This is a genomic window from Pantoea sp. RSPAM1 (assembly GCF_038816185.1).
In the GTDB taxonomy this organism is placed as follows: Bacteria; Pseudomonadota; Gammaproteobacteria; order Enterobacterales; family Enterobacteriaceae; genus Pantoea; species Pantoea ananatis.
The window spans coordinates 4,369,183-4,426,853 of the sequence record NZ_CP046137.1 but is presented as its reverse complement, the minus strand read 5'-3'; the positions used below and the strand labels follow the sequence as shown (position 1 = coordinate 4,426,853).

The 57,671-nt window shown below is 54.0% G+C and carries 52 protein-coding genes and 1 riboswitch; of the genes, 35 read left to right on the top strand and 17 right to left on the bottom strand.

Features of this window, described 5'->3' with window-relative positions; translation table 11 throughout:
• Window positions 1-64 precede the first annotated feature (64 nt).
• Window positions 65-257: riboswitch (Lysine riboswitch) on the top strand.
• 110 nt (window positions 258-367) lie between these two features.
• Window positions 368-1,720 (top strand): lysine-sensitive aspartokinase 3, encoded by a 1,353-nt coding sequence (gene lysC / locus GKC68_RS21225; RefSeq protein ID WP_014595054.1) that lies wholly within the window; start codon window positions 368-370, stop codon window positions 1,718-1,720.
• 117 nt (window positions 1,721-1,837) lie between these two features.
• Window positions 1,838-2,758, top strand: a complete 921-nt coding sequence (gene panS, locus GKC68_RS21220) for a ketopantoate/pantoate/pantothenate transporter PanS (RefSeq protein WP_342656480.1) — start codon at window positions 1,838-1,840, stop codon at window positions 2,756-2,758.
• 48 nt (window positions 2,759-2,806) lie between these two features.
• On the opposite strand, the gene GKC68_RS21215 is transcribed toward panS, so the two are convergent.
• Window positions 2,807-4,432, bottom strand: a complete 1,626-nt coding sequence (locus tag GKC68_RS21215) for a Na/Pi cotransporter family protein (protein ID WP_028722833.1) — start codon at window positions 4,430-4,432, stop codon at window positions 2,807-2,809.
• 404 nt (window positions 4,433-4,836) lie between these two features.
• A complete protein-coding gene (locus tag GKC68_RS21210) occupies window positions 4,837-5,649 on the bottom strand; it encodes an alkaline phosphatase family protein (RefSeq protein ID WP_047714342.1) in 813 nt (270 codons plus the stop codon).
• Window positions 5,650-6,273: 624 nt separating this feature from the next.
• On the opposite strand from GKC68_RS21210, the gene psiE reads away from it, so the two are divergent.
• The 3 genes from psiE to ubiA all read left to right on the top strand — a co-directional run bounded on the left by psiE (window position 6,274) and on the right by ubiA (window position 8,177).
• Entirely contained in the window at window positions 6,274-6,684 is a 411-nt protein-coding gene (psiE, locus tag GKC68_RS21205; RefSeq protein WP_028722835.1) for a phosphate-starvation-inducible protein PsiE, read from the top strand.
• An 84-nt stretch (window positions 6,685-6,768) separates the two neighbouring features.
• A complete protein-coding gene (ubiC, locus tag GKC68_RS21200) occupies window positions 6,769-7,281 on the top strand; it encodes a chorismate lyase (RefSeq protein ID WP_028722836.1) in 513 nt (170 codons plus the stop codon).
• Window positions 7,282-7,292: 11 nt separating this feature from the next.
• Window positions 7,293-8,177, top strand: a complete 885-nt coding sequence (ubiA, locus tag GKC68_RS21195; RefSeq protein WP_342656479.1) for a 4-hydroxybenzoate octaprenyltransferase — start codon at window positions 7,293-7,295, stop codon at window positions 8,175-8,177.
• A gap of 129 nt (window positions 8,178-8,306) precedes the next feature.
• On the opposite strand, the gene plsB is transcribed toward ubiA, so the two are convergent.
• A complete protein-coding gene (plsB, locus tag GKC68_RS21190; protein ID WP_047714340.1) occupies window positions 8,307-10,733 on the bottom strand; it encodes a glycerol-3-phosphate 1-O-acyltransferase PlsB in 2,427 nt (808 codons plus the stop codon).
• A gap of 128 nt (window positions 10,734-10,861) precedes the next feature.
• Here plsB and GKC68_RS21185 point away from each other — a divergent pair, with 128 nt between their 5' ends.
• From GKC68_RS21185 to GKC68_RS21170, 4 genes are all read left to right on the top strand, one after another.
• Complete coding sequence (locus GKC68_RS21185; RefSeq protein WP_013024155.1) at window positions 10,862-11,230, top strand: diacylglycerol kinase; 369 nt, start codon at window positions 10,862-10,864, stop codon at window positions 11,228-11,230.
• A 106-nt stretch (window positions 11,231-11,336) separates the two neighbouring features.
• Complete coding sequence (gene lexA, locus GKC68_RS21180; RefSeq protein WP_014606946.1) at window positions 11,337-11,951, top strand: transcriptional repressor LexA; 615 nt, start codon at window positions 11,337-11,339, stop codon at window positions 11,949-11,951.
• A 110-nt stretch (window positions 11,952-12,061) separates the two neighbouring features.
• Window positions 12,062-13,384, top strand: coding sequence for an MATE family efflux transporter DinF (dinF, locus tag GKC68_RS21175; RefSeq protein ID WP_047714339.1), 1,323 nt, complete (start codon window positions 12,062-12,064; stop codon window positions 13,382-13,384).
• Window positions 13,385-13,555: 171 nt separating this feature from the next.
• Complete coding sequence (locus tag GKC68_RS21170) at window positions 13,556-13,768, top strand: CsbD family protein (RefSeq protein ID WP_014606944.1); 213 nt, start codon at window positions 13,556-13,558, stop codon at window positions 13,766-13,768.
• A 70-nt stretch (window positions 13,769-13,838) separates the two neighbouring features.
• On the opposite strand, the gene zur is transcribed toward GKC68_RS21170, so the two are convergent.
• Complete coding sequence (zur, locus tag GKC68_RS21165) at window positions 13,839-14,360, bottom strand: zinc uptake transcriptional repressor Zur (protein ID WP_047714338.1); 522 nt, start codon at window positions 14,358-14,360, stop codon at window positions 13,839-13,841.
• Window positions 14,361-14,787: 427 nt separating this feature from the next.
• Between zur and GKC68_RS21160 the strand changes: the two genes are divergently transcribed.
• From GKC68_RS21160 to pspG, 3 genes are all read left to right on the top strand, one after another.
• Window positions 14,788-16,059, top strand: a complete 1,272-nt coding sequence (locus GKC68_RS21160) for a conjugal transfer protein TraF (protein WP_058706496.1) — start codon at window positions 14,788-14,790, stop codon at window positions 16,057-16,059.
• 98 nt (window positions 16,060-16,157) lie between these two features.
• A complete protein-coding gene (gene dusA, locus GKC68_RS21155) occupies window positions 16,158-17,153 on the top strand; it encodes a tRNA dihydrouridine(20/20a) synthase DusA (protein ID WP_047714336.1) in 996 nt (331 codons plus the stop codon).
• Window positions 17,154-17,315: 162 nt separating this feature from the next.
• On the top strand, window positions 17,316-17,582 hold the full coding sequence (pspG, locus tag GKC68_RS21150) for an envelope stress response protein PspG (protein WP_047714335.1): 267 nt from the start codon (window positions 17,316-17,318) through the stop codon (window positions 17,580-17,582).
• 189 nt (window positions 17,583-17,771) lie between these two features.
• Here pspG and GKC68_RS21145 read toward each other — a convergent pair whose 3' ends face one another.
• A complete protein-coding gene (locus GKC68_RS21145) occupies window positions 17,772-18,755 on the bottom strand; it encodes a quinone oxidoreductase (RefSeq protein WP_342656478.1) in 984 nt (327 codons plus the stop codon).
• A 96-nt stretch (window positions 18,756-18,851) separates the two neighbouring features.
• Here GKC68_RS21145 and dnaB point away from each other — a divergent pair, with 96 nt between their 5' ends.
• From dnaB to GKC68_RS21115, 6 genes are all read left to right on the top strand, one after another.
• A complete protein-coding gene (gene dnaB / locus GKC68_RS21140) occupies window positions 18,852-20,258 on the top strand; it encodes a replicative DNA helicase (protein WP_013024164.1) in 1,407 nt (468 codons plus the stop codon).
• Window positions 20,259-20,383: 125 nt separating this feature from the next.
• The gene (locus GKC68_RS21135) at window positions 20,384-20,875 is read left to right on the top strand and encodes an Lrp/AsnC family transcriptional regulator (protein ID WP_028723003.1); all 492 of its coding nucleotides are present in this window, start codon (window positions 20,384-20,386) and stop codon (window positions 20,873-20,875) included.
• A gap of 195 nt (window positions 20,876-21,070) precedes the next feature.
• Window positions 21,071-21,685: a YitT family protein gene (locus tag GKC68_RS21130; RefSeq protein ID WP_047714334.1), complete on the top strand. Its 615-nt coding sequence runs from the start codon at window positions 21,071-21,073 to the stop codon at window positions 21,683-21,685.
• A 41-nt stretch (window positions 21,686-21,726) separates the two neighbouring features.
• Window positions 21,727-22,920, top strand: a complete 1,194-nt coding sequence (locus GKC68_RS21125; RefSeq protein ID WP_028723001.1) for an amino acid aminotransferase — start codon at window positions 21,727-21,729, stop codon at window positions 22,918-22,920.
• A 125-nt stretch (window positions 22,921-23,045) separates the two neighbouring features.
• Window positions 23,046-23,462, top strand: a complete 417-nt coding sequence (locus GKC68_RS21120; protein ID WP_047714332.1) for a secondary thiamine-phosphate synthase enzyme YjbQ — start codon at window positions 23,046-23,048, stop codon at window positions 23,460-23,462.
• Between the two features lie 2 nt (window positions 23,463-23,464).
• Window positions 23,465-23,788, top strand: coding sequence for an MmcQ/YjbR family DNA-binding protein (locus GKC68_RS21115; RefSeq protein WP_014606938.1), 324 nt, complete (start codon window positions 23,465-23,467; stop codon window positions 23,786-23,788).
• A 38-nt stretch (window positions 23,789-23,826) separates the two neighbouring features.
• Here GKC68_RS21115 and GKC68_RS21110 read toward each other — a convergent pair whose 3' ends face one another.
• Together GKC68_RS21110 and uvrA are read right to left on the bottom strand one after the other, a co-directional pair.
• Window positions 23,827-24,891 (bottom strand): NAD(P)-dependent alcohol dehydrogenase, encoded by a 1,065-nt coding sequence (locus GKC68_RS21110; RefSeq protein WP_028722999.1) that lies wholly within the window; start codon window positions 24,889-24,891, stop codon window positions 23,827-23,829.
• A gap of 512 nt (window positions 24,892-25,403) precedes the next feature.
• Complete coding sequence (gene uvrA / locus GKC68_RS21105; protein WP_110983577.1) at window positions 25,404-28,232, bottom strand: excinuclease ABC subunit UvrA; 2,829 nt, start codon at window positions 28,230-28,232, stop codon at window positions 25,404-25,406.
• 221 nt (window positions 28,233-28,453) lie between these two features.
• On the opposite strand from uvrA, the gene ssb1 reads away from it, so the two are divergent.
• On the top strand, window positions 28,454-28,999 hold the full coding sequence (gene ssb1, locus GKC68_RS21100) for a single-stranded DNA-binding protein SSB1 (RefSeq protein ID WP_342656477.1): 546 nt from the start codon (window positions 28,454-28,456) through the stop codon (window positions 28,997-28,999).
• 94 nt (window positions 29,000-29,093) lie between these two features.
• On the opposite strand, the gene GKC68_RS21095 is transcribed toward ssb1, so the two are convergent.
• Together GKC68_RS21095 and GKC68_RS21090 are read right to left on the bottom strand one after the other, a co-directional pair.
• The gene (locus GKC68_RS21095; RefSeq protein WP_342656476.1) at window positions 29,094-29,666 is read right to left on the bottom strand and encodes a DUF1349 domain-containing protein; all 573 of its coding nucleotides are present in this window, start codon (window positions 29,664-29,666) and stop codon (window positions 29,094-29,096) included.
• Window positions 29,667-29,762: 96 nt separating this feature from the next.
• Window positions 29,763-30,281, bottom strand: a complete 519-nt coding sequence (locus tag GKC68_RS21090; RefSeq protein WP_014606935.1) for an isochorismatase family protein — start codon at window positions 30,279-30,281, stop codon at window positions 29,763-29,765.
• Between the two features lie 99 nt (window positions 30,282-30,380).
• Between GKC68_RS21090 and GKC68_RS21085 the strand changes: the two genes are divergently transcribed.
• The gene (locus GKC68_RS21085; RefSeq protein ID WP_342656910.1) at window positions 30,381-31,238 is read left to right on the top strand and encodes an AraC family transcriptional regulator; all 858 of its coding nucleotides are present in this window, start codon (window positions 30,381-30,383) and stop codon (window positions 31,236-31,238) included.
• A gap of 1,221 nt (window positions 31,239-32,459) precedes the next feature.
• Here the strand turns inward: GKC68_RS21085 and GKC68_RS21080 are convergent.
• Window positions 32,460-32,855 carry a transposase gene (locus tag GKC68_RS21080; RefSeq protein WP_014606933.1) on the bottom strand — a complete coding sequence of 132 codons (396 nt, stop codon included), beginning with the start codon at window positions 32,853-32,855 and terminating at the stop codon, window positions 32,460-32,462.
• A 522-nt stretch (window positions 32,856-33,377) separates the two neighbouring features.
• Between GKC68_RS21080 and GKC68_RS21075 the strand changes: the two genes are divergently transcribed.
• Complete coding sequence (locus GKC68_RS21075; protein WP_028722995.1) at window positions 33,378-34,634, top strand: polysaccharide biosynthesis C-terminal domain-containing protein; 1,257 nt, start codon at window positions 33,378-33,380, stop codon at window positions 34,632-34,634.
• A gap of 8 nt (window positions 34,635-34,642) precedes the next feature.
• The gene (locus tag GKC68_RS21070) at window positions 34,643-35,593 is read left to right on the top strand and encodes an ATP-grasp fold amidoligase family protein (RefSeq protein WP_028722994.1); all 951 of its coding nucleotides are present in this window, start codon (window positions 34,643-34,645) and stop codon (window positions 35,591-35,593) included.
• Between the two features lie 52 nt (window positions 35,594-35,645).
• Here GKC68_RS21070 and GKC68_RS21065 read toward each other — a convergent pair whose 3' ends face one another.
• Together GKC68_RS21065 and soxS are read right to left on the bottom strand one after the other, a co-directional pair.
• A complete protein-coding gene (locus GKC68_RS21065; RefSeq protein WP_028722993.1) occupies window positions 35,646-35,927 on the bottom strand; it encodes a YjcB family protein in 282 nt (93 codons plus the stop codon).
• A 245-nt stretch (window positions 35,928-36,172) separates the two neighbouring features.
• Window positions 36,173-36,598 (bottom strand): superoxide response transcriptional regulator SoxS, encoded by a 426-nt coding sequence (gene soxS / locus GKC68_RS21060; RefSeq protein WP_028722992.1) that lies wholly within the window; start codon window positions 36,596-36,598, stop codon window positions 36,173-36,175.
• Window positions 36,599-36,762: 164 nt separating this feature from the next.
• On the opposite strand from soxS, the gene soxR reads away from it, so the two are divergent.
• The 4 genes from soxR (at window position 36,763) to GKC68_RS21040 (ending at window position 41,436) form a co-directional block, all read left to right on the top strand.
• Window positions 36,763-37,248: a redox-sensitive transcriptional activator SoxR gene (gene soxR / locus GKC68_RS21055; protein ID WP_013024182.1), complete on the top strand. Its 486-nt coding sequence runs from the start codon at window positions 36,763-36,765 to the stop codon at window positions 37,246-37,248.
• Window positions 37,249-37,287: 39 nt separating this feature from the next.
• Entirely contained in the window at window positions 37,288-37,953 is a 666-nt protein-coding gene (locus GKC68_RS21050) for a glutathione S-transferase (RefSeq protein WP_028722991.1), read from the top strand.
• Between the two features lie 336 nt (window positions 37,954-38,289).
• The gene (locus tag GKC68_RS21045) at window positions 38,290-39,639 is read left to right on the top strand and encodes an NCS2 family permease (RefSeq protein ID WP_019105653.1); all 1,350 of its coding nucleotides are present in this window, start codon (window positions 38,290-38,292) and stop codon (window positions 39,637-39,639) included.
• Window positions 39,640-39,783: 144 nt separating this feature from the next.
• Entirely contained in the window at window positions 39,784-41,436 is a 1,653-nt protein-coding gene (locus GKC68_RS21040) for a Na+/H+ antiporter (protein ID WP_013024185.1), read from the top strand.
• 64 nt (window positions 41,437-41,500) lie between these two features.
• Here the strand turns inward: GKC68_RS21040 and GKC68_RS21035 are convergent, their stop codons facing one another.
• Window positions 41,501-42,403: a LysR family transcriptional regulator gene (locus GKC68_RS21035; protein WP_028722990.1), complete on the bottom strand. Its 903-nt coding sequence runs from the start codon at window positions 42,401-42,403 to the stop codon at window positions 41,501-41,503.
• A 97-nt stretch (window positions 42,404-42,500) separates the two neighbouring features.
• Between GKC68_RS21035 and GKC68_RS21030 the strand changes: the two genes are divergently transcribed.
• The 3 genes from GKC68_RS21030 to GKC68_RS21020 all read left to right on the top strand — a co-directional run bounded on the left by GKC68_RS21030 (window position 42,501) and on the right by GKC68_RS21020 (window position 44,349).
• Complete coding sequence (locus tag GKC68_RS21030; protein WP_028722989.1) at window positions 42,501-42,932, top strand: CidA/LrgA family protein; 432 nt, start codon at window positions 42,501-42,503, stop codon at window positions 42,930-42,932.
• Window positions 42,925-43,620 carry an LrgB family protein gene (locus GKC68_RS21025; RefSeq protein ID WP_028722988.1) on the top strand — a complete coding sequence of 232 codons (696 nt, stop codon included), beginning with the start codon at window positions 42,925-42,927 and terminating at the stop codon, window positions 43,618-43,620. Before GKC68_RS21030 ends, GKC68_RS21025 begins: the two co-directional genes overlap by 8 nt.
• 183 nt (window positions 43,621-43,803) lie before the next feature.
• Entirely contained in the window at window positions 43,804-44,349 is a 546-nt protein-coding gene (locus GKC68_RS21020) for a YfaZ family outer membrane protein (protein ID WP_014606929.1), read from the top strand.
• A gap of 65 nt (window positions 44,350-44,414) precedes the next feature.
• Here the strand turns inward: GKC68_RS21020 and actP are convergent, their stop codons facing one another.
• From actP to acs, 3 genes are all read right to left on the bottom strand, one after another.
• Window positions 44,415-46,070 carry a cation/acetate symporter ActP gene (gene actP / locus GKC68_RS21015; RefSeq protein WP_013024190.1) on the bottom strand — a complete coding sequence of 552 codons (1,656 nt, stop codon included), beginning with the start codon at window positions 46,068-46,070 and terminating at the stop codon, window positions 44,415-44,417.
• A complete protein-coding gene (locus GKC68_RS21010) occupies window positions 46,067-46,396 on the bottom strand; it encodes a DUF485 domain-containing protein (RefSeq protein ID WP_028722986.1) in 330 nt (109 codons plus the stop codon). Before GKC68_RS21010 ends, actP begins: the two co-directional genes overlap by 4 nt.
• Window positions 46,397-46,525: 129 nt before the next feature.
• Window positions 46,526-48,481: an acetate--CoA ligase gene (acs, locus tag GKC68_RS21005; protein ID WP_342656475.1), complete on the bottom strand. Its 1,956-nt coding sequence runs from the start codon at window positions 48,479-48,481 to the stop codon at window positions 46,526-46,528.
• 584 nt (window positions 48,482-49,065) lie between these two features.
• Here acs and gltP point away from each other — a divergent pair.
• The 4 genes from gltP (at window position 49,066) to GKC68_RS20985 (ending at window position 54,729) form a co-directional block, all read left to right on the top strand.
• Window positions 49,066-50,367: a glutamate/aspartate:proton symporter GltP gene (gene gltP, locus GKC68_RS21000; protein WP_028722984.1), complete on the top strand. Its 1,302-nt coding sequence runs from the start codon at window positions 49,066-49,068 to the stop codon at window positions 50,365-50,367.
• A 150-nt stretch (window positions 50,368-50,517) separates the two neighbouring features.
• Window positions 50,518-51,429, top strand: coding sequence for an N-acetylmuramic acid 6-phosphate etherase (murQ, locus tag GKC68_RS20995; protein WP_047715279.1), 912 nt, complete (start codon window positions 50,518-50,520; stop codon window positions 51,427-51,429).
• Entirely contained in the window at window positions 51,429-52,862 is a 1,434-nt protein-coding gene (murP, locus tag GKC68_RS20990) for a PTS N-acetylmuramic acid transporter subunit IIBC (RefSeq protein ID WP_028722982.1), read from the top strand. Before murQ ends, murP begins: the two co-directional genes overlap by 1 nt.
• A gap of 322 nt (window positions 52,863-53,184) precedes the next feature.
• Window positions 53,185-54,729 (top strand): PAS domain-containing methyl-accepting chemotaxis protein, encoded by a 1,545-nt coding sequence (locus GKC68_RS20985; protein ID WP_089528303.1) that lies wholly within the window; start codon window positions 53,185-53,187, stop codon window positions 54,727-54,729.
• Here GKC68_RS20985 and GKC68_RS20980 read toward each other — a convergent pair.
• The gene (locus GKC68_RS20980) at window positions 54,726-55,691 is read right to left on the bottom strand and encodes an AraC family transcriptional regulator (RefSeq protein ID WP_028722980.1); all 966 of its coding nucleotides are present in this window, start codon (window positions 55,689-55,691) and stop codon (window positions 54,726-54,728) included. The two genes, GKC68_RS20985 and GKC68_RS20980, sit on opposite strands and share 4 nt — an antisense overlap.
• 103 nt (window positions 55,692-55,794) lie before the next feature.
• On the opposite strand from GKC68_RS20980, the gene GKC68_RS20975 reads away from it, so the two are divergent.
• Both GKC68_RS20975 and GKC68_RS20970 read left to right on the top strand, forming a co-directional pair.
• Complete coding sequence (locus GKC68_RS20975; protein ID WP_110957728.1) at window positions 55,795-56,982, top strand: MFS transporter; 1,188 nt, start codon at window positions 55,795-55,797, stop codon at window positions 56,980-56,982.
• A 214-nt stretch (window positions 56,983-57,196) separates the two neighbouring features.
• Complete coding sequence (locus tag GKC68_RS20970; RefSeq protein WP_028722978.1) at window positions 57,197-57,406, top strand: DUF1471 domain-containing protein; 210 nt, start codon at window positions 57,197-57,199, stop codon at window positions 57,404-57,406.
• Window positions 57,407-57,671: the final 265 nt, after the last annotated feature.

Here is a 57,671-nt window from a genome sequence, read left to right as displayed (position 1 = left end):
AGCGGTCATTGACAGCAGGGCCAGAAATCGATAAATCTATGCGCGCTACTTGCGCACCCGTGCGCAAGCCAGAAGAGGCGCGTCGCCCAGGCAGTGTGTTGGAGGAACCGTATCCGGCGATAACACATCAGGGGGAGCGACGCCGAGGTGGTAAACACACGGTGTGTTGACTGTCGGCTACAGGGGCTGAATCCTCTGGGTTGTCACCAGAAACGTCCACAGTCGGACGTTTTGCAAGGTGGAGCGCTTCTGGGTGACTCGTCTATTCGATCTTACCCGTTTCTGCTCTTTCCTTGTGCTTAGGCTGAATTACTGTTTCTCACCCGTTAACGGATGAGGGCAACGTACCCTGACACGAGGTCATACAATGTCTCTGAATCTGAATGTAGCGAAATTTGGCGGTACCAGCGTTGCCGATTTCGATGCCATGAACCGTAGCGCCGATGTGGTATTGCAGGACAGCAATACCCGGCTGGTGGTGCTCTCTGCCTCTGCAGGCATCACAAACCTGCTGGTCTCTCTTGCCGAAGGCCAGGAGACATCGCAGCGTGCAGCGCAACTCGATGACATTCGCCGCATTCAATACGCTATCATCGATCGTCTGCAAAATCCGGACGTCATTCGCGACGAAATCGACCGCATCATTGATAACATCGGCATGCTGTCCGATGCGGCCGCGCTGGCCACGTCTAACGCCTTAACCGACGAACTGGTCAGCCACGGTGAACTGATGTCGACCTTGCTGTTCGTTGAGATCCTGCGTGAACGCAAGGTTAATGCAGAATGGTTCGATGTACGCAAAGTCATGCGTACCAATGACCGTTTTGGCCGTGCTGAGCCCGATGTGGCCGTACTGGCTGAACAGGTTAGCGCGCAGCTGCAACCGCGTATTGCGGCGTCACTGGTGGTAACCCAGGGCTTTATCGGCAGCGAAGAAAAAGGGCGCACGACCACGTTAGGTCGCGGCGGCAGTGACTACACGGCGGCCTTGCTGGGTGAAGCGTTAAAAGCCTCGCGCGTGGATATCTGGACGGATGTGCCAGGGATCTACACCACCGATCCGCGCGTAGTGCCTGCGGCAAAGCGTATTGATGAGATCACCTTTGAAGAAGCGGCTGAAATGGCCACCTTTGGGGCCAAAGTGCTGCACCCTGCGACGCTGCTGCCTGCAGTGCGTAGCGACATTCCGGTGTTTGTTGGTTCCAGTAAAGATCCTGCCGCGGGCGGTACGCGCGTCTGCAATGAGACGGCGAATCCACCGCTGTTCCGTGCGCTGGCGCTGCGCCGCAAGCAAACCCTGGTCACGCTGCACAGCCTGAATATGCTACACACGCCGGGCTTCCTGTCTGAAGTCTTCAATATTCTGGTGCGTCACAACGTGTCAGTGGATCTGATCACCACGTCGGAAGTAAGCGTGGCGTTAACGCTGGATACCACGGGATCAACCTCAACGGGCGACAATCTGCTGAGCCAGGCGCTGCTGACGGAGCTGTCGTCACTCTGTCGGGTGGAAGTGGAAGAAAACCTGGCGCTGGTGGCCATTATCGGCAACGAATTGTCGAAAGCCTGCGGCGTAGGAAAAGAGGTCTTCGGCGTGCTCGAACCTTTTAACCTGCGGATGATCTGCTACGGTGCCAGCAGCTACAATCTCTGTTTCCTGGTGCCGGGTAATGATGCTGAAAGCGTAGTGCGTACACTGCATCACAATCTGTTTGAATAAGCGCTCAGCCGCCAGTGGGTTAAAGCCGGTCTTTGTCCGGCTTTTTCACGACAGGCCGCCAGGCGGCACAGCGTGCTTTCACAGTCGTCCCTCACTCGCTTATTAGGATATCTGTTTATGCTTGCCACCTTAACTCGCCTGTTTCCTTTGTGGGCAATCTTGTTGTCTGTCGCTGCCTACTATTCACCCACGACCTTTCTTGGCGTCGGTCCATGGGTCGCTTATCTGCTGATGCTGATTATGTTTGGCATGGGCGTAACGCTGAACATTGATGATTTTAAACGCGTACTGACGCGCCCGGCACCGGTTATTGCCGGCACCTTCTTACACTATCTGGTCATGCCGCTGGCTGCCTGGGCGCTGGCTAAGCTGTTTCATATGCCGCCGGATCTCGCTGCGGGGATGATTCTGGTGGGCAGCGTTGCCAGTGGAACCGCTTCTAACGTTATGATCTATCTGGCGAAAGGCGATGTGGCCCTGTCGGTGACGATCTCGTCGGTGTCAGCATTGGTGGGCGTGTTTGCCACGCCGCTGTTGACGCGCTTTTACGTGGATACGCACATTCAGGTTGATGTCGCTGGGATGCTACTGAGCATCGTGAAGATCGTCGTGATCCCTATCGGGTTAGGCCTGATCATCCATCACACTATGAACAGCGTGGTGCGCCGGATCGAGCCCTATCTGCCAGCCTTTTCCATGCTCTGTATTCTGCTGATCATCAGCGCCGTCGTGGCAGGTAGCCAGGGCTTTATTGCCTCAGTCGGTGTCATGGTGATTGCGGCGGTCATCCTGCACAATGCCATTGGTCTGCTGGGAGGCTACTGGGGCGGTAAACTGTTTGGCTTTGATGAGTCCACCTGCCGCACGCTGGCGCTTGAGGTCGGTATGCAAAACTCAGGACTGGCCGCAACGCTGGGCAAACTTTACTTTTCTCCTCTGGCCGCGCTGCCGGGTGCCCTGTTCTCTGTCTGGCACAACCTGTCCGGTTCACTGCTGGCGGGTTACTGGTCGGGTAAACCTGTTGAGAAAAAGAAGTAGTTTTCTGCCTGCACAACCGACATCACGGGGCCGGATGGCCCCTGTAAATTAATCCCCGTCCCGTTCGTCATCCGGCTGTTCCAGCACCGTGTAGGCCACTGCGCAGAACAGGGAGTTCAGCCGCTTCATATCACCCAGCAGGCCCAGATGGAGAGAGCTGGTTTCAATGCTCTGCACATTCTGCTGGTGCAGGCGATTGACGTGTGAATGGGAATAACGGCGTATTTTCAGGCGGAAACGGTGTTTGGCTCGGCGCAACCGCTTCGCGCTGGTGACGTCGTGCGAGAGGAAAACCGACAGGCTCAGCCGCAGGTTTTCAACCAGCTGTTCGTAGAGGGACTCAAGCTCTTTCATGCCTTCAGGCGAAAAGGTTCGGCGCACGGCAAGAGACTTATCGGCTACATCGCCGCTCATGCGTTCAATGATATCGCCTGCCATTTCCAGATTTAGCGACGTTTCAATCACTTCTCCCCACCGGCGAGAATCCTGCTCTGATAAGTCCTCTTTGGGCATGCGCGCCAGATAGAGTTTGATGGCGGTGTAGAGCACATCGACGTCATCATCCAGCCGCCGCACGCGACGTTCCGCGCGTGCTTCTCCACGAACCACTTGCAGAAACGTGTCCAGCATCTGCTCCAGCACGTCGCCCATGCGCAACGCTTCGCGCGCCGCGTTAACTAACGCCAGTGCCGGTGTATCCAGGGCGCTGCTGTCAAGGTGCCTGGGTTTCAGCGTGGTATCGCTTTCGGCATCGTCAGCGATCAGTCGGCAACACAGACGCGCCATGGCATCGGCGAACGGCACCATCACCACGCAGCGAATCAGGTTGTAGAAAACGTGAAAGAAGATCACCAGCTCTTCGTCGTTCACCGGCAGCTTGTCCAGCCATACCGCAACCGGATCGACAAAGGGCAGAATCAATACGCAGCCAATCAGCTTAAACAGCAGGCTGCCCATCGCCACGCGTTTACCCGCCGCGTTGGAGCCACTGCCGTTGATGACGGCCAGTAAACCACTGCCGAGGTTAGCGCCAATCACCAGGCACAGCGCCACCTTAAAGGCGATCACGCCCGTTGCCGTCAGGGTGGCTGTAATCAGCACCGCTGCCAGACTAGAGTAGCTGATAATCGCAAAGACCGCGCCGATCAAGGCATCCAGCATCACATCGCCCGTTAAGCTGGAAAACAGCACCTGCACGCCCGAGGCCTGGGTAATTGGCCTGGCGGCTTCGACAATCAGCTGCAGCGCCAGCAGGATAAGCCCCAGACCAATGCTGGTCCGTCCAAGCTGTCCTGCGCGGGTTTGTTTGCGGCTGATGAAAAACACTACGCCAAAAAAGATAAACAGTGGTGAAAGCCAGGAGAGATCAAACGTCAGGACGCGCGCCATAATGGCTGTTCCGACGTCAGCACCCAATATCACCACCAATGCCGGTGTCAGGCTCACCAGGTTTTGGGCCACAAATGAGGTCACCAGCAGCGTGGTGGCATTGCTGCTTTGTACCAGCATGGTCACGCCAATGCCGGCCAGGAACGCCATGGGTTTCTTTTCGACACTGCGGCTGAGCACCCGGCGCAAATCGGCACCGTATACGCGCATAATTCCGGAGCGGGTAATGTGCGTGCCCCATACCAGAAGCGCAACGGCAGAGAGTAAGTTAAGCAGGGTTAACACGTATAGTGGCTCCTTAACCATCAGGCTTCAGGCGGTTCAGATTGCCAGCCTGATGGAGAACGCAATCTGATCACGTGATTGCCGGACGCTGTACAATTTTTTTCAGTGTTTTAAACAACCTGCGCAACGTCGACATCTCTAAATGTAGACTACTCTGGCGATCTACATGGACAAATCCGGCCTGCGCGCACCGCTTCGTTTACCGGGCGAGTCTTTTCAGGCCGATTGGACGGTCAGCGCTGGCGCATCGCACAGGCAAAGACAGAGACGTTCAGTGGGCGCGGGGCTGACCGGAGAGGGCCGCGGGTGATACACGGTTGCTGACCCCGGCAGGTCAGCACAGGAGCGGGTTTAAGGCGGTCATGCTCTTAACCCTTACCGCCGCACGGGAAAGGGCGCCAGCTTCAGTATGCTGAGCCCGCCAGCAGGGCATGATGGACTGGCTTATCATGGGGCACATCAAGCAGTGAACACAGGGTGCCACAAAGCTCGGTTTGTTGAGGCGCCAGCCCGGGCCTTAGCGAGAATCCCTCGCCAAACACAAACAGGGGAACGGTCGTTTCTTCTGGCAGCATGCCACCGTGCGACCGGTCGTCGTTCATCCCGTGGTCGGCCGTGACGACGATCTGATAGCCTTCTGCCAGCCAACCGGGCATCCACTGCGACAGATAGCCATCCGCCATGCGCGCGCGGTTACGGTACTGCGCAGAAGACAGGCCATGCTGATGCCCGGCATGATCGATATTCATCGGATGAATCAGCAGAAAATCCGGGTTGTAACGTAACCGAAGACTCTCGGCATCTTCAAACAGGTGCGAGTCTGGATAGCCGTCATCGACGTAAAAATGACCAAACTGAACAGGCAGGGTCGGGGCCTCAGTGTGACGATCGCGTGCCGGGACGAAAGGCGTGCGGTTATACAGTTCGCTTATCCAGTGGTAAGCGGCGGCGGCGGTGGTAAGTCCGGCATCGCGCGCATAGTGAAACACACTGCGTTCGCGGCTCAGGCGGTTTACGTCGTTATGAATGATGCCACTGCGCACCGGCGCAACGCCGGTCAGAATACATTCATACAGCGGACGTGACAGCGAGGGTAGTTCGCAGGTCAGGCTGTAATAATGCCCTCTGTCCTGGGCGCATTCCGCATGCAGGTAACCCATAGCATGTTGAGCAACGTAGTGACTCAGGCCGTCCAAAATCACCAGAATCGTTTTCATGTTTTCTCCTTACTGCGCTGCTGAATTTGCGCGTCTGAGTCCTCAGGGAGGACGGTGAGGTTATCTGACGCGGTGACAGGCTTAGATTTCACGTCTTATTACTGCCTGCGCAGGAGTTATTTTTGATAGTGTGCGCACACTAACCTGTTGCGGGCCGTCTGCTTTCTGATGACGTCTTGCTTACTGCATCGCGTTTTTTTGCGGCCACCTGACTTCACTGTCAGAGGACAGAAGCCACGCGCCAGCTCAGGGCAGTAAACCCCTTCATTCAGAGACGTCGGTGAAAGCATTATCTGACGCCGTCGTTCGCAAAAGCCGAGCCAATGTAGTCTGCGGATATGAAAAATGGATGACAGGCTTAACAACCCGCGGCACGGCGAAAATCAGCCGCCGTAGCGGGCCGATGTGAGCCGCAGTAACACCGCAATAAAAAACCGGCCTGTACAGCTGTGTTATTCCGCCTTAGGGAGACGGAATTCACCCTGCCTGACAGGGAACACGACACGTCTCAACGTTGTGTCGGAGAGGGCATCGTATGCGGTAAGCCTGACGGCTATATTGTGATTTGGGTCACACTAAAGCATGATAACGCTAACCTAACTTCATTCGATTTTGAGGCGTGACATGAGTGATAAAAACCCTGTAGCACAGAAGATTGCGCGCCTGATGCAGTGGGTACTGAACGCGGGGCTGTTAATCCTGGCCTTCATTCTGATGGTATTTTTGGGCAAGGAGACAGTACATCTGGCCAATGTGCTGTTTAGCACCGGTGAGCAGGCGTCTTCCTACCTGCTGATTGAGGGCATTGTGATTTATTTTCTCTACTTTGAGTTCATTGCACTCATCGTGAAGTACTTTCAGTCGGGCTACCATTTTCCCTTGCGCTATTTTGTTTATATCGGGATTACGGCCATCATCAGGCTGATCATCGTCGACCATAAAAATCCCTTTGATACGCTGTGCTACTCTGCGGCCATCCTGCTGCTGGTGATCACGCTGTGGCTGGCAAACAGTAACCGGCTTAAACGCGAGTAATCACGTTCTCAGCATTCAGGACGGGTGTTCCTTGTATCGCTCTGCGCTAAACTACCTCTCTGAAAATTTTTAGGGGAAAGTGCCATGACGCAAGACCCGCTCCGTTCGTTACGTTCACTCAACTGGCTGGCGCTGGACGATGCCGCATTGACGCAACCGCTTCGTGACTGGTTAATGGAAGAGGATTCCATGACGCGACGCTTTGAACAGCATTGCCAGAAGGTCAGGGTGGAACCTGTACAGGAGGGCTTTATCTCCGCCGATGAACTCGGCGATGAAGGGGCATTACTCCCTGCCGATCAGCGTTTCTGGCTGCGAGAAGTCATTCTCTACGGGGATGAGGAACCCTGGCTGGCAGGGCGCACGCTGGTGCCAGAAAGTACCCTTAACGGCCCGGAAGCGATGTTACAGCAACTCGGTACGCGCCCGCTGGGGCGTTACCTGTTCTCTTCTTCAACGCTGACCCGCGATTTCATTGAACCTGGCCGCGTTGATGCGCTCTGGGGACGCCGCTCGCGCCTGCGACTGTCAGGGAAACCGCTGCTGTTAACGGAACTGTTTTTACCGGCTTCGCCGCTCTATCGTGATCAAGGTTAAGGGTTTGACCTGTGCAGAACACACAAAACATGACGAAATGGCAGGTTTACAGCCGCCTGATGCGAATTGATAAACCGATTGGCGCTCTGCTGCTGCTGTGGCCAACATTGTGGGCGCTGTGGTTGGCGAAGATGGCTGTTCCGCCCCTGCACATACTGGCGGTGTTTGTCGCCGGGGTATTTGTTATGCGCGCCGCAGGCTGTGTCATCAATGATTATGCCGATCGCAAGGTCGATGGTCATGTTGAGCGCACGAAGCAGCGGCCGCTGGCAAGCGGTGCCGTCACCGCGAAAGAGGCCAAATACTTATTTGCGGTGTTAGGGCTGATTGCCTTTGCCCTGGTGCTGAGCATGAACCTGATGACCATCATGCTCTCGGTCGTGGGCCTGGCACTGGCCTGGGTTTATCCGTTTATGAAGCGCTATACGCATTTGCCGCAGGTGGTGCTGGGCGCGGCATTTGGCTGGGCGATTCCCATGGCATGGTCAGCAGTTAGTGAGTCCTTACCTCTTGTTTGCTGGCTGGTATTTCTGGCTAACATTTGCTGGACGGTGGCCTATGATACGCAATATGCCATGGTCGATCGCGATGATGACCTGAAGATTGGCGTTAAATCAACGGCGATATTGTTTGGCCGCTACGACAAATTTATCATTGGTTTGCTGCAGTTGGCGACGCTGGTAATCATGGCGTCGGTAGGGATGATTCTGGATCTGAACGGGGCCTTTTACTGGACACTATTGCTGGCTGCGGGGCTGTTTGCTTATCAGCAAAAGCTGATCGCAGAGCGCGATCGCCAGGCCTGTTTCCGCGCTTTTCTGAATAACAACTACGTAGGGCTGGTTCTGTTTCTGGGCGTGCTGATGAATACGCTGCCGTTTTCACAGCTTTTTTAACAGCCATTGAAAGAACATCGCAGCCAGCTTGTGGATTGGAAAGTGGGTTAAAGCAGGTCGTTGCGCCATGCCAGCATGCGAATAAAAAAGGCGACCTTAATGGTCGCCTTTTTCGTTGTCGCTGACCCGTTAATCGTGCGCGACAGCGCTTTCAATGGTCATACGGACATCGTTGGTAACCAGCTCAGCCAGGATATGCCAGGTCGCCAGCGTCTGCGCCACGTCTGCATCGCCACTGTCGCTGATATAGCCCTCATCACGCAGTGTGAGCACCAGTGAGGAGAACACCGCTTTATCAAAGAACTCTGGCGCGTTGATGCCGTGCAACACGCTCAGACGCTGCGCCAGGGTGCGGCTCTCTTTTTCCAGCGTGCCACGGTTGATGGTGGGCTTGGCACTCAGGATGGAGAACGTAATGGCGTAGCGCTGCAGCGTCTCACGCACACCTGCGGCCAGTAGCTGAAGCGTACGGTAACGTGCGGTATTGAACGACAGCAGGCCCGCTTCAATGGTGATCAGTCCCTGACGCGCCAGTTCCTGGCACAAATCAGTGAGCAACTGCGGCAGTTGGTCATTACTCCAGCGCAGGAACAGTTCGCTCTTCAGCATCGGGTAAATCAGACTGACCTGACGCAGCAGTTCGGCTTCGCTCAGATTACGGTGCTGCTGCACAATCGCCGCAATCAGCGCTGGCATCACCAGCATATGATGAATGTTATTACGGTAGTAGGTCATCAGTACGGCCTGCTCGCGCGGCAGAATAATGATGTCACCAATACTGTCTTTCTCACTCTCGAACTTGTTCATGCTAAGGGCATGGTCCAGCAAGGCTTCGGCGGACATGTCTGGCAATGTTGCATCCGGTGAGTAGGGCACATTGCGCAGCAACTGGGTGTAGCACTCCAGTTGTTCAATCAGCTGCTCGCGAGTTAGTGAGCGCTGACGTGAAGCAAGCAGGGCGGTCACGCACAGGTTCATGGCATTCGCCGCGCCGGCTTCATTGATACGCACCATAATAGTGGCCGCGATATCATTCGCCGTCGGGGTTAACCAGCCCGGGCGCTGGGCTTCAATGGGATCGATAGAATCCCGCCATTCAGGAACGCGCTTGTTCAGATAATTTATCAGCGGCAGCGGCTCACCAAAATTCACGTATCCCTGGCCGAGGTTACGCAGCTTGCGCAAGCCGCGCACCATCTGCATAAAGCCTTCTTTCTCTTTAACGGCGCCGCGCAGTTCTTTCGCGTAGGTTCCCACTTCCATGACGTGTTCATAACCGATGTAAATAGGCACTAACGTGATAGGGCGCGTACCACCGCGCAGCATGGCCTGCAGCGTCATGGATAACGTCCCGGTTTTAGGATCCAGCAGTCGGCCAGTACGTGAACGGCCGCCTTCAACGAAATACTCAACGGAATAGCCGCGGGTAAAAAGCTCGCCCAGATATTCGCGGAAAACGGTGGAGTAGAGCTTGTTGCCCTTAAAGGTACGGCGAATAAAGAAGGCACCCAGACGGCGGAAAATCGGCCCGGCAGGCCAGAAATTCAGGTTAATACCGGCGGCGATGTGCGGCGGTACCAGCCCCTGGTGGTACAGCACGTAAGACAGCAGCAGGTAATCCATGTGGCTGCGGTGGCAGGGCACATAAACGATCTCGTGGCCGTCCTGCGCCAGCTGACGCACGCGCTCACCGCCGTTCACGTTGATCCCCTGATAGAGGCGGCTCCAGAGCCAGCCCATTACCCGGTCCGTCACGCGAATGGCTTCATAGGAGAAGTTGGCGGCAATCTCTTCCATCATCTCGATGGCGTTCTGCTGCGCCTTCTCATGGGAAATCTTTTTACTGCGGGCTTCGTCTTCTACCGCTTTTTCAATCGCCTTCGATTGCAGCAGGCGATTGAACAAATCCTGGCGCGCGGGAAGGCGCGGGCCAACAGCCGCCAGACGCTGACGGGCAAAGTGGATACGGGCAACCCGGGCCAGTTTCTGGGCGATGGATTTATCCGTGCCGTGCTCAGTCGCCATACGACGCAGAGAGACGGTCGGTGAGAAGCGCACAAAACTGTCACGTCCATGCCAGAGCACGGCAAAGAATTTTTGTACGCCGTTAAGCAAGCGCAAATGCGGTGGATTGTCTTCACCCTGCACTTCCCGGCCAGGTGCACGACCAAACATAACTGAAACCGGTAACATCTGAATATCAAGCTCAGGATTACTGCGGTGCAGATCAAGATATTCGTGGAAGATTTTTACCGACTCGACGCTGGGCACGAAATAGGGGAACACGCGCGGACCGTCGTGAATAAAGACATGGCGCGGCAACAGGGCCCCGTCAATTTCCAGTGGTGAGAGCGGATCGGGCAGATCGTGCCGGATGCACTGCGCACGCAAAGTGAGGAGATCGGCCTTTGAATCATAAGGCAGGACATACATAATAGGCCGGGTAGGATCCAGCCCATGTTCGGATACGGGATCGGCCGGAATGGCCTTACTCTTTACCAGAAACGAAAGGGGTAAATTCAGTAATTTATAAAAAAGTATACGCCAACCTGACATAGACAATATGAAGCCTCTTGTTAGCAAAGCGGCGCAAGCTTATCAGAAAGCGCAGCAAAAATCTGTGACAGCGACAATTGTGCGCTGCCCAATATTGACGTCAATCCTTTGAAAAGAGTTCCTTTATTATGACAAATAATGCCACCGGCCTTAACCGTATTGTGAAAGCGGCCGGCTATTCATGGCAAGGTCTGCGTGCTGCCTGGCAGCACGAAGCCGCTTTTCGCCAGGAAGCGGTTGCCGCAGTGGTGGCGATTATCCTGGCCTGCTGGCTGGATGTCGATACTGTTTCGCGCATCCTGATGATTGGTTCTGTCGTGCTGGTGATTATTGTCGAAGTCCTGAACAGCGCGATAGAAGCCGTGGTAGACCGCACAGGCCAGGAGCGTCATCCGCTTGCCGGGCGGGCAAAAGACATGGGATCCGCTGCTGTTTTTATCGCAATATTACTGGCCCTTTTTGTCTGGGGAACGCTGCTTTGGTCGCATTTGCGATAAGCGTTCCATCTCGGCTCAAATAACTGATTTTGGCCTGAGTTTTGGTTTCCATTTCACCAATACCTGTATATACTCACAGCGACTGTATAAACAACCAGGGGGCGGGATGAAAGCATTAACCAGCAGGCAGCAACAGGTCTACGACTTGATTCGCGACCACATTAATCAAACAGGCATGCCGCCAACGCGCGCAGAAATTGCTGCACAACTCGGTTTTCGTTCGCCCAATGCGGCCGAAGAACACCTGAAAGCACTGGCGCGTAAAGGCGTGATTGAAATTGTCTCTGGTGCGTCCCGCGGTATCCGTTTGTTAATGGAAGAAGAGCCATCAGACGGCCTGCCGCTGATTGGTCGTGTTGCCGCCGGTGAGCCATTACTGGCCCAGGAACACATTGAAACGCATTACAAAGTGGATCCCGACATGTTCAAGCCTTCAGCGGATTTTCTGCTGCGCGTAAGCGGTATGTCAATGAAAGACATCGGCATCATGGATGGCGATCTGCTGGCCGTACACAAAACGCAGGATGTGCGCAATGGTCAGGTTGTGGTGGCGCGCATCGATGACGAAGTCACGGTGAAACGCTGGAAAAAGCAGGGTTCTGTGGTACATCTCTTACCTGAAAACAATGATTTCGAGCCTATCGTTGTTGACACCCGTGCCCAGTCACTGACCGTTGAAGGTCTGGCCGTGGGCATTGTGCGTAACGGCGAGTGGCTGTAAAACCGGTTAAGATTGTCGGCTTTCGTCAATCTTACTCTTCCCCTGCTTATCCTTACTCTTCCGCTGCGGGTTGACCTGAAACCCCGGCGGTTAATCGCACGGATTCACGAATGCGCTTTCTGACGGCTACCGATAAAAAACTGTGGCGGTTAGCGCTGCCCATGATCCTGTCAAATATTACGGTTCCTTTGCTCGGCCTGGTCGATACAGCCGTTATTGGTCATCTTGACAGTCCGATCTATCTGGGCGGCGTCGCCGTCGGCACAACCGTCACCAGCTTTGTCTTCATGTTGCTGCTTTTTCTACGCATGAGTACTACGGGCTTAACGGCACAGGCATTCGGTGCGGGCGATAAGACCGCGCTGGCGCGTGCGCTGACACAGCCACTGATCATCGCCCTGGTGGTCGGCATCCTGTTTATCTTTCTCCGCTATCCCGTCACCGCACTGGCGACCCGTTTTGTCGGTGGGGATCCGTCGGTGCTGGAACAGGCTGCCCTGTTTATTCATATTCGCTGGCTCAGCGCGCCCGCAACGCTGGCTAACCTGGTGATTCTGGGCTGGCTGCTGGGCGTTCAGTATGCCCGGGCACCCGTCATCCTGCTGGTGGTGGGTAATGTCATCAATATCTTGTTAGATCTTTGGTTGGTTCTGGGCCTGCACTGGGGCGTGGCCGGTGCTGCCACCGCCACCGCGCTGGCAGAATATGTGACGTTGCTGGTCGGTATGGCGATGGTGTGGCGCGTATTAAGGCTCCGTGGCATCACGTTTGATATGCTTGCCCGCAGCTGGCGTGGCGATATTCATCGCCTTCTTCGCCTTAACCGCGATATCTTACTGCGCTCATTGCTCTTGCAGCTCTGCTTTGCCTCGCTGACCGTACTGGGGGCCCGTATTGGCCCGGACGTGGTAGCGGTAAATGCTATCCTGTTGATGTTTATTACTTTTACCGCTTATGCTCTGGACGGCTTTGCCTACGCCGTCGAGGCTTTTGCTGGCGAGGCACACGGGGCAAAAGACGGTAGCCGACTGCAGCAGGTATGGTTGTCTGCCTGTCGCCAGGCCCTGTTAGTGGCGCTGTTTTTCTCGCTGGCCTATGCTTTTTTTGGCTATCAGATCGTGACTTTGCTGACTTCGATTCGTGCACTGCAAGAGGCGGCCGATAGTTTTCTGATTTGGCAGACGGTGTTACCGCTGATCGGCGTCTGGTGCTATCTGCTGGATGGCATGTTCATTGGCGCCACGCGGGGCAGAGAAATGCGTAACAGCATGGCAGTGGCTGCGCTGGGGTATTTCCTGACGCTCACGACACTGCCTTGGCTGGGCAACCATGGTTTGTGGCTGGCTATCGCCGTTTTCCTGGCCCTGCGTGGCTTATCCCTATGGCTGGTCTGGCGGAAGCACTGGCGTAATGGCACCTGGTTCAATGCCTGACCGCTTAACCGGAATTATGACGCAGGATACATAATATTTTCATTTTTTCCGGCAAATCTGAAATTACCTACTACAATTAACTTTGAATGGCGCTGATGACCAGCGCTTTATATCGTGATTTTGCTTAACTGCAAGATAATGCGAAACCGAAGGATAACGTGGAGGTCTGCAATGAATAAAGACGAAGCGAGTGGTAACTGGAAACAGTTCAAAGGAAAAATGAAAGAGAAATGGGGCAAGCTGACCGATGATGACATGCAAGTCATCGAAGGGAAACGCGATCAGCTGGTCGGTAAAATCCAGGAACGTTACGGCTACGCAAAAGAAGAAGCGGAGAAGGAAGTAACGGCCTGGGAAGGTTCTAATAAAGATTACCGCTGGTAATCACGCTTTTCAGGGACGCTCCTACCCGGGTCGGTACGCTCATGCCGGCCACCGCACAAGGATGTGCAAACTAGCTCCGCTTACCGCGCTTTTTCCCTTCAGTATGATGGTCGTGATCGCAATGTTCATGCTGTTCACACGCCTCAACTTCAGCACAGTTCTCGCATAAGCCGTGCGCTTCGATCACGCTATTTCTGAGGACAAAACGGGCTTCCTCAGCCAAAGAGGCGATGATCTGCTCCGCGCCCTGAGCCTGCTTTTCGGTCACGCCGGCACAGCGATCGCATACCAGCATAACCGACGTGTGCGCAGGTGCTTCGAAGTGATGGCACATTACGTAGCTGTTATTTGATTCCACCCGATGAATAAATCCCTGCTCCAGCAGGAAATCCAGCGCGCGATAAACGGTGGGCGGTTTTGCCTGTGGCTCGCTAACCCGCAGCTGATCCAGCAGATCATAGGCACTGATTGAGCCAGGCTGTCCGGCCATCAACCTCAGCACCTCTGCTCGCTGTGTTGTCAGGCGAACACCGCGCTGTAAACACAGCTTCTCAGCCTGGGTCATAATTTGCTCTGGCGTCATGGTTGACATGAAAGTTCTCCGCTGGACAGGTGATGTTATCTTATCACAATAATTATGTTGACGTTGAACCTCGCCAGAGTCCCCAGGCCTGCCTTTTTGCCCGCTTTTACCCCTGTTATCCCCCCGCCAACAGCCCGCCTGAGGCCAGTGTATTTCAGAATGTTTATAGATATTTTTTACTTTTACTTTACATCTCACTGAGTTAAGCACTAATGTTTAAATGTTCTTAATAAAGTGCTGGCTCAGACCGGATTTGCCTGAAGCTTTTCTGGCGGTAACTGCACATATCGGATCGAAAAATAATCAATCCACGGAATTGCGCCACTATTTACTCTGAATTCACAGCAATAAAGCGTTAGCAATCCTCCACAATGGAGCTAACAAACTATTCAGTCGTTAATGTTTTGACGGCAATATTTCAGGTGATGATAAGCAAATGGCAAAATTAACCGTACCACGTTCCGTTCTTGTTTTTCCTGCAGTGTTCAATGCCCTGGTTTTTTCATCTTCCGCGCTGGCCGCAGGCACCTGGTATGATGCCCGTAACGATGCCATGGGTGGAACAGGCGTGGCGTCCTCGACCTACGGATCAGCCGTTCTGGCCAACCCGGCCTTAATGACCAAAGCGAAACCTGATGACGATGTCAGCATCATTCTTCCCAGTGCCGGTGTGCAAATCAGCGACAAAGACAAGATGGTCGATAAGATCGATAACATCACTGACACAGTGAATCGCTATCAGGATCTGTTCAAAAATGCATCGGGGTTTGAGCTGTTGCGTCGTATTCCTGAGATACAGGCGGCGTCAGGCGACTTAGCGAATACGCTCCGGGACTTACGCGGTAACAAAGCCAATGCCACAGCGGGCGTGGCAATCGCCGTCACCATCCCTAACGAGACCCTGCCTTTTGCTTTTGTGACTAAGGCTTACGGTACAGCACATGTACGCGCAAACGTGAAAGAGGGTGACATTGTCATACTGCAGGGCGTTGCTGATGGCACCTTTGCAGGTATTCCTGGCGGTCCCTTTGGGCTGGCTAATGTCCAAAACTTGCTGGGTTCCAGTGCCAATGGGCTGGCTGCACTAAATACGGATTACGGTATCGCCGTTGCGCATGAATTCACCATCGCCGGTCAGCCTGTTTCAATTGGCATTACACCCAAGCTGCAAAAAACCTGGCTGTATAACTATTCTGCCAGCGTCTATAACTATGACAAAAACGATTTACGCGATGGCCGTTACCGCAGCACGGAAAGTGGCTTCAACATTGATGCCGGCATGGCGACAGTTTTTGCTGAAAACTGGACGCTGGGCGTGACCGGACAAAACCTGGTTTCCCGCGATCTGGAAACGAAAGAAGTGAACGGTTATCGCGATACTTACGAAATCCGGCCGTTAGTCACAGCGGGTCTGGCATGGGATAAAGGTCCCGTTACGTTGACAGGCGATGTTGATCTGACTGAAACCCACCGTTTTAAATCGCAGGAAAACAGCCAGTACGCTGGCGTCGGTGCGGAATACCGTGTACTGGACTGGCTGCAGTTACGTGCTGGTTACCGCGCGGACATGCGTTCGACTGATGAAAACGTAGCCACAGCCGGTTTCGGCCTGTCACCATTCAATAATTCTGTGCACCTGGATCTGGCGGGTTCGGTAGGCCAAAACAATACCTGGGGCGCGATGGCTCAGCTCGGATTTAATTTCTAATCTCCGCCATTCACGGGCGGGCGATACCTTGTCGCCCGCCCTTATGCTATCCTTGCGCAGAATATCATCACTGTTAACCACCGGACCGACTGCGCTTCATGACAGATACTTTTTCTTCCCAACGCTTCTCCATTGCCCCCATGCTCGACTGGACTGACCGTCACTGTCGCTATTTCCATCGCCAGCTTACGGCTGACACGCTGCTGTATACCGAGATGGTAACAACGGGCGCGATTATTCATGGCAAAGGCGATTATCTGGCATACAGCGAGCAGGAGCACCCGGTCGCATTGCAGTTGGGCGGCAGCGACCCGACAGCGCTGGCGCAGTGTGCGGCGCTGGCAGAGCAGCGCGGTTACGATGAGGTGAACCTCAATGTCGGTTGCCCGTCAGATCGGGTACAGAATGGTCGTTTTGGCGCCTGCCTGATGGCGGAAGCTGGCTTAGTGGCTGACGGCATCAAAGCGATGCGCGATGTCGTGAGTATTCCGGTAACGGTTAAAACGCGCATCGGGATTGACGATCAGGACAGCTATGCTTTCCTTACCGACTTTATCGGCACGGTTGCCGAACGCGGTGGCTGTGACACCTTCATTATCCATGCCCGCAAAGCCTGGCTTTCCGGACTCAGCCCGAAAGAGAACCGTGAGATCCCACCGCTGGACTATCCACGGGTTTACCAGTTAAAACGCGATTTTCCTCAGTTAACGATTGCGATTAACGGCGGCGTTAAAACGCTTGAAGAAGCGAAAACGCATCTTCAGCACTTGGATGGCGTTATGATGGGCCGCGAAGCCTATCAAAACCCCGGTATCCTCGCACAGGTGGATCGTGAATTATTTGGCCGCGACCGTCCTGCTGTCGATCCGGTTGCGGTGGTGCGCGCGATGTATCCTTATATCGAGGCAGAACTGTCGAAAGGCACCTATCTCGGCCATGTCACGCGCCATATGTTGGGCCTGTTCCAGGGCATTCCTGGAGCACGTCAGTGGCGTCGTCATCTTAGTGAAAATGCGCACAAACCTGGCGCTGATGTCCGCGTGCTAGAGGCGGCGCTGGCGTTGGTCGCCGACAAAATTCCTCAGGAAGCCTAGTTCTGCCAAACCAGCCATCAGGCTGGTTTTTTTAACACCATAATGTAGTGAATTTCATCATCATTGGGCTGGGGCTATCCTGTTATCTTATTTAAAATCAAAAAGTTAACCTTTGGCACGTTTCTTGTAATAGATAATCTATTGATAATGAGGAGCACCAAAATGGACATACTTTTTGTATTGGGTTTTTTCCTGATGCTGTTATTCACCGGCGTGTCGCTGTCAGGCGTCATTGCTGCCCTGATCGTCGCGACGGTGGTGATGTTTATCGGTGGCGTGTTTGCGCTTATCGTACACGTTCTGCCCTGGCTCATCCTGGTGGTGGCAGCGGTGTGGCTTTATCGCCGCTTTTTTACTGATGAAGACACGCGTCGACGCAACAGGCTCAAACGTCGCTTCAGCCGGCTGGAAAGAGATGGCCGGTACTAAATGTGGGCGAGATCACAGGTTAAGAGATTGCCGGTAAGATAATGGCTGCGGATCATACTTTTTACTTATGTTTTCTGTCAGGATGGCTCGCGTGATTTCGTCATCTCTTCATCTCTTCATCGCTTCTGCCCCTACATCAGTGCGAATGAAAAATAAAAGAAGGGCTTCCTGCGGGAAGCCCTTTTTATTTCACGGGATTAACAGGCTCGATCCGTGCGTGGCCCGGCTTTCCAGCACCTGATGTGCCTTACTGGCGTCTTTAAGGGCAAATTGTTGCTGTTCTGGCACATCGACCTTAATCGCACCGCTGGCCAGCAAAGAAAACAGCTCAGCGCTGGCTGTCTCCAGTTCCTGGCGATTGGTGATGTAACCAAACAGGGAGGGCCGGGTAACGAACAACGATCCCTTTTTGTTCAGGATACTGAGATCGATATTGGTCACCGGACCCGAAGCATTACCAAAGCTCACCATCAGCCCCTGACGGCGCAGACAGTCGAGCGAGGCCTCCCAGGTCGCTTTACCCACGGAGTCATAGACCACGCCAACCTTTTCGCCTGCGGTCAGTTCCATGACGCGCTTGGCAATATCTTCTTGCTGGTAGTTAATGGTGGCCCAGGCGCCGGCGTTTTTTGCCCGCGCCGCTTTTTCTGCAGAGCCGACGGTGCCAATCAGGTGTGCGCCAAGCGCTTTCGCCCACTGGCAGGCAATCAGCCCAACCCCACCGGCCGCGGCATGAAACAGGAAGGTTTCGTCCGGTTTTACCTTGTAGGTCTGACGAAGCAGATACTGTGTGGTCAGGCCTTTGAGGAAACTGGCGGCTGCCTGCTCAAAGCTAATTGCATCCGGTAACAGCATCAGGCGCTCTTCAGCTACATTGTGACGTTCACTGTAAGCGCCCAGCGCCGCCTGGCAATATACGACGCGATCGCCGGGCGTAAAGCGCGTAACGGCCGAACCGACGCGGGTGACGACACCGGCCGCCTCGGTGCCCAGCCCCGAGGGAAAATGGCCCGTTGGATACAGGCCGCTGCGCACGTAGGTATCAATATAGTTAATACCAATCGCGCGATTCTCTACCTGGATTTCATGCTCGGTGGGATCGGCAAGCTCAAAATCGACCCAGTTTAAGACCTCGGGACCGCCGTGTGCGTTGAACTGAATACGCTTTGCCATTCTTACTCCTGTGATTGTTTCATCATGAGGGTGAGGCGCGCCCCTTAACTGAGGTATACTTGCGCGTCCCCACAGAAGATCGGTAATGCATTCACTATGGCAGGAAATAAACCCACCAACAAATCGAACGAAACGCAGGATCGCCAGTTAGAAGGCGTGAAAATGCCGCCGCATTCGCTGGAAGCGGAGCAATCGGTACTGGGTGGGTTAATGCTGGATAACGAGCGCTGGGACAATGTGTCCGAACGCGTCGTGGCTAATGATTTCTTTAATCGCTCGCACCGTCTGATTTTTTCCGAGATGCAGCGCCTGCTGGAAAACAGTAAGCCAATCGATCTGATCACCCTGTCAGAATCGCTCGAAACGCGGGGCGAACTGGAAATGGCAGGCGGTTTCGCCTATCTGGCTGAGCTGGCCAAAAATACGCCCAGTGCTGCGAACATCGGCGCTTATGCCGATATCGTGCGCGAACGCGCCGTGGTGCGCGAAATGATCGCTGTGGCAAATCAGATCGCCGATGCCGGTTACGATCCGCAAGGGCGCAGCAGTGAAGATCTGCTGGATTTTGCTGAGTCCAACGTATTTAAGATTGCAGAGGCGCGGGCCAATAAAGATGACGGCCCAAAGAACATCGAGCAGATTCTTGAAGCGACCGTTTCTCGCATTGAGTCGCTGTATCAGACGCCGCATGATGGTGTCACCGGAGTGGATACCGGCTACCAGGACCTGAATAAGAAAACCGCCGGGCTTCAACGGTCAGACCTGATTATTGTGGCTGCCCGTCCGTCTATGGGTAAAACCACCTTTGCCATGAACCTGTGCGAAAATGCCGCGATGCTGCAGGACAAGCCGGTTCTGATCTTCAGTCTGGAAATGCCCAGCGAGCAGATCATGATGCGTATGCTGGCTTCCTTGTCGCGCGTGGATCAAACGCGCATTCGTACCGGCCAGCTCGACGATGAAGACTGGGCACGGATTTCAGGCACCATGGGCATCCTGCTGGAAAAGAAGAATATGTATATCGATGATTCTTCTGGCCTGACGCCAACCGAAGTGCGTTCGCGCGCGCGTCGTATCTACCGTGAGAACGGTGGACTGAGCCTGATTATGATCGACTACCTGCAGCTGATGCGCGTACCGGCACTGTCAGATAACCGTACGCTGGAAATCGCAGAGATTTCGCGTTCACTCAAAGCGCTGGCAAAAGAGCTGAATGTGCCGGTGGTGGCCTTATCCCAGTTAAATCGCTCTCTGGAGCAGCGCGCAGATAAACGCCCGGTGAACTCCGATCTGCGTGAATCCGGATCGATCGAGCAGGATGCTGACTTGATCATGTTTATCTATCGCGATGAGGTCTACCACGAAAACAGCGATCTTAAAGGGATTGCCGAGATCATCCTGGGTAAGCAGCGTAACGGCCCCATCGGTACCGTTCGTCTCACCTTCAACGGTCAGTGGTCGCGTTTCGATAACTACGCTGGGCCGCAATACGACGACGAGTAATGCTGCTGTGTGCGGACATGCACGATCTGTGCATGTCGGCCCCCGCCGTGCGAAATAGTGTTGGACAAGCCTGCAGATAATCGGGTTATCTGTAGTAAAGCAACACTTTACGCGATGGAAACAGCATGACTCATGTAGACGATTACGATCTGAAAATCCTCACTCTGTTACAATCCAATGGCCGCCTGACTAATCAGGAACTCAGTGATTTAGTGGGTCTTTCTGCATCGCAATGCTCACGCCGCCGTATCAATCTTGAACAGGCAAACCTTATTCTTGGCTATCATGCGCGTTTGTCGCCCGACGCCGTCGGTCTTGGCATGATTGGGCTAATCGAAGTGCGCCTGATCAACCATACCGCCGACTATGTTGAGAGCTTTCATCAAATGGTAGAACGGGAAGAGGCCATTGTTGATGCTTATAAAACGACCGGCGATGCTGACTATCTGCTTAAAGTCGCGGTAGCTGACTTAGCCTCGCTCAGTGCGTTAATCAGTCAGCTTTTAGCCGGGCACCAAAGCGTTTCCCATATCAAAACGTCGGTCGTGCTAGGCAGACTGAAAGAGAATGGCCTGATGATGAGTGCGGAACCGGCTGTGCGCCAAAAAAGCGCATGATGTGCCATTTTGGTGCAGATTAAACGCGGTAAACCGCCTTATTTTGCGCTATCTGTGCATAAAATAAGTCTGTGTTGCACAAGCGTACCCGTCCGAACAAGCGAGAACAGTGATATTCTCTCAATCTGTTGCCAGCGCAGCCAGGCTGGCGCAGTTATTGCATCAGTGCGTCATTACCCGTACTGAGACAGCACCATGGATAACATTGTACAACCCGCTCATATTCCCCACTCCCGACTTGAGGATGCGCTTGCGATTCTGCTCGGCACGTTAATGGTGTCGTTCGGCGTGATTATGCTGAAGCAGGCGGGCGCGCTGACCGGCAGCACGGCAGGCCTCGCGTTTTTAATCAGCTACCTGTCGCCCATGACGTTTGGCAGCGCCTTTTTTCTTATTAACATCCCGTTTTACTGGCTGGCCGTAAAACGGATGGGCTGGGAATTTACCCTGAAAACGTTCAGTGCCGTCGGACTGGTGTCGCTTTTTACCCACCTGCATCCGTTATTTATGCATTTTTCCGCGCTGAATCCTTTTTATGCGGCATTGTTCGGTAACGTCATCATGGGGATTGGGTTTATAGTGTTGTTTCGTCACAAAGCCAGCCTGGGTGGAATCAATATTCTGGCGCTGTGGTTACAGGATCGTTTCGATATCCGCGCAGGTAAACTGCAAATGGCGGTAGATACCTGCGTCGTGCTGGCGTCACTTTTTGTCGTCAGCCTGCCAATGTTGCTCGCGTCTGTGGCAGGCGCGGTGGTCCTTAATGTGATTATCGCAATGAACCATCGCCCCGGGCGGTACAGGGTTTAGTGGCCCCTTTTATTTCTAGACCAACCATGGAGATCTGCACCGTGTTCCAAAACGTTGATGCCTATGCTGGCGACCCGATTTTGTCGCTGATGGAAGCCTTTAAACAGGACCCGCGCGAGCATAAAGTGAACCTGAGTATTGGGCTTTATTACAACGAGCAAGGCATCATTCCTCAGCTACAGGCCGTGGCCGACGCTGAGGAACAGTTGCGTGCCGAGCCGCAGCAGGCTTCGCTTTATCTGCCAATGGAAGGATTGAGTCCCTACCGCAACGCGATTGCCCCGTTGTTATTTGGTGCCGATCATCCGGTGCTAAAAGCGGGACATGTGGCATCCATCCAGACATTAGGCGGTTCGGGCGCGCTGAAAGTGGGCGCGGATTTTCTCAAGCGCTATTTTCCGCAGTCAAACGTCTGGGTTAGCGATCCGACCTGGGAGAACCATGTTGCCATTTTTAGCGGTGCCGGTTTTGAGGTGAAGACCTATCCCTGGTACGATCCTGACACCCACGGCGTGCGCTTTGAGGCCTTCCTCAACACGCTGAAAACCTTGCCAAAGCAGAGCATCGTGCTGTTGCATCCGTGCTGCCACAACCCCACCGGCGCCGACCTGACCAATGCTCAGTGGGACGAAACCGTCGCGGTGTTGAAAGCGCAGGAACTGATCCCGTTTCTTGATATCGCCTATCAGGGTTTCGGTGCCGGAATGGAAGAGGATGCTTACGCGATGCGTGCGGTTGCCGCCGCAGGCCTGCCTGCGCTGGTCAGCAACTCCTTCTCGAAAATTTTCTCGCTCTATGGCGAACGCGTCGGTGGGTTGTCCATTGTGTGCGACAGCGCTGAAGAGTCCAGCCGTGTTCTGGGTCAGTTAAAAGCGACCGTGCGTCGTAACTACTCCAGCCCGCCGAATTTTGGTGCGCAGGTTGTGGCAAGAGTCCTGAACGACGCGGCTTTGAAAGCAAACTGGCTGGCAGAAGTGGAAGCGATGCGCCTGCGTATTATCGACATGCGTCAGGCGCTGGTGCAGGTGCTGAGCACGGCATTACCGGGCAAGCGCTTCGACTACCTGTTAAAGCAACGCGGCATGTTCAGCTATACCGGCCTGAGCGCGCAGCAGGTGGATCGTCTGCGCGAAGAGTTTGGTGTGTATCTGGTCGGCAGCGGTCGTATGTGCGTGGCTGGTCTCAACAGTAAAAACGTTCACCAGGTTGCAGAAGCGTTCGCCGCGGTCATGTAATTTACAGCCGTCACAGGTTTTAGCCGCCAGCATTGTCTGGCGGCTTTTTTATTTTCAGGCTTCGGGTTTACCTTTGCGCCACATTCTGCACACTTAAATGGTCTGACAGATTCAGGGAAAAAATTATGTGGCATCAACAAACGTTGATCTTAAGCGCGAAATCTCGTGGTTTTCATCTGGTCACGGACGAAATCGTGCAGCAGTTGACGGGATTACGTGATATCAGAACGGGACTGGTGCATTTGCTGTTGCAACATACTTCAGCCTCACTAACGTTGAATGAAAACTGCGATCCTACGGTTCGACATGATATGGAGCAGCATTTCATGCGCCACGTCCCGGAAGACGCACCTTATCAGCATGACTATGAAGGTCGTGACGATATGCCCGCGCACATTAAATCGTCCAGTCTCGGCGTATCGCTGACATTGCCCGTGCAGCGCGGTCAGCTGGTATTAGGCACCTGGCAGGGGATTTGGTTGGGTGAGCATCGCATTCACGGCGGTGCCCGGCGTATCGTTGCCACCTTACAAGGGGAATGATAATGAATAATTCGGAGTTACTGACCTATTGCATGAACAAACCCGGCGCCGAACAGAGCGTACATAGCGACTGGAAGGCCACGCAGATCAAAAGCAACGGCGTACTGTTTGCCATGGTTCACGAGGTAAAAGGGCGTCCGGCGGTATCGTTAAAGTCGACGCCTGCACTGGCCGAACTGATGCGGGAAGAGCACAGCGATGTGTTCCCCAGTGAACACCTGAATAAATCCCACTGGAATACGCTGTTTCTGGATGGCACGTTGAAAGATTCGCAAATCTATTATCTGGTGGACGCCTCTTTTCAGCAGGCCGATGCCGGACGATAACGGCCCTTTCCCAGGGTGGAAAAGGGCAAACGGCGTCGTTATGCCGCTGATTCATCACGCAGCGTATTGATATCAATAACAAAGCGGTATTTTACGTCGCTTTTCAGCATACGTTCGTAGGCGTCGTTGATCTGATTCATCGCAATCAGCTCGATATCTGAGGTAATGCCATGCTCGCCACAGAAATCCAGCATTTCCTGGGTTTCTGCAATGCCGCCAATCAGTGAACCGGCAATACTGCGGCGTTTAAAGATCAGATTGAAAACCTGTGGTGCCGGGTGGTCGTGCTCAGGTGCGCCCACAAGGGTCATATTCCCGTCGCGCTTCAGCAGGGTGATAAACGGGTTGAGGTCGTGCTGGGCGGCGACGGTATTCAGGATAAAATCAAAGCTGTTAGCATGCTGAGCCATCTGGTCGGCATCTTTTGAGATCACCACTTCGTCCGCGCCCAGGCGTTTACCGTCTTCGATTTTGGACGGAGAGGTGGTGAACAGCACGACATGCGCGCCCATAGCATGCGCAATTTTCACGCCCATATGACCCAGGCCACCCAAACCGACGATGCCAACTTTTTTACCGGGGCCTACATTCCAGTGGCGCAGCGGCGAATAGGTCGTAATGCCGGCACACAGCAGCGGTGCCACGCCTGCCAGTTCAAGATTTGCAGGAATACGCAGTACAAAGTCTTCATCGACCACCATTGAGGTGGAGTAGCCGCCATAGGTAATAGCTCCTGTTAAGCGATCTTCACCGTTGTAGGTGCCGACAAAGCCATTTTCACAATACTGCTCCAGCCCTTCCTGACAGCTCGGACAGCTACGGCAGGAATCCACCAGGCAGCCGACGCCGACCAAATCGCCCACTTTGTATTTTTGGGTCTCAGGACCAACAGCGGTAACGCGACCGACAATCTCGTGCCCCGGTACCACTGGGAAAATTGTGTTTTTCCACTCATTGCGTGCCTGATGCAAGTCAGAGTGACAAACGCCACAGAACAGCACTTCAAGCTGTACGTCACGAGCACGAAGCTCACGCGGTTTGAAATCAAACGGTGCCAGTTTGGATTTTGCATCCTGAGCAGCATACGCATGGGTAATGTTCATGGTGTCTCCAGTTAAGGTGTGTCGTGATTTTTTGATCAACGCCGCAGCGTAAAGCGCGCAGCAAGAAGGTGACGCCAGGGGCGTACCAAAGAGGAACGGATTAAGGATAGTCAGGGGATTGAAAAGCGTATATGCCTATACGTGTCTGAATCTTGCCTGATCCTGCATTTCTCAGGGTAAACAGAACAGCAATAAAAAAAAGCCCCAGAGGCGTGCTGCTTGTCAGTCACGCCTCCGCTCAAAGGTGGCCTGAAAAACGGCTATGCCATTTCTCAGCGCTACCGCTGATGGCGATGCGCCATCGGCCTTCTCCTGATTTACGGTTGCCTGGCCGGAAGATCACAACATCAGTTCGTGAAAAATGGCCAGTAATGTGAACGTCGCTGCCGCGGCGTTGAGTAAGGTCGTGTCAGAAACAGAGGATGAGGAGATCCCTTGCCATTCTTGCCTGACCTAATGAAGGGATAAGTGCAGTTAAAGAAGGCCGCAACGTTATCCGTTGCGGCGTCCTTTTATTTTTCCAGTAAGGGCTTCAGGAAGCGCGCGGTATGCGATTTCTCGCAGTTTGACACGGTTTCTGGCGTACCTGATACCAGAATTTCGCCGCCGCCGCTGCCACCCTCAGGGCCCAAATCGACAATCCAGTCCGCCGTTTTAATCACGTCAAGATTGTGTTCGATCACCACAATCGTGTTGCCCTGATCGCGCAGCTGGTGCAGGACTTCCAGCAACTGCTGAATATCGGCAAAGTGCAACCCGGTGGTCGGTTCATCCAGAATATACAGCGTCTGGCCGGTACCGCGTTTCGATAATTCACGCGCCAGCTTCACACGCTGGGCTTCACCACCGGAGAGTGTCGTCGCTGACTGGCCCAGACGGATATAGGATAAACCTACATCCATCAGCGTTTGCAGCTTACGCGCCAGCGCCGGAACAGCATCAAAGAACTCACGGGCTTCTTCAATGGTCATTTCCAGCACTTCGTGAATGCTTTTGCCTTTGTATTTAATCTCCAGCGTTTCACGGTTATAGCGTTTGCCTTTGCACTGATCGCACGGCACATAGATATCCGGCAGAAAGTGCATTTCAACCTTAATTACGCCGTCACCCTGGCAGGCTTCGCAGCGTCCGCCACGGACGTTAAAGCTGAAGCGGCCGGGATTGTAACCGCGAGAGCGGGACTCAGGGACACCGGCAAACAGCTCACGTACCGGCGTGAAAATACCGGTATAAGTGGCCGGGTTGGAGCGCGGCGTACGGCCGATAGGGCTTTGGTCGATATCGATAACTTTATCGAAGTGTTCCAGTCCAGCGACGTCGCGGTACGGTGCCGGTTCGGCTATCGTTGCGCCGTTCAGGGCGCGCTGTGCAATCGGGAACAGCGTATCATTGATGAGCGTCGATTTACCTGAACCGGATACGCCGGTAATACAGGTAAACAGGCCGACAGGCAGGGTTAAGGTGACATCCTTAAGGTTATTACCCCGCGCGCCGGTAATTTTCAACACCTTAGACGGATCGCCTTTCACCCGCTCAGCGGGCACGGCGATTTCGCGTTTACCACTGAGGAACTGACCGGTCAGGGAGGCCTCTTCAGCCATAATCTGATCGACGGTTCCTTCCGCGACAATCGAACCACCGTGTACGCCAGCGCCAGGGCCGATATCAATAACGTGGTCGGCGGCACGAATCGCATCCTCGTCATGCTCGACCACAATGACGGTGTTACCCAAATCGCGCAGGTGAATCAGCGTACCAAGCAGGCGCTCGTTATCACGCTGATGCAGGCCAATGGAGGGCTCATCCAGCACGTACATAACGCCGACCAGGCCGGCACCGATCTGACTGGCCAGGCGAATACGCTGAGCTTCACCGCCGGAGAGCGTTTCAGCGGAGCGCGACATCGACAGATAATTCAGGCCAACGTTGACCAGAAAACTCAGGCGATCGCCAATCTCTTTCAGCACTTTCTCGGCGATTTTAGCCCGCTGGCCACTCAGTTTCAGGTTTTCAAAAAATGACATGGCGTGCCCAATACTCATCTCTGAAATAGTGGGCAACGTCGTGTTTTCAACATACACGTGGCGCGCTTCGCGGCGCAAACGCGTGCCTTCGCAGCTTGCGCAGGCCCGGTTGCTGATAAACTTCGCCAGCTCTTCGCGCACTGCAGAGGATTCCGTCTCTTTATAACGGCGCTCCATATTATTCAGCACGCCTTCGAACGGATGGCGGCGAATCGAGGTATCCCCCCGATCGTTAATATATTTAAACTCAATGTTCTCTTTGCCGGATCCATACAGGATCACGTTGCGAACGTTATCTGGCAGGCTGCTGAATGGCGCTTCGATATCAAACTTAAGGTGTTCAGACAGCGAGCGCAGCATCTGGAAATAGTAAAAATTACGCCGATCCCAGCCGCGAATAGCGCCACCGGCCAGCGACAGCTCAGCATTTTGCACCACGCGATCGGGATCGAAATATTGCTGCACGCCCAGACCGTCACAGGTTGGGCAGGCCCCGGCGGGGTTATTGAACGAGAACAGGCGCGGTTCCAGCTCACTCATGCTGTATCCACAAATCGGACAGGCAAAGTTAGCTGAAAACAGCAGTTCTTCCGCATCAGCATCGTCCATGTCAGCAACAATTGCTGTACCGCCAGACAGTTCAAGCGCGGTTTCAAACGACTCGGCAAGGCGCGTCGCCAGATCTTCACGCACTTTAAAGCGGTCAATAACGACTTCGATGGTGTGTTTTTTCTGCAGTTCCAGCTTGGGCGGATCGGAAAGATCGCACACCTCGCCGTCGATTCTGGCGCGGATATAGCCCTGGGCCGCCAGATTCTCCAGCGTTTTGGTGTGTTCGCCTTTACGATCTTTCACGACCGGCGCCAGCAGCATCAGGCGGCGGCCTTCAGGCTGTTCGAGCACCTGATCGACCATCTGGCTGACCGTCTGTGCCGCCAGCGGCACGTCATGATCCGGACAGCGCGGTTCACCCACACGGGCAAACAGCAGACGCAAATAGTCGTGAATCTCCGTGATCGTCCCCACCGTGGATCGTGGGTTGTGCGAGGTAGACTTTTGCTCAATGGAGATCGCCGGTGACAGCCCCTCGATATGATCGACGTCCGGTTTCTCCATTAAAGAAAGAAACTGGCGCGCATAGGCAGAGAGCGACTCCACATAGCGGCGCTGACCTTCCGCATACAGCGTATCAAACGCCAGAGAGGACTTACCGGAACCTGACAGGCCCGTCACCACAATGAGTTTGTCGCGAGGAATAGTCAGGTTGATGTTTTTCAAATTATGGGTGCGGGCACCACGAACTTCGATCTTATCCATTCACCTTTCCCGGATTAGCAGCACTCACCGCGCCCTACGACACGGCCAGAAGAAACGCATCATTATGGCACAAAAAATAGACTGAACAAATATCCAGTAGTTTTTTGCCTCTTAAGGCGGATGATAAAAATGGAACACCGCTCTAAAGTGGGAAACCAGGCGCGGGACGTGTTAGAATTGATCGCGTAGACTTACGTAAAAATTCATCGGGAGACAGCAACATGGCCAGTCGTGGCGTTAACAAAGTGATTCTTGTCGGGAATCTGGGTCAGGATCCGGAAGTACGTTACATGCCAAATGGTGGCGCTGTCGCCAACATTACGCTGGCTACGTCGGAAAGCTGGCGCGATAAGCAGACCGGTGAAAACAAAGAAATCACTGAATGGCACCGCGTAGTGCTGTTTGGCAAGCTGGCGGAAGTGGCGGGTGAATACCTGCGTAAAGGCTCTCAGGTCTATATTGAAGGCCAGCTGCGTACCCGTAAATGGCAGGATCAGGGCGGCCAGGAACGTTACACCACCGAAGTCGTGGTTAACGTCGGCGGCACCATGCAAATGTTGGGTGGACGTCAGCAGGGCGGTAACGCGCCAGCAGCAGGCGGCGGCCAGGGCAATAACAACGGTTGGGGCCAGCCTCAGCAACCGCAGCAGGCGAACAACAACCAGTTTAGCGGTGGCGCGCAGTCTCGCCCGCAGCAGCAGCCAAGCGCACCTGCCGGCAACAACAATGAACCACCGATGGATTTCGACGACGACATTCCGTTCTGATTACAACGCGGCGTCGCTTCTCTACCAGATAAAAGCCCCTTGCCGGGGCTTTTTGTTTTTCTGCCTTGATTTTGCCACCGTGACAGCCTGGCTTTTAGCTCAGGTCGTGCAGCGCCTTATCCAGCGGCGGGCTCAGTGAGATGTCCTCAAACGCAACTGCCAGGCCAGCGCGTTCTGGCGTGCAGCACATGACGCCAACATTAACGCGGCCCGGCGGGAAAGGGCACAAACGCAGCAGCGGCCAGCATTGCCCTTCGATTGAATACTGCAGTCTCAGGCTGTCGCCTTTGCGCGTCAGTCTCAACCAGAATACACGCGCATCGCCGGGAAAGATGCCCGTGGCCCAGTCAGACTGACCCAGCGTCAGGACGCTGCCGATAGCGGGCGCACCATCATTATATTCAATGCCCGCTTTCAACCAGTGCTGCGCATCGTGCATCAGCATCAGTCCGGCCTGATCGTACAGCGTTGTAAAGTCTGCACGAATCTTGACCTGGAAAGTAAAATCCTCCTGCACCGCTCTGGCGAAGACATGCCCGGAAAAGCGCTCAAATCCATACCAGGTTTGGTGCCAGAAATCCGTTTTTTCATCGGTAACCACGTGCAGGATACCGTTTTGATGCTGCCACCTTGCGGGTTCATTGATCCAGGAAAAAGAGTCGAACACGGCGCCTCCAGAATAAACCATTAATCACAGCCTTAGCGTTGAGAATAGTCGGCTAAGAAGACGAGTGCCGATCAAACGACATTGAGCGGACAGGCCTTAGCGCCATTCGGCCAGCAGGGTGGCGGTATCGACAACGCGCGGCACGTTACCGGGCATGCTAAGAGCTGCCCAGACTTCATTATGCTGACCAATTAACTGCTCAGCGTTGGCATAGGTCCTGTCGGCAGTGGTGTGCGCGTCGGCGGCCACGGTGATGCGATACCCTAAGCCTGCTCCGACCTTGAGCGTGGTATCAACACAGTAGTCGGTGGCACAGCCACAAATCACGAAGTCAGTGATAGCTAAGGTGGCCAGCAGCGAAGCCAGGGTTGTTTGCCAGAAACTGTCGCAGGCGGTTTTGGTAACGTAATACGCATTCTGGGGCTGTTCAATTTCGGGTAGCAGCGCAAAAGCATGGCTGCCCTCAATCATGTTCCCTTCGCGATGCTGAATAAACAGTGTAATGTCAGCCTGTCTGATCAGTCGGTTGATCTGCGCCACTCGCCCGGCGCGATCGAAACGCGGCGATTCAAACACGCCATTTTGCATATCAACGACCATGACTACGCGCTGCATAATTGCTCCCGGTTAGTGTGCCTGTTAAGCAGTGTTACCTAATCGACAGAGGATAACAATCTGCGGTTTGGGTGCGGTGCAGAAGACCTTGTTGCAGGAATAAGGAGAGGTGAGGCTGAGGGCATTCCAGCCGTATTTCCCGGTGAAAAAGATCGCGCGCAGTTCAAGCAATCGCCAGACCTGCCAGGTGTGGAGCTTTACCAGGCGCACATCTCTCATTACGCCTTTGAGCCGCATACGCACGAAGCGTTTGGTATAGGAACCATTGAGTCGGGAGCACAACGTTTTCGCTATCGCGGTACGCAGTACATCGCGCCCGCGCATTCGCTGGTGATGATGAATCCCGATGAGCTGCACACTGGTGAATCGGCCTGCGAAGACGGCTGGCGCTATCAGATGATTTATATTCAGCCGCAGTTGATGGACGAACTTAGTGGCGATCGCGGCTGGTGGTTTAATGAGGCGCTCAGAACGGATGTGCGTCTGGCACAGCCTTTATCGCAACGCCTCTCGGCGCTGTGGCAGGCCGATACGGCACTGGCACGCGACAGTTTATTATCTGAACTGCTGCTGTATATGCGTCCGCTGGCGCGAATGTCCTCACCGCTTAAAGCTGAAGCCCGACACCGTTTTGATGACGTGCGGGACTACCTGCGAGCCAATCTGGCTGAACCGCTCAGACTGGAGACGCTGGCCGCATTCGCCTCGTTGTCGCCCTGGCACTTTTTACGGGCCTTCCGCGAGCGTTTTCACGTTACGCCTCAGCAAATGTTAATGGCTTACCGACTGTATGAGGCCAAACAGCAGCTGGCTCAGGGGGAGGCAATTGCCAGCGTGGCTGCCGCCGTGGGCTTAACGGATCAGGCTCATCTGACGCGCGCGTTTGCCCGTCGTTATGGCATCACGCCGGGCCGCTATCAAAAACAGATAAACCCAAAACCACTCGGGCGTTTATGAGGCGACTGCCGGCGCTGATTTGGACGCGCTGAACGGTGGCCAGCGGGCCTGCTACTGGGGCCTCACTTCGCTTCGCTGATGTGAATCATGCCGCCTTTCCGGTGAGGAAATACAGACAGCGCTTATCTCTGTTGTTGATGAAACCTCACTCCGTTTTTGCCATCCTTGACGGGCCGTTGTGGACATTGGTCTGGACCCAATACGGGCAACCTGAATTCACATTTGTCGCTGTTTTTTTTGCCTGGCTTCGGGCCTGTTCTGGCCGAGGCGATGTAAACCTCAGCCACGCGGTGCTGCCATCAATACTCAATAAGGCTTGCCCCTGATAATTGATAATTACCCGGTGTGATATTCACGCTTTTTCGGATTATGCCTGACCCTGGCACGGCAAAATAACGCTGTAATCGCGCTTTCCTCACCCTGTAACTGGCCTTTATCTGTTAAATGCGCCGCGCTCTCTGCAAAAAAAGGTGATCCCCGTGGGGCGTTACCACGTGCTGTCGGGTGCATTTTGAACAAAAAACAGACAGTTTTGTCCGGGGCACGACCGTCATTCGCCCTAAAAAGAGGGGAATGTGAGCCTGATGTTTAGGCTGGCCGCCAAATTTATGCGTAATCAGCACGAATCGTTGCCGTTTGGTTAAGATAAATCCCATTAAAAAACCATCCTTTACTTCAGCAGTGTCTAATTACATCCCTGGTTCACCCCGCTTCGCTTTTATTTAATGTTTAACGCTGGGCATCAATAGTACAGGATATGTGCTATTAGCTGCTGAAAGTGATAAGTATCAATAAACTGTTTATCTGAGATTATTCTGGCCTGTTTTTATCTTTTTATGCTGACAACGATCGCGGCGAGATTGGAAAAAATTCCCAGCGCCAGCGGTGGCTAAAAAAAAGTACTTTACAAACCGACTTAACATTACCCTTACTGAACAAAGAGGTGAGGGGATATTCGATTCTTTTAGGGATGCTAATGAAAAAAAGAGGGGCGCCAATCTCACCGAAATGAGATTTGGCGTATAAAAGTGGCGTAGATAGAGAGACTTTTGCTGTTGTGAATCAATTTTACCGCAAAAAAGGAAGCGTAACCGCAAATCCATTCATTAATTATGGACTGGGCGAAGCGCACCACCATAAATGTCCTGCTAAATGCTCTTCATCTCTTCTGGTAAGAACAAATCTCAGCGATGTCGGTGTTATAAAGCCGTTATCTCACTATTAGCGGTTATCTGAACCGGCAGGGTAATGATAAACGCTACGGCTAATATCCAGTAAACGGCAGCTGCGCCGGGTTCCTACATCAAAAGTGCTCTGTAAGAAGTTGACCGCCTGACGTTTTTCGTTGGTGGTGAAGAAATTCTTCAATACGCTCTGTAGCATTTCCTTGTCCGCGTTCAGCGCTTGCAGTTCGCGTGTCAGGAACTGTACTTTTTCTTCCAGTTCTTTGATTTTTCTGCCTTCTTCTGATGATAACCCAGAGAACTTCTTCTTCCAGCTGTAGAAGGTTGCCTCAGAGATGCCCAGCTCTTCACAAATCTCTTTAACCTTAACGCCCGATTCAGAAGCTTTAATGGCATTTGTGATTTGATCTTCGCTATATCGTGACTTTCTCATAAATGCTCTTACCTTTCTTATCAATTAATGGATGAGAATTACTTTATTAACCTTTGGTACTGTATAATTTCATTGAGTGCCGTATTTAAATACGGACGTTAAATTGCGAGGGTTAAATTAAGATATTTAGAATAAATATCATCATGGGATAAATCTTATTTTATTCTTATCGGTATACAGCGCCTTCCTGGTATGGGGTTTTTGATATAAATTCATCGCATCCCAAAGATAAAAAATGACTGTGAATTTGATATTCAAAGCCGCCTGGCCTGTTTTATTCAGGGAGGATGGTTTTTGGAAACATTATTGATTTCAATTTGAAATCGTTTCCAGTAGAAGGTATTCGGTCCAGGCATAATCAGAATTCTCCTGAATTCTCCCGATAAAATAAGACTGGATTCTCATTTTCGCGCCGGACTGGCGCGATGTTTATAATTTCGCTATGAAATTTAAGTGCTTATTAACTCGTCCCATGGATGGGCACCAAAGTGGTAGATGTAGAGTAATACTAAGGAAGAGTCGATGAAATTGAGCGTAATGTCTAATGCCGCCTGGATGATGTCTGAAAAGATCATCTCCGTCTTTGGCGTCATTTTCGTGACGTCTTATGTGGCAAAATCCTTCGGTCCGACCCTATTTGGTCAGATGGCATTTTCAACGTCATTATTTGCTATGGTGCAAACCATAGCCCTGTTTGGCACTGAAACAATTTTGTTTAAACGTGTCAGCAAAAATGCGGCCAAAGGTTTACGTTTAATGCGCATCGCACGCACGTTGCGCATGGGTTTATTACTTCTCACCTCAGGGCCAGTATTAATTTGGGTTTGGTACAACATGCAGGAGAACTTCCTGGCATTTGCACTGGCCTCTTTTGTTGCGTCTGTTTTTGTCACACAGGACACTTTTAGCGTTTACAACAATGCACGACTGGCTTCAAAGCTAAATACCGTGGCCAATGCGATTGGCATGCTGGTGAGTTTTATCCTGAGCTTTATCATTGCCTGGCTGCGTCTCAATCCATTGTGGCTAACGCTTTCGGTTATCACGGTCACGCTGGTGCCTTACGCCATCAAACGTTACACCTTTTATCAGGCACATCAGGACCAGCTTCCGCCGCGCGAGACGCGAACGCTGTATTTGCGTTACCTGATGTATGCCGGATTGCCTCTGGCGATTTCCAGCATTTTTATCTCTGTCCAGGTTAAAGCCGCGCAGATGTTTTTGGCTGGCATCGCATCGGCCCAGGAGCTTGGCTTGTTTGCCGCAGCCAATACCATCGCCGCCTCGTGGATTTTTATTCCCGTCGCACTCATCACCTCGTGCTTCAGCGAAATTTTTCGCGCGCGCGGTGAGGAAGCGATCAGGCTGACGGCGCGGCTCAATGGCTATGTGATGGCCGTGTCTTTGCTGATGTTGCTGATCGTCGCATTGTTCGGTGAACAGATAATCATCGCGCTGTACGGCCCAGCGTTTACCCAGTCGGGCAATCTCATCACCTTGCTGTCGATAGCGACCAGCTTTTCGGCGCTGGGCACCGTCGCGTATCGCTACATGGTAAAGGAAGGGGGCTTTGATTATTTACTGAAGAAAATCATTTGTCTGGTGATCATCAGTATGCCGCTTTCCTGGTGGCTGATTCAGGGCTATGGCATTACAGGAGCCGCATGGAGCGTTTTTCTTTCAGAGCTCCTGTCCCTGACCGTCATGAATTATTTCTTTAAACACGGCGTTATTCAAAAAATCCAGGTTTCCTCACTCAACTACAAAACCTACAAATGAGGTCAAATATGCTCAAGTTAAAACACGAGCTCAGAAGAAGTTTGCAGTACTTCATCAAGAAGATGCCCTGGACTTATCAGGACCGGATTTATTATTTCCGTAAGTTCAGAAGGCTCCCCAACCTGCGTGAGCCCAAGGTGTTCAATGAAAAAGTGCTGTATCGTAAGTTCATTCATGGTGACTATCAGCTCTATGCCCGCCTGTCTGACAAGTTTTCGGTGCGTGAGTATATTGCTGAGAAGATCGGCAATGAATATCTGATACCCCTGCTTCATGACACGACCGATCCCACCACGTTGAACAATCTGACGCGTTGGAAGGGAACGGTGATCAAACCAAATCATGCGTCAAACATGGTTGAGATCGTGCTGGAGGAACCTAATGCACTTCGGAAGCAGCAAATCATTCATAACTGCTATAAGTGGTTAAAGACTGACTTCGCCAACGAAGCGCGTGAGATTCACTATCGCTATATCAAGCCACGTATTCTGGTTGAGCAGTACATCGGTGATGGCAAAAGTGCCCCGGTTGACTACAAGTTCCACATGTTTAACAAGCGCGATGGCAACTTTGAGTATGTGCTTCAGGTCATTTACAACCGCTGTCAGCCTCAGCTCTCAATGAATTTTTATGTGAACAACCTGAGTGAGGCGTTCCATAAAATTCGCGATACCGGGCTGGACGTCTCGACGGTGATGCCATCGTTACAACAGGCCCTGGCGTTAAGCAAAACGCTGGCCAGCGACTTCGACTATGTACGTGTGGACTGGTATATCCACGATGAACACATTTATTTTGGCGAGCTGACGTTCACGCCAGGCGCAGGCATGGTGACGGGGCTGGATGGCGGGCTGGATAAGATGATGGGTGAAATGTGGATTCAGGATCGTCGCGGAACGCAGAGGCCGGACGTAGAAATACAGGACGTTGCCATTCCTGTTATGTTGAAGAAAATTTGACGTCACACAGCAATATAAAAAACCCCGCTTTGCGGGGTTTTTTATAGGTTTATCAGGGCATTTGCCAGTTAGCGGGCGCCCGACTCATCACGTCGATAAAGACATCTTTAGAGACGCTAAAGAAATGGTGCACGTTTTCCATACTCAACGTGATGCCCATCAAGCCGGTCACGAACCAGCACGACATCCCAACGCCTATGCTGCCACAGAGAAACGCCATGACGTGATGGCTATCCTGGCGGAGACGGGTTTTTAGCGTGCTGGCAAAGAACATCATTATCGCGCTGAGCAATTCCCAGCGCATAACAAGAAAACTGGTGGTTAAAGTCGCCATCAATTTTGACCTCAAAATCGGAGATTACGCCTGACTGTCTGCGAACATCACGTCGGCGGAAAAGTCTGTCAGGTCGGGCTCTTTCGTCGGCAACAAAAGTCATAATGTGATGTGGGTCACACTATATCATCCGATTTCTGATTTTTGTACAAAATTTGTCTGATCTGGCAGCAGAAAAAGAGGGCGCTCACAACAGGGTTGGGGCACTGAACGCGGCGTGCGCCTGGGCAGGCGCACGAAGCGCGTCAGCTGACCGGACAGCATTCTCCCGTTGTCCGCTGGGTAAAGCTGGTCATCGTCTCGCTGCAGTCAAAGCGCATCAAACGCGGACGCTGGATGGCCTGGCGGCGCATCGCGTGGCGATAAGCCGTGGGCGTTTGTGAAAACTGGCGACGAAAAACGCGTGAGAATGTCTGTTGCGAGTCATAGCCATATTGCATCGCAATATCAAACACCGGCCGCTGCGTTTGTCGCAGCGCTTCAGCGGCCAGCGTCAGGCGGCGTTCGCGAATATAACCACCCAACGTCTGTTTCGTCACGCTACGGAACATACGTTGCAGATGCCATTTCGAATAGCCTGATTTGGCGGCGACTTCGTCAATTGACAGGCTCTTATCCAGGTTTTGGTCAATCCAGTGCGTCAGTGAATGAATGATCTCTTCTTGTATCATGGCCTCATCCTTCTGGTGAATTTCCCCTTAGCGTTCATGCGGAATTGACAGGCTTTCGGCGATAAAACCGGGTCCGTCCGCTGGCGCATGAGATCATAAGGGAAGGTGTCGTTCTGATGGGAAAAGAGTATAATTCCTCAAGTTAACTTGAGGTAAAGTGCCAAATGAAAAAAGATCGCAATTACCCAAAACCCGTGCTGACACCGGGCGAAGTGGCGCGCCGAAGCGGCGTCGCCGTCTCTGCACTGCACTTTTATGAAAGCAAAGGGCTGATTTTCAGCACCCGCAATAGCGGAAACCAGCGGCGTTACAGCCGTGACGTGCTGCGACGGGTGGCCATTATTAAAATTGCACAGCGCATTGGTATTCCGCTCGCCAGCGTCAGTGACAGTCTTGAGAACATGCCGGCAGATAAGCGGATGTCTGCTCAGGAATGGGGCAATCTGACGCAGCACTGGCGCGACGAACTGGATAAGCGCATCGAAACGCTGACGCGCCTGCGTAACGATCTGGATGGCTGCATTGGCTGTGGATGTTTATCCATGCGTGACTGCCCGCTGCGCAACCCTGGCGACCTGCTGGGCCAGCAGGGCTCTGGCGCAGTACTGCTCGATCCTGAGCAGGATGGTTCCCTGCATAAGACAAGGTGACGTCTATACTTGCAGCATATTCACTCACAGGGAACCATGATGATCACCGTTCACCATCTTGAACAATCTCGCTCTCACCGGGTGTTGTGGATGCTGGAAGAGCTGGAAGTGCCTTACCAGGTCAAGCGCTACCAGCGCGAACCCACGATGCTGGCGCCGGACGCATTAAAAAAAGTGCATCCGTTAGGGAAGTCGCCCGTGATCACCGATGGCAATCGCGTGGTTGCCGAGTCCGGTGCCATCCTTGAGTATCTGGAAGAAAGATACGACAGCGAAAAACGGCTGCAGCTTACCGATGAAGAGGCGCAGCTACAGGCGCGTTACTGGCTGCACTATGCGGAAGGTTCACTGATGCCGCTGCTGGTGATGAAGCTGGTTTTTGGCCGCCTTGGCAGCGCGCCGGTGCCGTGGTTGCTCCGCCCCGTGGGCGCGGCGCTGGGCAAAGGCGTTCAGAAAGCCTGGCTGGATAAACAACTCAAATTGCACAAGCAGGTCATTGAAGCTCACCTTTCAACACAGCCGTGGTTCGCGGGTCAGCGCTTCAGCATTGCGGATGTGCAGATGAGCTTCCCTGTTCTGGCGCTGAGCCAGCGCGCCGGACTGAATGATGCCCCCGCTACGCAAAAATGGTTAACGACCGTGCAACAGCGCGCGGCCTGGCAGCGCGCTATTCAACAAGGCGGTGAGATTAACCTTTCTGGCTGATGCACGTAGCCCGATGACGCCGCCCGGCGTCATTTTTGCCTGTCTTCCAGTTATTGACGCCTTATCCTGACGGACAGAATGTTAAATGATGGTATCAAGAGCATTCCTGATGTTATCAACCTGATCTTTATAGTCACCAATCCTCACTCAGCGGTTGAAAAACGGCAGTTAAACGCCGGATAATCTGCCCCCTTTAAACGGGGCAGCGTGACGTCCCGTTCTGTGCGGCGATGTAAACGTTTGCCTTTTGTCGGCTGCCCGCTGGCGATGACAGGTTTCCAGGGACGTCAGTGCCGTTACCGCACGATCCCACTACAACAATTTTGAGGCTCAACTATGTCAATTGAATCACGCCCGTCCGGTGGAAAGCTGGATGCCTGGTTCGCCATCTCGGCCCGTGGCAGCAGCGTGCGACAGGAAATTGTCGCCGGGCTGACTACGTTCCTCGCCATGGTTTATTCCGTGATCGTGGTGCCCGGCATGCTCAGCAAGGCGGGATTTTCACCCACGGCGGTGTTCGTTGCGACCTGTCTGGTGGCGAGCGTGGGATCGATCATCATGGGGCTGTGGGCGAATTTACCCATGGCAATTGGCTGTGCTATCTCACTGACGGCGTTTACCGCTTTCAGCCTTGTGCTGGGTCAGCACATTAGCGTACCCGTGGCGCTGGGTGCCGTGTTCCTGATGGGCCTGCTCTTTACCCTGATTTCCACCACCGGGATTCGCGCCTGGATCTTACGCAATCTGCCCATGGGGGTTGCACACGGAACGGGCGTCGGCATTGGTCTGTTTTTGCTGCTGATTGCGGCAGACAACGTGGGACTGGTCGTCAGAAATCCGGCCTCAGGGTTACCCGTTGCCCTGGGCCAGTTTACGTCGTTCCCCGTCATGATGTCATTGCTGGGGCTGGCCGCCATTTTTGGCCTGGAAAAACGCCGCGTGCCTGGCGGTATTTTACTGACCGTTATCGCGATTTCTGCTTTGGGTCTGGTGTTCGACCCGGCCGTGCGCTGGCAGGGACTGTTTGCCCTGCCCAGCCTGCGTGATGCGCAGGGTGAGTCACTGCTCTTTAGCCTGGACATCATGGGCGCCTTGCAGCCTGCGGTGCTGCCCAGCGTGCTGGCGCTAGTGATGACGGCGGTCTTTGATGCCACCGGCACGATCCGCGCGGTTGCAGGCCAGGCCAATCTGCTGGATAAAGACGGGCAGATCATCAATGGTGGTCGGGCGCTGACCACGGATTCCGTCAGTAGCCTGTTTGCCGGCCTTGTCGGTGCTTCGCCTGCGGCAGTCTATATCGAGTCTGCCGCCGGTACGGCGGCGGGCGGTAAAACCGGCCTGACGGCGATCGTTGTGGGTCTCCTGTTCCTGGTCATTCTGTTCATGTCGCCGATCGCATACCTGGTGCCGGCTTACGCCACCGCGCCAGCGTTGATGTATGTCGGCCTGTTGATGCTGAGCAACGTGGCAAAGATCGATTTCGGTGACTTCGTTGATGCCATGTCCGGTCTGCTCACGGCGGTGATTATCGTGCTGACCTGTAACATCGTTACCGGCATTATGATGGGGTTCGCCACTCTGGTGGTGGGCCGTCTCTTTGCGGGCGAGTGGCGTAAGCTCAACGTGGGCACTGTCGTGATTGCCGCCGCGTTAGTCGCCTTTTATGCCGGAGGCTGGGCGATCTGACTGTCAAACCGGACGTTCAGCGGCGCGTCCGGAATTATCCGCTTTTTGGTCTTTTAAGCACGGCTTGCTTTTCCTGCCCTGGCCAGTTTGTTTTACACTTTTAACTTATAGTTGATTCGAAGATAACAACCGCCTAAGGAAAGCATGGAAATCTTTTTTACTATTTTAATTATGACACTGGTGGTGTCGCTCTCTGGGGTCGCCGCACGTATCTTGCCTTTTCAAATCCCGCTACCGCTGGTGCAGATCGCCGTCGGTGCGCTACTGGCCTGGCCTAATTTCGGCCTGCATGTGGATTTTGATCCGGAACTGTTCCTCGTCCTGTTCATTCCGCCGCTGTTATTTGCTGACGGCTGGAAAACGCCGGTCAGTGAGTTTCTCCATTACGGGCGGGAAATTCTTGGCCTGGCGCTGGTGCTGGTGCTGATTACCGTCGTCGGAATTGGCTATCTGATTTACTGGACGGTTCCCGGTATTCCTCTGATTCCTGCTTTCGCCCTGGCGGCAGTGTTATCACCTACCGATGCCGTGGCGCTTTCAGGCATTGTCGGCGAAGGCCGCATTCCTAAGAAAATTATGGGAATACTTCAGGGCGAAGCCTTGATGAACGACGCCTCAGGCCTGGTTTCACTGAAATTTGCCGTCGCGGTAGCGATGGGCACCATGGTGTTTAGTTGGGGCGGTGCCAGTGTCGAATTCCTGAAAGTGGCGGTCGGCGGCTTAATTGCCGGTGTTGCGGTCTGCTGGCTCTACGGTAAGTCACTGCGTGTCCTGAACCGCTGGAGCGGGGGGGACGATGCCGCCACACAGATCGTCCTGCTGCTGCTGCTGCCGTTTGCCTCTTATTTGATTGCAGAACACCTGGGCGTTTCCGGCATTTTAGCCGCCGTCGCGGCCGGGATGACCATCACGCGCTCCGGCATTATCCGTCAGGCCCCGCTGACCATGCGATTGCGCGCCAACAGCGTCTGGCACATGCTGGAGTTTGTGTTTAACGGCATGGTGTTCCTGATGCTGGGCCTGCAATTGCCCTCCATCCTGGAAAATTCCATTCAACAGGCGAACGCGGATCCCAACGTGGATATCTGGATGATCTTTGCAGATATCGCATTGGTCTATGCGGCGTTAATGGTGGTGCGTTTTGGCTGGCTGTGGATCATGCAGCGTTTCAGCAAGCGCCTGTTAAAAAACAAGCCGTTAGTTTTCTCCAGCTACTCTTTGCGCGAACTGCTGATTGCCTCTTTTGCGGGCGTGCGCGGGGCTATCACCCTGGCCGGTGTCCTGTCGATTCCCCTGTTCCTGAGCAACGGCAATCCTTTCCCGGCGCGCTATGAGCTGGTGTTTATCGCAACCGGCGTGATTCTTTTCTCGTTACTGGTTGGCGTCATTGTTCTGCCGGTGCTGCTACGCGGCGTCGAGACGATGGATAAGAGTGCACATCGGCACGAACTTCAGCATGCAAGAGCGGTGATGGCCGGTGTGGCTATCGAGAGTCTGCAAAAGATGGAGGCGCGGCTCGAAAAGGAAACCGACGAAAATATCGATCCTGAGCTGCTGAAAGAGGTCAGCCTGCGTGTCATCGGCAACCTGCGCCGCCGTGCGGAGGGGAAAAACGACCTGGAGCACGCGCTGTTTGCCGAGAACCTGGAACGTCGCTTCCGTTTGAACGCACTGCGTGCCGAACGTGCCGAAGTGTATCACCTGCGTGCCACCCAGCAGATATCCAACGAAACGATGCAAAAATTGTTGCACGATCTGGACCTGCTGGAAGCGCTTCTGATCGAGAAAGAAGAGTAAACGCCCTGTTGCGCCGCGCCCGTCCGGTCACCTGCGTTCTGCGACGGCCGGGCGGGCCGCCGCGCTAGACGGAGAGGCGCGGCGCCCGATCGGGCCAGTGTTCGCGGCAACACGCGATCCACGCCTGCGCGCTGCGTGACAGATAGCTGCCTCTCCGCCAGATCAGCCCCAGATGCCATTGAAGCTCGGATTCCAGCGGCAGCCACAGTAACGACTGTTTATCTAACCGCTGGCATATCGGCTCCGGCAAAATTGCCAGCCCCATCCCGGCCTGCACCATGGCGGCCAGAAAATCCCACTGCCCGCTCCGCACGGCAATGGTAGGAGTTATCTCCTGACGCTGAAAAGCTTTCATCAACTGGCGGTTCAGCGAAAACTCTTCATTAAAAATCAGCAAAGGATGCGGAGCCAAATCGCGCAGGCTGAGCTGGGTGCGTTGCAGCCAGGGTTCCTGACGGGGCAGTAAGACACATAACGGATGCTGCATCAGCGATAATGTTTCCAGGGGTAATTCGGCATCGACCGGGAGTGCCGTCAGGGCAATATCCAGCGTGCCTGCCAGCACCGCCTCCTGAACCGCTAAGCCGCCAAACTCAGCAATGCTGAGTTCCACGCCCGGATACCGGCGACGAAATGCCGAAACCGAACCGGCGATTTGCATGCCGACCATTGGGGGAATACCGAGCCGCAGCTTGCCCGTTTTCAACTGATTGATGTCGCCTATCTCTGCCTCAAGCTGATGGAACTCCTGCAAAATAGCCAGTCCGCGTTGATAAACGGCTTGTCCGCTGTCCGTGAGATGCAGGCGACGTCCATCGCGAAGCAGTAGCGCGCAGTCCAGCTCCTCTTCCAACTGACGCACCATTTTGCTGATCGTCGGCTGCGTCACAAACAGCTTTTGCGCGGCCCGGGTAAAACTCTGCTGACGTACCACTTCGGTAAAGTAACGCAACGCACGAACGTCCATAACTATTCCTTTCTGGCATGATTTTAATAATTTTAATTCATTTTTTTCACAGTACCTCGTGATTCTATACTGAGCGCATTAACGACATGGGAGAAATATGATGGCTCTGGCATTGCGGCGTCTTAACCTCGACAGGCTGCAACGGCTCAGCTTACCGCTACAGCTGGCGCTGTTTATCTCGGTATTCGTCGCCAGCGAGCAGCTGGTAATCTGGCTGCACCTGCCGCTGCCTGCCAACATTGTCGGCATGCTGCTGATGTTAATGTTGATTGCGCTGCGCGTTTTGCCACTGCGCTGGGTGAAAGTAGGGGCAAGCTGGCTGCTGGCAGAGATGCTGCTGTTCTTTATCCCGGCGGTGGTGGCGGTAGTGAATTACGCCGACCTGTTGCAGATTGACGGCTGGCGGATTTTTGTGGTGATTGCGGTCAGTACGCTACTGGTGCTGGCAACGACCGCCCTGGTGGTGGATCGCCTGTACCGCTTTGAGGTCGCGCGGGCCGCGCGTAAGCAGGGCGGCGGCGATGCGTAATCTGCTTATCAGCCTGCTGTGTGCGGCCGTCACGTTATTGATTTATTACCTGAATAAACGACTGTATCGCCGCTGGCCAACACTGTTACTGATGCCGCTGATCATGACGCCGCTCATTCTGGTGGCGCTGCTTCTGCTGACCCATATCAGCTGGCAAAACTATATTGCAGAGAGCCACTGGCTGCTGTGGCTGTTGGGCCCCGCGACGCTGGCCTTTGCTGTGCCGGTCTATGAAAATCTGACGGTGATTAAACGCCACTGGTTATCGCTGAGTGCCGGGGTGTTAACTGCCACAACGGTCTCAGTGTGCAGTTCCGTCTGGCTGGCGCGCTTACTGAATTTACCGGAAACTATTCAGCGAAGTCTGGCGGTGCGCTCCATTACTACGCCCTTTGCGCTGGCAGCGGCCAAACCCATGGGTGCGCAGCCCGATCTGGTGGCGCTGTTTGTGGTTGTGACAGGCGTATTTGGCATGGCGGTAGGGGATATGCTGTTCCTGCGCATCGCCATCAAACAGGGCGTAGCGAAAGGGGCCGGATTTGGTGCCGCTTCGCACGGTGCCGGTACCGCACGCGCTTATCAGCTGGGGCAGCAGGAAGGCGTGGTATCAAGCCTGGTGATGATGCTGTCTGGCGTCGTAACCGTCATACTGGCGCCGTTCATCGGGCACCTGATGTGGGCACACTGAGTTTGGTGATGACAGGCCTGAATGCGCCTGTCATACGCTCTTTTCCGCTTACCTTACAGTGCGTTGTCCGTTTTGGCACAAAATGACATCTCTTTTTACGTAAAGCTTTCCAAATTTAGTTGTCACCTCGTTTCAGACTGCTACCCTTGATGCGGAATTATTTGACCCATCATGGAGAGAATCATGTTTAAGCAACTTGTTACCGGAAGCGCTCTGAGCTTCATTATGCTGAGCGGCGCCGCGCAGGCCATCGAGGGCAGCGTCGATGTTGGCGAGCACAGCACCAACCTGAATGTCGGTTTGGGCACGACCTCACCAGGCCTGTTCCTGAACGGCAACTGGTTGCGTAGCGATCATGACGGCAGCACTTACGGCGCGGGCCTGGGCTACAACGTCGATTTCGGCGATCTGCGACTGGCGCCAACCGCAAAGGCGATTTTTACCCATCCTGAAGACGGGAAAGACGGATTTGCGGTGGCGCTGGGCGGCAGCGCGCAGTACAACTTCAACAGCATGTGGGGGCTGTACGGCCAGTACTATTATGCGCCGGAAGGCCTTACCGATCATCTTGACAGCTACCAGGAAGCGAGCGGCGGTGTGAGCTTTACGCCGGTCTCTCTGCTTAACCTGCGCGTGGGTTATCAGTATATCGAGCTGAATAATAAAGGCGGTCGTAAAGACAACGTCCTGGTCGATGGTCCCTACGTGGGCGCATCACTGCGCTTCTGATATCGGCTGAGAAAAAGGGCAGGGACCTCGCGGTTCCTGCCCTTTTTTATACCCGGGAAAAGGGATTAGTGCGCTTTGCCTTGCTCAATACCGGCACCGGTCTGGGAGCGAATAAACTGCGCCCGGAAGCGTGAACGCTCTTCTGCGCCCTGTTGCGAATGATCGGTAACCGAAAACAGCCAGGTGCCCACAAAGGCGATAGTAATAGAGAACAGGGCCGGATATTCATACGGATAGATCGGTGAAGCATGGCCCAACACCTGAACCCAGACGGTAGGGCCAAGAATCATCAGCACCACGGCGGTGATCAGCCCTAACCAGCCGCCGACCATCGCGCCGCGGGTGGTGAGTTTAGACCAGTACATGGAAAGCAGGATAATCGGGAAGTTACAGCTGGCCGCAATCGAGAACGCCAGGCCGACCATAAACGCGATGTTCTGTTTTTCAAACAGAATACCCAGGGCGATCGCCACAACACCGAGCACCAGCACCGTAATTTTTGACACCCGCAGCTCGTCGCGCTCGCTGGCCTGGCCCTTGCGGTAAACGCTGGCATACAAATCGTGAGAGACCGCCGAAGCGCCAGCCAGCGTCAAGCCAGCCACCACGGCCAGAATCGTGGCGAATGCCACGGCGGAAATAAAGCCCAGGAAGGTGCTGCCGCCAACCGCATTCGCCAGGTGTACCGCCGCCATATTGGTGCCGCCGATTAACGCGCCGGAGGCATCTTTAAAGGCCGGGTTGGCACCGACCAGCAGTATGGCGCCGAAACCGATAATAAAGGTCAGAAAGTAGAAGTAACCCATAAAACCGGTGGCCCAAAATACGCTTTTACGTGCCTCTTTGGCGTCGGCAACGGTAAAGAAGCGCATCAGAATATGCGGCAATCCCGCCGTACCAAACATCAGCCCCAGCCCCAGCGACAGGGCAGAAATCGGATCTTTAACCAACCCGCCGGGCTGCATAATGGCCGCGCCTTTCGGGTGGACAGCCATCGCTTCAGTGAACAGCGTATTAAAGCTAAAACCGGTGCTTTTCATTACCATAATGGCCATGAACGAGGCACCAAACAGCAACAGAACGGCTTTGATGATCTGAACCCAGGTCGTCGCCAGCATGCCGCCGAACAGCACGTACATCACCATCAGGATCCCCACCAGGATAACGGCGATGTGATAATTAAGGCCGAACAGAAGCTGGATCAGTTTACCTGCCCCCACCATCTGAGCAATCAGATAGAGCGCAACCACCACCAGTGAACCGCAGGCTGACAGAGTACGTATGGGTTTTTGCTTCAGGCGGTACGAGGCAACATCGGCAAAGGTATAGCGCCCCAGATTACGCAGCCGTTCTGCAATCAGAAACAGAATCATTGGCCAGCCGACCAGAAAGCCCAGCGAATAGATTAAGCCGTCATAGCCCGAGGTATACACCAGCGCCGAAATACCCAGAAAAGAGGCGGCGGACATAAAGTCGCCTGCCATGGCCAGCCCATTCTGAAAGCCGGTGATATTTCCGCCTGCGGTGTAGTAATCGCTACGCGAACGTGTTCGCTTCGACGCCCAGTAAGTGATACTCAACGTGGCGCCGACGAAAATCACAAACATGACGATCGCCTGATAGTTAACAGCCTGTTTCTGTACCGCGCCCGTAATGGCATCGGCGGCCAGAGCAGAAAAGGGCAGCAGCGCGGCCAGCATCCACAGCATAAGACGGATCATAGTTTTACCTCGCTGAGGATAGCCTTCGTCAGACGATCAAACTCGCCGTTTGCGCGCCAGACGTACACACCGGTCAGGACAAAGGAGATGACGATCAGCCCCACGCCGAGCGGAATACCGCGTGTGACATTGGTGCCGGCATGCAGAGGCGTGCCCAGCCAGCCAGGGGCAAAAGCAATAAGCAGAATAAAGCCGACATACAGCACCAGCATAATCAACGACAGCAGCAGGGCAAAGGACTGGCGCTTGTGTACCAATTCCTGAAAGCGAGGATTACTTTCAATTTTTTGGTAGATTTTTTCCTGTTCGGGCAGGGCATCATTCATCACATTATCTCCAGAAGCATGCAGGCGTGGACCTCACGCAAAAGCGTGAATGAGTTATATTTTTGTGACTACAGAAACACACTACGTAGGGAAGTGGTGGCGGAAAGCCTGATGCTTTCCGCCGGGTGGTTACGGCATGGTGATGGACTGTTTCTCTTCAAGCAGTTTCTCAACGACGCCAGGATCGGCCAGCGTTGACGTATCGCCTAAATTACTGGTATCACCCGCAGCGATTTTCCGCAGGATACGGCGCATGATTTTACCGGAGCGGGTTTTTGGCAGAGAGTCGGTCCAGTGCAGCACATCGGGCGTGGCGATCGGGCCAATTTCTTTGCGTACCCAGTTACGCACTTCGGTGTAAAGCTCGGGTGAGGGCTCCTCGCCGTGATTCAGGGTGATATAGGCGTAAATGGCCTGGCCCTTAATGCTGTGCGGGATCCCCACCACAGCGGCTTCGGCAATTTTAGGGTGGGAAACCAGGGCCGATTCGATTTCTGCCGTGCCCAGACGGTGCCCTGACACATTCAGCACATCATCCACGCGGCCGGTGATCCAGTAATAACCGTCCTCATCCCGTCGCGCGCCGTCACCGCTAAAGTAGGCATTTTTGAAGGTAGAGAAATAGGTTTGTTCGAAACGGTCGTGATCGCCGAACAGCGTTCGGGCCTGGCCTGGCCAGGAGTCAGTGATAACCAGGTTACCTTCGCAGGCTCCTTCCTGAGGATGCCCCTCATTATCGACCAGCGCGGGCTGTACGCCAAAGAAAGGCGTGGTTGCAGAACCGGCCTTAAGCCGCGTTGCGCCGGGTAGCGGGGTGATCATAAATCCCCCGGTTTCCGTCTGCCACCAGGTATCCACTATTGGACACTGGCTATTGCCGATTTTTTTGTGATACCACTCCCAGGCTTCCGGATTAATCGGCTCACCGACCGAACCCATAATACGCAGGCTGCTACGGTCGGTGCCTTCAATCGCCTTATCCCCTTCGGCCATCAGCGCGCGGATAGCCGTGGGCGCGGTGTAGAGCAGGGTGACTTTATGCTTATCGACCACCTGCGCCATGCGGGCGGACGTCGGCCAGTTAGGCACGCCTTCAAACATCAGCGTCGTGGCACCGCAGGCCAGCGGGCCATACAGCAGATAACTGTGGCCGGTGACCCAGCCAACGTCAGCCGTACACCAGTAGATATCGTCCTGATGGTAGTCAAAAACAAACTTAAAGGTGGTCGCGGCGTAAACCAGATAGCCGCCGGTCGTATGCAGCACGCCTTTCGGCTTACCGGTTGAACCTGAGGTATACAGGATAAACAGCGGATCTTCTGCCTGCATTTCTGCCGCAGAGTGGTTGGTACTGGCGTTTTGCATCAGCTCGTGCCAGTGCCTGTCACGTCCTTCAACCCAGCCGACGTCTTTGCCGGTACGTTGAAAGACCACGACGTTTTTCACGCTGCTTACGTTGGGATTTTTTAACGCATCATCCACATTTTTTTTCAGTGGGATCGTACGCCCCGCGCGAACACCTTCGTCGGCTGTCACAATTAAGGCTGCACTGGAGTCGATCACACGACCTGCCACCGCCTCCGGTGAAAAACCGCCAAAAATAACCGAATGCACAGCGCCAATGCGCGCGCAGGCCAGCATAGCGACCGCGGCTTCCGGCACCATTGGCATATAAATCGCGACGACATCGCCTTTTTTAACCCCGAGCAGTTCCAGCACGTTGGCAAAGCGACAGACATCGGCGTGAAGCTGACGAAAGGTTATTGTTTTGCTTTCGTTGGCGTCATCACCTTCCCAGATGATGGCAGGATGATCGCCCCGGGTTGTCAGGTGACGATCCAGGCAGTTCGCCGCCAGATTGAGCGTGCCGTCCTCATACCAACGAATGGAAATATTGCCCGGCGCAAAAGACGTATTTTTGACTTTGCTGTAAGGCTTTATCCAGTCAAGGATTTTACCTTGCTCCCCCCAGAATGTTTCTGGATCGGTAACCGATTGCTGGTACATCGCCTGATACTGTTCGGCAGTAATCAGCGCGTTTGCTGCAATATTTTCTGGAACAGGATAGATATGATGTTGGCTCATGGCGAATCTCCTTGAAGATGTTAATCATATGTCAATCAATGGTTAAGTGAACCCCGACAACCGGTTTTGTTTCTTTTTTGCGCCATAGATCACGCGTTAACCCTACTGACATAAAAACGTCGTGAATTGTGTAAAATCACCTTAACTCCCTGCAAAAAATGGGGATTAAGTTGCAACATTTTGTGTAGGGTGCTGGTTAAAAAAGCAGCGAACGAACCGCGCAGACATTGAGCACTGCCTGAATAGCTATGCGAAAACTTATCGAAGGTTTACTTTTCATAACAGCAGGTTAGGGATTTGCGCCTGTGCCAGCATTTTATGCTTAAGAGATGGTGAAGTTTTAATCGAAGCCTCCAAGGGTTGCATTTACCACAGTGAAAATGGTACTTATCTCGCCCCTGATCATCAGGTATCAACTCAGACCGCGTCTGAAAATGGGTATGGAAATCATCGCATTTCAATGCGGGACGCCGTCTATAAACACCCTCTAATTTACCGGGCTTTTTGCTCACTTCCCTGTGTGTATTGTCTTCTGCACCTTCGCAGTAGAGAGAAACGGGTTTTGACTGAGGAAATTACGCGTTATGAAAGGTTTTAAAATCAGCCTTGCCTGGCAGATTCTGATCGCACTTGTGCTTGGCATCGTCGTGGGTGCCGTGTTGCATAATCAGCCAGAAGATCGTGAATGGTTAGTCAATAATATTCTCAGCCCGGCGGGCGATATCTTTATTCATCTGATTAAGATGATTGTCGTGCCCATCGTGATTTCATCCTTGATTGTCGGCATTGCGGGTGTCGGGGATGCGAAAAAGCTGGGACGCATTGGTCTCAAAACCATTTTGTACTTTGAAGTGATTACCACCGTTGCCATTGTTGTTGGTATTACCCTGGCCAACGTGTTTAAGCCCGGCACCGGCATTGATATGTCTACGCTGGCAACGGTGGACATCTCTAAATATGAAGCCACAACCGCTCAGGTGCAGGAAGGCACCCACAGTCTGGTGGCGACCATCCTGTCGCTGATCCCACAGAACATCTTTGCCTCCATGGCGAAGGGTGAAATGCTGCCGATAATCTTTTTCTCGGTACTCTTTGGGCTGGGGCTTTCCGCTCTGCCTTCAGAACAGCGCGATCCGCTGGTCAATCTGTTCCGTGGCGTATCAGAAACCATGTTTAAAGTGACGCATATGATCATGCGTTACGCACCAGTGGGTGTGTTTGCGTTGATCGCCGTGACGATTGCTAACTTTGGCTTCGCGTCGCTGTGGCCGCTCGCGAAGTTGGTGCTGCTGGTCTATGTGGCGATCCTCTTCTTTGCCTTTGTGGTGCTGGGGGCGGTCGCGCGTTTCTGCAAGCTACGCATTACGACGCTGATGCGCATTTTAAAAGATGAGCTGATCCTGTCTTACTCAACGTCCAGTTCAGAAACCGTGCTGCCGCGCATCATGGAGAAAATGGAAGCCTATGGCGCGCCCAAAGCGATTACCAGCTTTGTTGTTCCGACCGGCTATTCGTTTAACCTGGATGGGTCAACGCTGTATCAGAGCATCGCTGCCATCTTTATTGCTCAGCTGTATGGCATTGATCTGTCGCTGACGGACGAAATTATTCTGGTGCTGACGCTGATGGTCACCTCAAAAGGCATTGCGGGCGTGCCTGGCGTATCCTTTGTTGTGCTGTTGGCAACGCTCGGCAGCGTGGGTATTCCGCTGGAAGGGTTGGCGTTTATTGCGGGCGTGGACCGCATTATGGATATGGCCCGCACCGCGCTCAACGTGGTGGGTAACGCCCTGGCAGTGCTGGTCATTGCGCGCTGGGAAAACCAGTTCGATACAGAGCAGGCTAAAGCGTACGAATTACAGTTACGGACGCAAACCGCGAGTTAACAGCGGGTTAGCAAGACAAAGGCTCAACGGTAGTTGGGCCTTTTTTTTACCCCGTTTTTGTCACCGCAGAAAAAAACGTAGGCAGAGGATGAATTATTCATTCGTTGTGTTAAAAATATCCAGAATAAATTATTCCTGTGGAGGACGAGTGTGAAAATCGATCTCAGTCAGATGATCACGGAAGGGCGCAATCCGGCCAGCCAGCACATTGATGAAATGAGCACAGAAGCGATGTTGCGGGTCATCAACGAGGAAGACAAAAAAGTCGCTCTGGCCGTGGAGGCGATCGTGCCGGAGATTGCGCGCGCGGTGGAGGCGATCTGCGCGGCGTTCAGCGCAGGGGGACGTCTGGTTTACTGCGGTGCCGGGACATCCGGCCGTTTAGGTATTCTTGATGCAAGTGAATGCCCACCAACTTTCGGAACACCACGCGACCAGGTTATTGGCCTGATTGCCGGGGGCCATCAGGCCATCTTGCAGGCGGTTGAAAACGCAGAAGACAATGTGGAACAGGGCGCTCAGGATCTGAATGCTATTCACTTTAGCCGCCACGATGTGCTGGTCGGCATCGCTGCCAGTGGACGGACGCCTTATGTATTGGGCGCGCTGGACTACGCCCGGCAGTGCGGTGCCTCCACGATAGCGCTGACCTGTAATCCACACAGCAAAATGGCTCAGGTCGCCGATATCGCCCTGACGCCAGTCGTGGGGCCTGAAGTGGTGACGGGATCATCACGCATGAAAGCCGGCACCGCACAGAAGCTGGTGCTGAATATGCTCACCACCGGGGCGATGATTCGTAGCGGTAAGGTTTACGGCAACCTGATGGTGGATGTTGAAGCCACTAACCAAAAGCTGGTACAGCGGCAGGTTAACATTGTAATGCAGGCCACTGACTGTGATGAAGCCAGCGCCCGTTCGGCGCTGTCGGCCTGTAGCGGACACTGTAAAACCGCCATCCTCATGGTGTTGGCAGGATTAAATGCCGATGAAGCGATCGCGCTGCTCGCTAAGCACCAGGGCTTTATCCGCAAAGCATTGCAGGATTCGGGAGCACGCTAATGGCAAAAATGACCGATGCACTTCTGCACGATATCGTGCAGGCGGTGGGCGGCGCGGCGAATATCGTCGTATGCGGCAACTGTATGACGCGTTTACGACTGACGCTGAGACACAATCAGGCTGATATTGCCCGGCTGAAACGCCTGCCTGGCGTGCTGGGCGTCATCGACAGCGATGATCAGTTGCAGATAGTGCTCGGTCCTGGTAAGGCACAGACGGCGGCAGAACGGATGCAGGCCATCCTGGCGCAGGCGCAGGGCGATGCCGCGGAGTTGCACCAGGTGGCCGCAGAACAGAAACAACAAATAAAAGCCAGGCAGACCGGCGCGCTGCAGCAGTTCCTGGCACGCTTCGCCACCATTTTTACGCCGCTCATTCCGGGTTTTATTGCCGCAGGTTTACTGCTGGGATTTGCCACCCTGATTGAGCAAAGCCTGCACCTGAGCACGCCTGGCGATCATCCTGGCTGGCTGATTCAGGGCGTGGCCTATATGAAAGTGTTCGGCAAAGGGCTGTTTACCTTCCTCAGCATTCTGATTGGCTACAACGCGCAAAAAGCCTTCGGCGGCACGGGCGTAAACGGGGCCATTATCGCCTCGCTGTTTATTCTGGGCTACGTGCCCGATGCCAAAGTCGGCTATTACAGCGGCATGGACAGCTTTTTTGGTCTGGCTATCGATCCGCGCGGTAATATCATCGGGGTGCTGCTGGCGGCCATGTTTGGTGGCTGGCTGGAAAGGCAGCTGCGCACGATCATTCCAGACAATCTGGATATGATTCTTACCTCGCTGCTGACCTTGTTGATTACGGGCGCGCTGACATACCTGCTGATTATGCCGATCGGCGGCGAGCTGTTTAAGGGCATGTCATGGCTCTTTATCCACCTCAATAACAACCCGTTTGGCTGTGCGCTACTGGCCGGACTGTTCCTGATCGCCGTCATGTTTGGCATTCATCAGGGATTTATCCCGGTCTATTTTGCCCTGATGGAAACCCAGGGATTTAACTCGCTGTTTCCGATTCTCGCTATGGCAGGTGCCGGTCAGGTCGGTGCCTCGCTGGCGCTCTGGTGCAAAGCGGAAAAGGGCGCGCTGCTGCGAGCCCAGATAAAAGGCGCTATCGTGCCAGGCTTACTGGGCGTGGGGGAACCGCTTATCTACGGAGTAACGCTGCCGCGCCTCAAACCTTTTATTACCGCCTGCTGTGGCGGTGCGGTCGGCGGGTTCTTTATTGGCTTAGTGGCATGGCTGGGGCTGCCGGTGGGCATGAATACCGTATTTGGCCCGTCGGGACTGGTCACGCTGCCGCTGATGACGTCGCATCAGGGGATTTTCGCCGGCATGGCTGTCTATCTGGGGGGATTGATCGTCGCCTGGGTTAGCGGTTTTTTACTGACGTGGTGGTTCGGCACCCGCAATGTCGACCTGCGCTGAATTGATAAATAAAACACGAAGAAAGCCTGTTAAGCAGGTCTTTAAAAAAATAAGGATGGGGAATCTGTTGCATCAAAACGTCCCTAACGCTGTCTCGGGCTTACCAGTCTGCATACTCAGCACGCTAGGTTCGCAATCAATGATCGCGGTATAAATACCGAAAGCCGTTCTAAAGCGGCTTTTTAAATGCAACAAATTTGCGCGTAGCACTAAAGAGTCATTACGCAAGTGCCGAAAACATAAAAAAAGGTAATCTTTACCTTTTAACACTCATTCATTAACACTTCTGGTGTAAGTGTGACGGGTACGAGCAAGGACTCCTATGCGCAATAACCAACCTGTTTCCCAGCGTGAATATGTCTATGACGATCATGCCACGCTGATGTCAACGACCGACCTGAATAGCTATATCACCTATGCCAACGACGCCTTTATTGAGGCCAGTGGTTTTACCTCTGATGAGGTAAAAGGGCAGCCGCACAATATGGTGCGCCATCCGGATATGCCACCAGAAGCCTTTGCAGATATGTGGGCCACCTTAAAACAGGGTGAACCCTGGACCGCGCTGGTTAAAAACCGGCGTAAAAACGGAGACCATTACTGGGTGCGGGCGAATGCCATTCCGGTAGTGCGTGACGGCAAGGTCCAGGGCTATATGTCTGTACGCACTAAACCCTCAGCGCAGGAGGTTAAACAGAGTGAAGCGCTGTATCGGGATTTCCGCGAAGGACGCGCAGGGGGCCGCCAGTTTCACAAAGGGCTGATTATACGCAGCGGCTGGCGTCGTCCTGGATCGATATTAAAAACGTTGCCGCTCCGTTGGCGCATTCGCACTGCGTTACTGGCTGTCTTGCCGCTGTCCGTTGCGGGCGTCTGGGCATTGGGCGTTGCGCCACTGGCGCTGGCGGGCTTTACGGGCGGTATGGCCTGCCTGCTGTTGCTGGCCAGCCTGTGGCTCGAACAGCAGATCTCGCGTCCCATCGAGCGCATGTGCAGGCAGGCGCTGCGTGTGGCAACGGGCGCCAGCCATCAGGTTGAGCAGATGGATCGCATCGACGAGGTAGGACTGACGCTTCGTGCCATTGGACAGCTGGGGCTGATGTTCCGCTGGTTAGTCGATGACGTCAGTGGTCAGGCCATTAATGTGCTGAGTGCCAGTGATGCGATTGCCCGTAGCAATAATGAACTGAGTCGTCGCACCGAGCAGGCGGCGGCCAACGTACAGCAAACGGCCGCGACCATGAATGAAATGACCGCAACGGTAAAAAGTAACACGCAGACCGCACAGGAAGTGAGTTCGCTCTCTGTTAACACCAGTGAAGCGGCAAGCAAGGGCGGCGAGGTCATGAAGGAGATGATGGGAATGATGGCAGAAATCGCTGACAGCTCACAGCGCATTGCCAGTATCACCAGCGTTATCGACAGCATTGCTTTCCAGACCAACATCCTGGCGCTGAACGCGGCGGTAGAGGCGGCCAGAGCGGGTGAACAGGGGAAAGGGTTCGCCGTGGTGGCCGGTGAGGTGCGGAGCCTGGCACAGCGCAGCGCAAAAGCCGCCAGCGAGATTAAAGCGCTGGTTGAAACCAGCGCCAGCCGGGTCAATTCAGGTAACCAGCATGCGGGTGCCGCAGGCCATACCATGCAGGACATTGTGCAGCAGGTCCAGAACGTGACGTCACTGATCGGCCAAATCAGCGCCGCGACAGCAGAACAGTCCACCGCGTTGAGTGAAGTGAGCACGGCGGTGGAAGATCTGGACGATATTACCCATCAAAACGCCGCTCGCGTTCAGGAAAGCGCAGAAGCCTCAGGGCGCATGACGCATCAGGCTAACCGGCTGGTTGAAGCGATCAGCGTGTTTCGCTAAGACGCGACCGCCTGCGTGCCCGTATAGCCGGCACGCAGCGCACCGGGTGACTGGCCAGTTATCCGCTTAAAGGCCCGGCTAAAAGCGGCCAGTGAACCATAGCCCAAATCGAAAGCGACCGTTTCCAGCGCCTCACCCTGGTCGGCGATGCGTTTAACCGCCAGTCGCATGCGCAATTCGGTCAGGTAGCGCAGCGGCGTCATACCGGTGGCATGAAGAAAGCGTTCGGCAAATACCGAGCGTGAGCTACCGGCTTCGCGCGCTAAACGTTCTACCGTCCAGTTCTCGCCCGGAGAACGGTGCATGGCGGCAATGGCCTCACTCAGGCGCGGATCGCGCATCGCCTGCACCAGCCCGCTACTTTGCCCACAGCCATTTTCTACCCAGCCACGCACCACCAGGGCCGCAACCACATCCGCCAGACGCGAAAGAATCCCGGCGTGACCCGCGTGTCGGGTTCGTGATTCACGCTCCATCGCCTCCAGCATTGGGCGAATCTCCGGGTAGTGTGACAGCAGCGTACTGACCAGCATGACGTCCGGCATCGTGTTGATCAGCGGCTGCATGCCGCCCAGTTCAAAGGCCATGCTGGCACTGAATAACAGGACGCTGTGGTCATCTTCACAGGCATCCGCCGGTGCAGTAATGGCACAGATACTGTCACAGATCGGTTTGCTCGCCATCGCGTCAATGCACTGACAGTCGGCATCCTTACTGGAGAGCAGGCTGTGCGGCTTACCGTGAGGGATCAGCAGAGCATCGCCACTGTTCAGCGTGAAAAGCGCGCCGGATGCGCCACGCACCAGCAGCGTACCGCGCCCGACAAAATGAAACTGGGCCCGTCCTGGAGAATCATTAAAGTGCAGGCCAAAAGGGGCGCTGACGGCAATGCGCTGGTAGTTAACGCCATACAGGCGCATGCCCATTAGCAACTCACTGGTCAACTCATCGTAACGGCTCATCACAGAAATCCAGACGAATTATCAAAAATAACGGTGTAACCATCATAGATCGTCTTGCTCATCCCCTCTATGCTCAGCACTACTTTTTTTCCGGAGAAGCAACATGAGTCTCAACACTGAAGTGGCTGATGAGGTTTCCATACCCACTCATCCAGCGTGGGGCGCCGTCTTTGCGATGTCGTTTGGCGTATTTAGCCTGATTACCGCCGAGTTTTTACCTGTTAGTTTGCTGACGCCGATAGCGCGCAGCCTGAACGTTTCGGAAGGTCTGGCGGGACAGACAGTGACCGTCACGGCCCTGATTGCGCTTCTCACCAGTCTGACGGTAGGCAGCCTGGTCCGACGCATCGATCGCCGGGTGGTGATGCTGGCCTTCTCATTACTGCTCATCGTTTCCGCATTGATGGTGGCACTGGCCGCCAATCTGACCGTCATTTTGCTGGCGCGCGTTCTGCTGGGGGTGGCCATTGGTGGTTTCTGGACGTTGTCTACCGCCATTACCATGCGGCTGGTGCCCGCCGATCAGCTACCTCGCGCACTTTCCATCGTGTTTAGTGGTATCTCACTGGCCACCATTATTGCGACCCCGCTGGGCAGTTATCTGGGCGGGCTGGTAGGCTGGCGAGCGATCTTCCTGTTTACGGCGGGCCTGGGCGCGACTTCCCTGCTTTGGCAGTTTTTCACCCTTCCCGCCATGCCTGCCGAAGGCAACGCGCGCAGTGGCGGTGTACTGGCGTTGTTACGGATAAATGTCATGCGCTGGGGAATGCTGGCGGTGATCATGATGTTTACTGCCCACTTTGCTTTTTTCACCTATCTGCGACCGTTTCTGGAAAGCGTGGCGCGCCTCGACCTCAGCCAGCTGTCTCTGGTGCTGCTGGCATTTGGCATCGCTAACTTTGTGGGTACGTATCTGGCTGGTTATCTGGTGACGCGCAGTGTGTCACTGACGCTGAGCGGAATGGCCCTGTTGATGGGTGCGACGGCCCTGATGCTGGTGAGTTTTGGCCATACTGGCTGGCTGGTTGCAGGCGGTGTCGCGATCTGGGGCCTGGCCTTTGGTTCGATGCCGACGGGCTGGTCCACGTGGATTTCACGTGCGGTACCAGACGATGCTGAATCGGGCGGTGGGTTACTGGTAGCAACCATTCAGTTGGCGATTACGGTAGGCGCGGCGGCGGGAGGCTGGATGTTTGACTTACGCGGCGCAGGCGGCGTTTTCCTTGCCAGCAGCGCACTGATGCTGGTGGCGGCAGTAACGATCTTTTCGCGCGTCAGGCATCACGGTTAATGTGACTCATGGCAGCGATATATGCTGCCTTTTTATTTCACCTTGGTTTTTTAACCTTTTGTGTTTTAACAGGGCTAAACGTGCTTTTCAGTTTCAGTTTTATTGAACAACTTAAGCAAAACCCTCTGCTTTTTTCTGATCAATATTCGGCCTATTATGTTTTCACACAAGGCATATAGCCTTAAATAAACTGAAAATGACCGAGGAATTTATCATGAAAACTATCAAAACTTTTGCTGCTGTTATCGCCCTTGCCATTCTTCCTGTTGCAGGCTTCGCGCAAACTGTGACAGCGACCGGTTCTACTCTGGATAGCACCGAAGCGAAAATTGCTGCGCAGGCGCAAGAAGCTGGTGCTTCCTATAAAATCACCGAAGCTAACACCAATAACGGCGTGCACATGACCGCTGAACTGCTGAAATAATGCTTGAAGTTGTGTGCTGACAGGACGCCTATGGGCGTCCTGGCGGCGTTTGTGGATGCCCGCCATTTCATCTTTTCCCTTCCTGGTCCCCCATCAGACGCCTTTGTTATTCGCCATTAAGCCTGTCAGCTGTGCAGACGCTTGCCTGATTTTGGGCGCGATAACGTGCAGGCTTCTCCGCTGTGGCCGCAATTTCACGCGAGAGACGATTTGCTGCCATTAATAGCCAGGTGCAAGACAGGCTGGCCTCGGACGATCCCCTATG

Coding starts and splice junctions, on each gene's coding strand:
- lysC (WP_014595054.1), top strand. CDS start 368: ATGTCTCTGAATCTGAATGTAGCGAAATTTGGCGGTACCAGCGTTGCC.
- panS (WP_342656480.1), top strand. CDS start 1,838: ATGCTTGCCACCTTAACTCGCCTGTTTCCTTTGTGGGCAATCTTGTTG.
- GKC68_RS21210 (WP_047714342.1), bottom strand. CDS start 5,649: ATGAAAACGATTCTGGTGATTTTGGACGGCCTGAGTCACTACGTTGCT.
- psiE (WP_028722835.1), top strand. CDS start 6,274: ATGAGTGATAAAAACCCTGTAGCACAGAAGATTGCGCGCCTGATGCAG.
- ubiC (WP_028722836.1), top strand. CDS start 6,769: ATGACGCAAGACCCGCTCCGTTCGTTACGTTCACTCAACTGGCTGGCG.
- plsB (WP_047714340.1), bottom strand. CDS start 10,733: ATGTCAGGTTGGCGTATACTTTTTTATAAATTACTGAATTTACCCCTT.
- GKC68_RS21185 (WP_013024155.1), top strand. CDS start 10,862: ATGACAAATAATGCCACCGGCCTTAACCGTATTGTGAAAGCGGCCGGC.
- lexA (WP_014606946.1), top strand. CDS start 11,337: ATGAAAGCATTAACCAGCAGGCAGCAACAGGTCTACGACTTGATTCGC.
- dinF (WP_047714339.1), top strand. CDS start 12,062: ATGCGCTTTCTGACGGCTACCGATAAAAAACTGTGGCGGTTAGCGCTG.
- GKC68_RS21170 (WP_014606944.1), top strand. CDS start 13,556: ATGAATAAAGACGAAGCGAGTGGTAACTGGAAACAGTTCAAAGGAAAA.
- zur (WP_047714338.1), bottom strand. CDS start 14,360: ATGTCAACCATGACGCCAGAGCAAATTATGACCCAGGCTGAGAAGCTG.
- GKC68_RS21160 (WP_058706496.1), top strand. CDS start 14,788: ATGGCAAAATTAACCGTACCACGTTCCGTTCTTGTTTTTCCTGCAGTG.
- dusA (WP_047714336.1), top strand. CDS start 16,158: ATGACAGATACTTTTTCTTCCCAACGCTTCTCCATTGCCCCCATGCTC.
- pspG (WP_047714335.1), top strand. CDS start 17,316: ATGGACATACTTTTTGTATTGGGTTTTTTCCTGATGCTGTTATTCACC.
- GKC68_RS21145 (WP_342656478.1), bottom strand. CDS start 18,755: ATGGCAAAGCGTATTCAGTTCAACGCACACGGCGGTCCCGAGGTCTTA.
- dnaB (WP_013024164.1), top strand. CDS start 18,852: ATGGCAGGAAATAAACCCACCAACAAATCGAACGAAACGCAGGATCGC.
- GKC68_RS21135 (WP_028723003.1), top strand. CDS start 20,384: ATGACTCATGTAGACGATTACGATCTGAAAATCCTCACTCTGTTACAA.
- GKC68_RS21130 (WP_047714334.1), top strand. CDS start 21,071: ATGGATAACATTGTACAACCCGCTCATATTCCCCACTCCCGACTTGAG.
- GKC68_RS21120 (WP_047714332.1), top strand. CDS start 23,046: ATGTGGCATCAACAAACGTTGATCTTAAGCGCGAAATCTCGTGGTTTT.
- GKC68_RS21115 (WP_014606938.1), top strand. CDS start 23,465: ATGAATAATTCGGAGTTACTGACCTATTGCATGAACAAACCCGGCGCC.
- GKC68_RS21110 (WP_028722999.1), bottom strand. CDS start 24,891: ATGAACATTACCCATGCGTATGCTGCTCAGGATGCAAAATCCAAACTG.
- uvrA (WP_110983577.1), bottom strand. CDS start 28,232: ATGGATAAGATCGAAGTTCGTGGTGCCCGCACCCATAATTTGAAAAAC.
- ssb1 (WP_342656477.1), top strand. CDS start 28,454: ATGGCCAGTCGTGGCGTTAACAAAGTGATTCTTGTCGGGAATCTGGGT.
- GKC68_RS21090 (WP_014606935.1), bottom strand. CDS start 30,281: ATGCAGCGCGTAGTCATGGTCGTTGATATGCAAAATGGCGTGTTTGAA.
- GKC68_RS21080 (WP_014606933.1), bottom strand. CDS start 32,855: ATGAGAAAGTCACGATATAGCGAAGATCAAATCACAAATGCCATTAAA.
- GKC68_RS21075 (WP_028722995.1), top strand. CDS start 33,378: ATGAAATTGAGCGTAATGTCTAATGCCGCCTGGATGATGTCTGAAAAG.
- GKC68_RS21070 (WP_028722994.1), top strand. CDS start 34,643: ATGCTCAAGTTAAAACACGAGCTCAGAAGAAGTTTGCAGTACTTCATC.
- GKC68_RS21065 (WP_028722993.1), bottom strand. CDS start 35,927: ATGGCGACTTTAACCACCAGTTTTCTTGTTATGCGCTGGGAATTGCTC.
- soxS (WP_028722992.1), bottom strand. CDS start 36,598: ATGATACAAGAAGAGATCATTCATTCACTGACGCACTGGATTGACCAA.
- soxR (WP_013024182.1), top strand. CDS start 36,763: ATGAAAAAAGATCGCAATTACCCAAAACCCGTGCTGACACCGGGCGAA.
- GKC68_RS21050 (WP_028722991.1), top strand. CDS start 37,288: ATGATCACCGTTCACCATCTTGAACAATCTCGCTCTCACCGGGTGTTG.
- GKC68_RS21045 (WP_019105653.1), top strand. CDS start 38,290: ATGTCAATTGAATCACGCCCGTCCGGTGGAAAGCTGGATGCCTGGTTC.
- GKC68_RS21040 (WP_013024185.1), top strand. CDS start 39,784: ATGGAAATCTTTTTTACTATTTTAATTATGACACTGGTGGTGTCGCTC.
- GKC68_RS21035 (WP_028722990.1), bottom strand. CDS start 42,403: ATGGACGTTCGTGCGTTGCGTTACTTTACCGAAGTGGTACGTCAGCAG.
- GKC68_RS21030 (WP_028722989.1), top strand. CDS start 42,501: ATGATGGCTCTGGCATTGCGGCGTCTTAACCTCGACAGGCTGCAACGG.
- GKC68_RS21025 (WP_028722988.1), top strand. CDS start 42,925: ATGCGTAATCTGCTTATCAGCCTGCTGTGTGCGGCCGTCACGTTATTG.
- GKC68_RS21020 (WP_014606929.1), top strand. CDS start 43,804: ATGTTTAAGCAACTTGTTACCGGAAGCGCTCTGAGCTTCATTATGCTG.
- actP (WP_013024190.1), bottom strand. CDS start 46,070: ATGATCCGTCTTATGCTGTGGATGCTGGCCGCGCTGCTGCCCTTTTCT.
- GKC68_RS21010 (WP_028722986.1), bottom strand. CDS start 46,396: ATGAATGATGCCCTGCCCGAACAGGAAAAAATCTACCAAAAAATTGAA.
- acs (WP_342656475.1), bottom strand. CDS start 48,481: ATGAGCCAACATCATATCTATCCTGTTCCAGAAAATATTGCAGCAAAC.
- gltP (WP_028722984.1), top strand. CDS start 49,066: ATGAAAGGTTTTAAAATCAGCCTTGCCTGGCAGATTCTGATCGCACTT.
- murP (WP_028722982.1), top strand. CDS start 51,429: ATGGCAAAAATGACCGATGCACTTCTGCACGATATCGTGCAGGCGGTG.
- GKC68_RS20985 (WP_089528303.1), top strand. CDS start 53,185: ATGCGCAATAACCAACCTGTTTCCCAGCGTGAATATGTCTATGACGAT.
- GKC68_RS20980 (WP_028722980.1), bottom strand. CDS start 55,691: ATGAGCCGTTACGATGAGTTGACCAGTGAGTTGCTAATGGGCATGCGC.
- GKC68_RS20975 (WP_110957728.1), top strand. CDS start 55,795: ATGAGTCTCAACACTGAAGTGGCTGATGAGGTTTCCATACCCACTCAT.
- GKC68_RS20970 (WP_028722978.1), top strand. CDS start 57,197: ATGAAAACTATCAAAACTTTTGCTGCTGTTATCGCCCTTGCCATTCTT.